This window comes from Coriobacteriia bacterium, assembly GCA_018368455.1.
Lineage (GTDB): Bacteria > Actinomycetota > Coriobacteriia > Coriobacteriales > UMGS124 > JAGZEG01.
This window is the reverse complement of the sequence record JAGZEG010000017.1, coordinates 1-53,361: the sequence shown is the minus strand read 5'-3', so window position 1 is coordinate 53,361 and position 53,361 is coordinate 1. Positions and strand designations below refer to the sequence as shown.

The following is a 53,361-nucleotide window of genomic DNA, read 5'->3' as shown; positions in this document are numbered from 1 at the left end:
GCTGAAGGGCCTGACCCCGGTCGAGTTCCGGGAGCAGGCCCTTCTGGAGGCCGCTTAGGGTATCCTCATTTTAGCATCCAAGTTTTGGGGCGCAGTTCATCGCGGGTCTCGCCCCCCATCACATCCGGGAAGCTCTACGCGTTGTCGCGCGCCTTACGCCTCGTTCGAGCCGCGATAGCTCTGCAGATCCTCGAACGGGTCGAGCGCGTCGACGACGGCCTGGCACTGCTCCTTGGCGGCGTGCGCCTCGTCGGGCGTGGCCGGCGTGAAGGAGCGCGGGAACTCGTAGCCGTTCGTCTGCTCGTCGTCGGGCGGCAGCAGGCCGAGGCCCTCGAGCTCGTCGGCGACGTCCTTGAGGTCGTAGCGCTCGAGGCAGCGACGCGTCGGGCAGCCGTACTTGAGGTCCCAGCCGAAGTGGCGGTATACCATCGTCAGGGCAAGCTGGAAGTCCGTCTTCTCCATCTTGTCCGTGCCCGGCGTGAACGGCTCGATGTCGGGGTCCTTCGTGAAGGGCCAGTCGGTGTACACGTCGTGGTTCCTGCGCAGGTCGTACGTCTTCTGCGCGCGCACGTCACTGGCGCGCTGCAGCGTCAGGATGCGAGCGCCGGCCTCGTACAGGCTCTCCGTCGTCTCGTTCTTGCCGGTGACGGCGTTGTAGAACTTGGCGTCGAGGTCGAGGTCGCCACGGTAGTTGCGCTGCTTCGTCGGCGACATGGTCATCGGCCACACCCAGCTGCACAGGATGAGCGCGTTGTACAGCACGTCCGTCACGAGGCACCACCACGTGAAGCGGGCCTTGTACTCGTTCATCGGCGTGTAGTTCTTGTCCTCGTCCAACGCCCACTCGCCATGCTCGTCATCGCCGCCCCACGTCTCCTTGGCGATGCCGCGCTTGATGTCGATGGGCAGGCCGCAGCCCTGCATGTTGACGGCCGAGTGCATCATGTCGTCGCGGTTGAACATCATGTTGTACACGGCGCCGACCTGGCCGTAGCACTCGTGGGCGTGGTGCACGGGCCAACCGCGGTAGTTGATGAGGCACGACGCCGTCGTATCGAACCACTCCATGTCGTCCCAGCGCTCGCACCAGACGAGCGGGCCGTAGCCGAGGTAAGCGATCTCCGAGTCGTTCTTGGCGATGTCCGTCAGGATGTCGACCATGCACGTGGGGTCGTACGTGTCGGGGTTGAGGCCGTCCCAGTTGTACTTCGCGTACTCATCGGCCGGCAGCACACGCTTGAAGATGCCCTCCTTGTGGCAGTGCGCGATGTCGCGGTAGAGCTGCGCGTAGTTGCACCACAGGCCGAGCTCGTCGACGAGGTTGCCGATCGTGAGGTTCCAGACGATGTAGTCGTCGCCCTCGAGCTTCTTACCGAGGATGCCCTGCATGTAGAGGAACGGGAAGTCGGGCACGCACGTGTTGCCGGCGATCTCATAGCCCGTCGAGTTCTTCAGCGTCGGGACGCGCAGGTCGGAGTAGCAGTGCACCGGGCAGCTGAAGCAGCCGTCCATCTTGATGGTGTACTTGGCCGCGGCCATACCGTTGTCCTTGACCGACTTGAAGCAACGATACCCCATCGTGTTGAGCTCGTAGGGCTTGGGCTCGTTGCCGTCGCCCTCCTTGCCGAAGGGGTTGCCCGTGTCGATGGCGCCGCCCTCGGCAAGGCCCCACTCGCCGCCCTTCTGCGACGTCCAGCGCGAGCCGGCGTCGTAGTACTCGGCCCACGCCTGCTGGGTGGAGGGCACGACGTGGTTGTTGTTCGAGCCGATGATCTCCGAGATCATGTAGTCGGAGAGCTCGCCGACCTTCTTGGGGTCGGCGACGTAGACGGAGCCGGAGCCCTCGGCGACGATGGCCTTGAGCTTCTTCGAGCCCATGATGGCGCCCAGGCCGGCGCCGGCCGAGTGGTTGCGCGAGTTCATCATGACGGCATAGGGCAGCAGGTTCTCGCCGGCGATGCCGATCGTGCCGACGCACGCCTCGTTCGAGGTGAGGCGCGTCAGGACGTCCGTCGCCTCGCGGGTGCCCAGGCCCCATGCGGGCGTCGCGTCCTCGATGGTGATCTGGTCGTCCTTAATATGAATGAACACGGGCGTGTCCGAGGCGCCCTCGACGATGATGGCGTCCCACCCGGCGAACTTGATGCGAGGGGCCAGCATGCCGCCGCAGTGCGCGTCGACGATCATGTGGTCCTTCGTGAACGTGGAGAGGAACGTGACGTTCATACGCCCGCCCAGCGGCACGCCCGACGCGGTCAGGGGGCCGACGGAGTAGACGAGCTTGCTCTCGGGGGAGTAGGGGTCCGTACCGGGCTCGACCTCGTCGTAGATGATCTTGTTGCCGAGGCCCATGCCGCCGACAAACTTCTCGTACGGCTCGGTGGACTCGGTTGTGATCTGTCCCGTAGTGAGGTTGACGCGGGCCATCTTGCCCGTCCAACCGTACGAAACCTTGGAATCTGCCATGTCCTTACTCTCCAAATCCTCCAGCTGCTGTGTCCTCGTGCGCGCGAAGCCATGGCCGGGCAAGGCCGTGCAACTGCAACGTCCCGGAGTATGTCGCGGGCGCGTTTGCGAGAAATGCCCTCTTTGAGGTCGGCGTCAAAACCATCACAGAAGGAGGCACGCCTGTTTTAGGTGATCGCCCGATATTTGCGCGTTTTTTGACGCTGACCTCAAACAGGTGACGGCATCTTTTCCGAGAAATCCACTATGCAGAGCGTGCGCGAGGGCGAGGGAATGGGCACGCGGGACGCGATACGTTCGCTGGCAGAGAGCCCCTCTGGGAGGAGGGCGCCGGCGAGCGCGCGGGTCTCGCGATTCTCTCGCCATACAGCCTGATCGACTGCATCCCCCTGTGATCAGACACGTACGGAGATAATGGAGAGAGGACGAATCGGATGGCTGAGAACGAAAAGGAGACCCCGCAGAAGGGAGCTCCTGCAGCCGCGGCTCCGAAGCAGGGCGCTCCCGTTGCGCCCGCAGCTGACGTCGCCAAGAAGGCCAAGGCCAACGAGAAGCGTTTTACGCGTCGTCAGGTCGTCGCGGGCGGCGTGGGCATCGCTGCCGTTGCCGGCATAGCGGGCCTCGTTGCCGGAGGCGTGCTTTCGAAGTGGGGCGTCGTCGAGGATTCCGTCGAGAACGGCCGCATCACGCTTCAGGTTACCCCGCAGAAGCTCATCGTCACGGATCGCGCTCGCTGCTCGGGCTGCCAGCGCTGTGAGCTTATGTGCACGCTGCGCAACGACGGCCGCGCCAGCCACAACAGTGCGCGCGTCCAGGTGTGGCGTAACTATAACTACGGTCATGGTAGCGACTCAGGCGACGGTATTTTCGGCAACTGCGAGTTCACGGTCGAGCACTGCAAGCAGTGCAAGGACGCCTGGTGCGTCGCCGTGTGCCCCGTGCATGCCATCGGCGCCGACCCCAAGTCCGGCGCGCGCGTCATCGACCCGAACGTCTGCATCGGCTGTGGCATGTGCCACGACGCGTGCCCCTGGAACATGCCGCGCCTCGACCACGAGACGGGCGTGTCGAGCAAGTGCATCGCCTGCGGCAGGTGCGCTCAGCAGTGCCCCAACGGTGCCATTCGCTTCGTTGACTGGAAGGACATCGCGCAGGAGGCCATCGACAAGGGCCTCGTGACGACGACGGGCCTGTTCACCGCCGAGGAGCTCCAGCAGGGCTCCGACGAGCTGGCGGCCAAGGTCGACTACTCGCAGGAGAAGGACAAGAAGTAGTCGCATCCCGTGCATGGTCGCCTGAGGACCATGGAACAGGTGGATTTCTGGAGAGGAACGAACAGTGTCAGAAAACGCTATCTCAAGGCGGGGATTTCTGGCAGGGAGTGCGGGAGTTGCCGCTGTCGTCGCGGCTGGAAGCGCGGGCCTTTCGGGATGCTCGAAGCCGTATGTGTACAGCGAGCACTTCGATGACGAGCCCACGTACGGGACGGCAAACGGACTGTGTACCGCATGCCCGCATCTCTGCGCCTATACGGCCTACGTCAAGGACAACAAGATATCGAAGCTCATCGCCAACACGACGCACCCCTCGACGAAGGGGAGCCTGTGCGCCCGTGGCTACTCGTTCAGCAAGATGGCCTATGACCCCCAGCGCCTGACGTCGCCGAAGCGCCGTGCGCAAAACGGAGAGTACGAGGACATCAGCTGGGAGGACGCCTTCGGGGAGATCGGCCAGAAGCTCGCCGACATCTCGAAGGGATACGGCGCCCAGACGTTTGCGGCGTTTCACACGAACGAGCCGACGGCCGCCTTCTTCGCGACGCGCCTCATGTACGCGCTTGGCTCGCCGAACAGCTTCGGCGACGCTGCGTGCTACGAGCCGTCGAAGCTCGCCGGCTACGCGCAGGTGCTCGGCGAGGGCATCACGGGCTGGGACGTCGACGCCAAGAGCTGCGCTGCCCTGCTCGTGCTGGGCACGAGCGAGAACGGCATGTCACCCGCCCAAGTCAAGCAGGTGCAGGACGCTCATGACGCCGGGGCGCACGTCGTTGTCGCCAGCGCCATTCGCGACAACATCGCCGTTCACGCCGACGAGTGGCTGGCCGTGCCGTCTGGCTGCGAGCTTGCCGTGCTGCTCGGCCTTGCCAACGTGCTCGTGAGTGAGGGGCTGTACGACGAGAAGTTCGTGAAGGCCAATGTTGAGGGCTTCGACGAGCTCAAGGAGGCCGTCGCGCAATACACGTCTGCCTGGGTAGAGCAGACATGCGGCGTGAACAGCTCCGACGTCTCACGCCTGGCTCACGTGTTCGCTGAGGCAAAGCCTGCGTGTGCCATCGTCGCAGACGGCGCGTTCGCTGCCGGCCTGCCTAATTCGGGCGAGACGGCGCGCATGGTTGCCATCGTCAACACGCTGCTCGGCGTCTGGAACCAGAAGGGCGGCGCGCTGCTCTATCGCGCCATCACGCCCGGCGAGCTTCCGGAGGATCTTGCCGTCGCTCGGCCCGAGGGCGAGCTGCTCGGCAGTCAGTCGTGTCCGCTTGCGCCTGAGGGCGTCGGCGCGGCGAGCTACGTGCTGGCGAACAAGCTGGCAAACGCAGGCTTCTTCTTTGGCGTTGACCCCGTGCTCGACGGGGGTAACTCGCGCGTCATGGCTGACGCCGTGTCGAGCATGGCGCTGTCTGTCGTCATCGACACGCGCATGAGCGAGACGGCCAAGAACGCCATGTACGTGCTTCCCGCTGCCGCCCAGCTCGAGTTCGCTGGCCTGCCGGCGTTCATCGACGCTCCCGTGCCTGTTGTGGCCTTCTCTGACCAGGTCGTCGACCCGGCCGAGGGGACTAAGCCGGTCGACGCCATCGTGCAGGGCATCGCCCAGGCCGCGGGCATCGGCGACAAGTTCACCGCGTCGGTCGACGACTACGCGATGGCCCTGCTCGACGGCACGGGCCTCGACATGGCAAGCCTGCGCCAGGCGGGCTCTGTGACGCGCGCGGGCGACACGTTCGCCTATGGCGAGCTGCCCGAACTCGCTACGAAGTCCGGCAAGTTCGAGCTGACGAGCGCGACGGTCGCGGGCGCGGGCCTGTCGGCGGTGCCTTCCTGGGCCGATCCTCGGCCGAACACGCAGGGGCAGAGCGTCGTGCTGTTCACGATGTCGTCGCCTGCCCAGACGGGCGCCGCGACGGCCGCCTGCCCCGGGCTCGCTGCCATCGCAAGCGCCTACAAGCTGTGGCGCGTTTGGGTCAACCCGAGCGACGCGGCCGCTGCCGGCATAGAGAGCTACGACAAAGTGCTCGTGAACACGGCCAGCGGAGCGCAGGAAGGCACGGCGCTCGTGACCGATCGCGTCATGGAGGGCGCCATCGCCTTGGTGCGTGGCTTTGACGGCACGGTTGACGACGACTCCGGCGAGACGAAGACGAGCGCGGCCGTTCTGGCTGACGAGGGATTCGAGGCCGGGTACGGCTCACCTCTGACGACGGCCGTCGCGGCGACGATCACGAAAGCTGGTAACTGATGGCCTCCTACGGAATGCTGATCAACACGAAGAAGTGCATCGGCTGCTACACCTGCCGTACGGCCTGCCAGAGCCAAAACGATCTGGAGCCGTACGAGGGCTTTGTCAAGTTCACCGATGTCGAGCACGGCAGCTATCCCAACGCCTCTGTTGAGTTCGTGCCGCACCAGTGCATGCACTGCGTCGACGCCCCGTGCGAGGCCGTGTGCCCGACACACGCGACGTTTACGAGCGAGGACGGCATCGTCGGCGTTGACCACGGCCGCTGCATCGGCTGCCTGTACTGCGTCGCCGCCTGCCCCTATGGCGCGCGTATCGTCAACGAGGAGACGGGTGTCCCCGACAAGTGCCGCTTCTGCACGGTGTCGGCCCTGCGCGGCGTCCCGATGTGCACGTGCGTCGAGGCGTGCCCGACGGGTGCCCGCGTGTTCGGCGACCTGGACGACCCTGACTCTGAGCTCGTGAAGGAGATCGCGGCTACGGGTGCCAAGCCCCTTGCCGGTGACCTCACCCAGTCCAAGATCTACTACGTGAGGTGACACTGACATGACGTACGAACCCGTATGGGGGTCCATCATCGCGTGGTACCTCTTCCTGGCCGGCCTGGGCGGTGGCGCCTTCATCGCCGCGGGCATCGCCAGCTGGCTTTACCCGCAGGCGGCGCGCGTTCGCAAGATCGGCCGCATCATCGGTATCGTGACGGTGTGCATCGGCCTGGCGTTGCTGATGCTCGACGCACGCGCAGGCTTCCACAATCCGTGGCGCTTCGCCCTGCTGCTCGACCACCTCAACACCTCGGTCATGAGCTGGGGCGTCGTGTTCCTGGCCGTCTTCATGATCATCGGCTTTATCGCGCTCATCGTCGAGATCGTCGACAGCTGCATGCGCGGTGCGAAGGCGGGCGGCGCGTTTGCCACGAAGCATCCCGAGCGCGTGCAAAAGGGCGTGAAGCTCCCGGAGTGGCTGAACATCGCCGGGATGTTCTTCGCGCTGTGTGTCGGTGGCTACACGGGCGCGCTGCTTGGCGCCGTCAAGACGTTCCCGCTCTGGAACCACCCGCTGCTGCCGGTGCTGTTCCTCGTGTCGGCGCTGTCGACCGGCTTCGCGTCTGTCGTGCTGTTCGGCATGATCTTCGCTCGCAAGGAGACCGAGGGGATCGTCAAGATCAAGTACATGCACTTCGGCATGGCGGTGACGGAGATCATCCTGCTGGGCATGATGTTCTTCATCCTGAACTTCCACTCCGTCGACGCGCACGCGACGGTCGTCTCCATTCTGGCTGGCCAGTGGGCGCCGCTGTTCTGGGTGTGCATGGGTGGCGGCGGTCTCGTGCTGCCGACGCTCGTCGAGGCGTGGGAGCTCTTCATCCACAAGGGCGGCGAGACGCCGGTCGTGTTCGGCGCCGGGCTCGTGAGCGAGGCCCTCGTGCTGATGGGCGGCTTCTTCCTGCGCTACCTCGTCATCGTGGCGGCGCTGCCTGCGGGATTCTCGGCAGGCTTCGTGTTCTAGAGCGTTCGGTGAGCGCCCCCGGGGTCCGCGCGGAGCCTGGGGGCGCTTTGTGGTCGGGGTCGGGACTATTACTCTGTGCTCAAACAGCTTCGCCGCGAAGAGCGCGGCTGCAGAACTGCGCCAGAGCAATAGTCCCGACCCCTTCGCATGCGCGTGCGGCTCCGCGCGGGGCCCGGAGGGCGCCGGCGCTCCTTGCTTGGGGGGAGGGGCGCCGGCGCTTTGCGGGCTGTCTGCTTTACTCGGCGAAGAGGTCGACGATCTCGAGGTTGGCGGTTGAGCTCTCGATGATGGAGCGCGAGCCGAAGACGCAGACGGCGCTGCGCTCAGCGACGCGGCCCAGCGCCGGCGCCAGCGACCGCACGTCTCCGGCCTCTGCCATGCGCTCCTGGGCGCGGATGAGGTCGCGCCAGCGCGGGTCGCGGTGCGTCAGGAAGTCCGTGTCCTGCCGGCGTGCGACGAAGCGCGGCTTCTGCGGTGCGTCGTGCGTCGCGACCGTTGACACGACGTAGCCGGTCATCTCCTTCTCGCTCGGCTCGAAGCCCGCCAGCCACGCGCCGGCGCGGTCGAGGCGCTCGAGCGTCGCGTCGAGGTTCGGGTCGCGATACGTCGAGAAGCCCATGCCTCCGTCGGGCTTGACACGGAAGTTGCACCCGTACGCGCCGCCCTGTACACGCACCTCGTCCCACAGGTAGCCGTAGTTGAGCGCCTGGGCCGCGACCTGCCACGCTCCCGAGAACGCCGCCTGCGTGTGCGCGCCGTCGTCGGTCTTTGCTACGAAGCAGATGTCCGCCGGGATGATGAACGCCTCGCGCAACAGCTGGGGCTCGGGTACCTCGAGCGCCAGTGCGCCGCGCTTGGCCGGCGTCGGGAGGCCGAGCAGGTTGCCGAGCTCCCAGAAGTGCCGACACGCACGCTCCGTGCCCGTGAAGCTCGTGAGCGGCGCGATGTGGCGGAACACGTTGCGCACGCCGTGGCGCACGCCACCGCGTCCCTCCGACAGCGGCCCCACGAATATCTTCTTGCAGATGCCACTCAGCGTGGCGGGAAGCTCGTCGGCGATGTCGTCGAAGCGGGCGAGCAGGTCGCGTGCGAAGCGGTAGTAGTCCACGCCGCCGAAGTGCTGGGCGAGCAGGCTCGGCGCGTCCGTGTAGGCGTACGCCCGGCCGAGCGCGTAGGAGTTGCCCGCGTTGACGAACGACTGCTCGAGGTTGAGCTTTTGCTGCTGGAGCACGGTGCGGATGCGCTCGACGTCGTCGAACAGCGTGCTGCCCCACACCTCCGTCGGGATGCGCACCATGTCGAGCAGGTTCTCCTCGATGGCGCTGACGCCCACGACCATACGCGGCGTTGCCTCGCCGGCTTCGACGTCGAGGTGCACGATGTTCTGGAACGTCAGACGACCCAGCTTCTCCTCGATGAGCGTGTCGAGCTCGGCTGCGCTGTGGCGGCGCGTCGCCATCTTGCCGAGCAGCGAGGCGATGAGCGTCGCGTAGGGCAGCTCGTCCCACGTGAGGTGCGACAGATCGAAGTAGTGGTAGGCGTAGTTGATGCGGTTCGTGGGTAGCGGGTGGTACAGGCAGGGCAGTGGTGTGTCCTCCATAAGGATGGCCTGCGGCTCGGGACGGGGCTCGCCCAGGTCGCGCCGGGTGAGCGCCGGCAGCGTTGCCAGCTGCTCGGGCGTGTCGGCCAGGCCCTGCAGGCGGTGCAGCTCGGCCGTCTCGTCGATGACGGCCTGCACCTGCTCGGGGGTCAAGCTTTCCTTGATGCGCACAAGCTCGGCGATCTCCTCGTCGGCCGGCGTAGCCTCACCCTCATTCAGAGGACGCAGCTCAACTTGAGCCTTATGGTTACTGTTAAGGATTGTCTCGCGCAGCAGGTCCTCGAAATAGCCGGTGTCCAGGCCTGTGCGCAGCTCGGCCAGGGCGTCTTCGAAGCGCAGGTAGGCCGTCGGCATGTCCTCGTCGTACAGCCAGCCCGTCATGGCCGAGACGGCCAGCGCCACGCCGTCGGCATAGCCGAACTCGCGCTCTCGCAGGCTGAACGAGACGGACTCGAGCGACGCCTCGACGTTTGCGCGCGGCAGGCCGTTCTCGACGAAGCCGCGCACGGTGTCCTCGAGCACGGTGCGGAAGCGCTCGGCGACGCCCTCGTCGGCCCCGCGCAGCTCGAACACGACGTAGGGCTGCAGCAGGCCGTCGTAGAGAAAGGCATCGACGTCGCTGCCGAGGTCGGCGTCGAGTAAGGCGCGCTTGAGCGGGGCCTCGTTGGAGCCCATGAGCGCGTCGACGAGCACGTCGGCCGCGAGCATGCGCGTGCGCTGCCGGAAGCTGCCCAGAACGTAGCCCACCATGACGGTGGCGTTTTCGGGCGTCGTGTCCATTGCCTGCACGACGTCGAGGTTCACGACGGGCGCCTGCTCGAGCAGGGGGTTCGGGGCGCTCTCGGCTGCGGGCGCCGCCTTGGAGAGATAACCCTCGTCGAGCAGCGCCAGCTCGCGTTCGACGTTCAGGTCGCCGTAGAGCACGACGTGGGCGTTGGCGAGGTTGTAGTGGCGCGCGTGCGTGTCGAGGTAGCTCTCGTAGCTGAGCTGCGGGATGGCGCGCGGGTTGCCGCCACTCTCGAAGCCATAGGCTGTGTCGGGGAACAGCGCGCGCGACAGCGCCTGCAGGCAGACGTCCTCGGGGTCGGCCAGGGCGCCCTTCATCTCGTTGAGCACGACGCCGTTGTAGCGCAGAGGCGCGTCGGGCGCATCGAGCTCGTAGTGCCAGCCCTCCTGCTCAAAGATGGCGCGCTTGCGGTAGAGCGCCGGGTGTAGCACGGCGTCCATGTACACGTCCATCAGGTTGAGCAGGTCTTGCTCGTTTGTGCTCGCGACGGGGTACACCGTCTTGTCAGCGAACGTCATGGCGTTCAGGAACGTCTGCATGGACGTCTTGAGCAGGTTGACGAACGGCTCTTTGACCGGGAACTTGTCCGAGCCGCACAGCACGGAGTGCTCCAGGATGTGGAACACGCCCGTGTCGTCTGCCGGCGGTGTCTTGAACGCGATGGCAAACGCCTTGTTCTCGTCGTCGTTGGCGAGCCATAGCAGAGGCGTGCCGCTCACCTGGTGGCGCAGCACGTAGGCGGTGCCGTCTATCTCCGGCAGGGGCTCGACGCTTTGCACGACGAAGTTGTGCAGCTCCTGGCCCATGGTGAGCGCCGGGGAGGGGGAGGGCTCGGCGATGGGGGCCGGCGTAGCGGTGGGGTCGAGCGCCGGGTCGACGCCCGCGATGGCGCCACGCTCGTGAGAGGCAAGCGCCTGCTCTGGGACACGAGTCTCGTTCGACGTCACGTGAGACGCTCCTTTCTGGGCGCGCCTGCGTGGCGGCCCGATGCAGCTTTGAGCTGGAGAGAATCACGCTAATCATCACGCACGCCGCGCCTGCTGGCCACGGTCGCCTCTCCTCACTACACAATCCCCGTGGTGGCAAAGCCCGGGGAGTGGATAGCCTAGGAGAACATGGACAAATGGGGCGAACGCCGCAACGCCGTGCATGGTGCGGCGCCCGCCCTGCTACACTATGGCTAGCGGAAGCCCGCACAACTCAAAGGCGGTTACCTCCAAGTCATGCTATCGGGCGACGCGGTTTTCTTATGGTGCCGAGGGGAGCAGCCCTCGGCACCATTTGGTTTCGGAGGTGGTAATCACCTCCTTCCGAATCATCCTGTGCGCGCCCTTACTTCGTTCGGTAGTACGCGTCTATGACGATTCTTTTTGTGCCTGCCGTGCGCCACGGCGGCGGTGGGCTGCCATTCGGCGGGCGGAGGTTTTGGCAGGGCGGCGCGGCGCTACAATGCGATGGCAGGAGCGTGTCAGGTAAAGGTAAGCGCATCGTAAATAGCTCAGGGCACATGACGCGTCGCTTGCGGCGCCTCTCAAAGGCCCGCGCTCTTTGGGAGACCCGCATGGAACTCGCCATCACCGTGCTTTTCGCGAACCCGCTCATGCTCGTCGTTATTCTGCTCGTGCTCGCCGTCATCCTCGTCAACGGGGCGACGGACGCGGCCAACGCCATTGCCACCGTCGTATCGACGCGCTGCATGAAGCCGGGTGCCGCCATCGCCATGGCAGCGGTCTGCAACTTCCTGGGCCTTGTCGTCATGACGGCCATCTCGACGGCGGTGGCGGACACCATTTCCCACATGGTGAACTTCGGGGGCGACAGCCAGCGTGCGCTCATGGCCCTGTGCGCCGCTATGGTCGCCATCATCGTGTGGGGCGTCGCCGCCTGGGCGCTCGGCATCCCCACGTCGCAGTCGCACTCGCTCATCGCGGGCCTCACCGGCGCGGCCATCGCCCTGCAGGGCGGTCTGGCCGGCGTGAACCTCGGCGAGTGGATGAAGGTCATCTACGGCCTGTTCGTGTCGACGCTGCTCGGCTTTGGTCTGGGCTGGCTGCTGGCCAAGATGCTCGCGGCCATGTTCCGCTCCGTCGATCGCTACAAGGCCGAGACGTTCTTCTCGGGCGCGCAGATCGGCGCGGCGGCCCTGCTTGCGTTCATGCACGGTGCGCAGGACGGTCAAAAGTTCCTCGGCATCGCGATGACGGCCATCCTGCTCGACGCTGGCATCTCGGGCGAGGGGGTTGCCTTCCCGATGTGGCTCATGCTCATGTGCTCGCTGACGATGGGCCTGGGCACGGCGATCGGCGGCAAGCGCATCATCAAGTCCGTGGCCATGGAGATGACAAAGCTCGAGAAGTACCAAGGCTTTGCCGCCAGCCTCGCCGCCTCGCTGTGCATCCTGCTCTCGACGCTCACAGGTCTGCCCGTCTCCACGACGCACACAAAGACGACGGCCATCATGGGCGTAGGCGCGGCAAAGCGGTTCTCGTCGGTCAAGTGGGGCGTCGCCAAAGACATGGTATGGACGTGGGTGCTCACGTTCCCCGGTTGCGGCCTCATGGGCTTTTTGCTGGCAAAACTGTTTGAGCTGTTCGTGTGAGTGCATCGCGCCGCTCCGATTCGACCGGGGCGGCGCGATCCTATTTGTTACACCCTATCTCGTGAGGAGATGTGCGCCATGGCAAAGAAGCACCGGTTCGACTACTTCGACGCGTTTGAGCGGCAGAGCGAGCTCGCCTGCCAGGAGGCAAAGGTGCTCGTGGGCCTGCTCGAGGACTTTCGCCCACGGGAAGAGGGCTGGGGGATGGCCCGCCTGGCCGAGATGCACGCCATCGAGAACGAGGCCGACAACGTCAATCACGACATCATGACGAACCTGGCCGAGGAGTTCATGCCCCCGCTTGATCGCGAGGACATCTCGGAGCTCGCGCAATACCTCGACGACGTCGTGGACGACATCGAGGAAGTCGTGCAACACCTCTACATGTACAACATCATGGAGCTGCACCCCAACGCGCTCAAAGTCGCCCATATCATCAGCGAGTCGACGGAAGCCCTGCTCGAGGCCATGAAGGTGTTCCGCGAGTTCAAGAAGCCCAAGAAGCTCAACCGCCTGCTCGCCGCCGTTCACGACAAAGAGTCCCTCGGTGACGATCTCTATATCGAGTCGAAGCGCGATCTGTTCGTGAATCACGCCGACGGTCCCGCGGCCTACCTCATCGCCTGGAACAGCATGTTCTCGCACATGGAGCAGTGCTGCGACGCCTGCGAGCATGTGGCGTCGCTTATGCGCACCATCGCCATCAAAAACCTGTAGCAGCCGCTACAGCACTCCATCTGCGGCGTTGCCCGGCGGCTTACGTAGCGTTTAGTACGCTACGCCGCCGGGCGCCTTGCATCTGGGGCACCACAGCGACCGCTACCCTTGGGTGGCGTTGGGCCGGCGGCTTTATATTGCGAGCGTGTATCGCGCGTGTGTCCTTATCGTCCATGCATGCGGGCGGGTCCTGTCGGGGGCTCGCCCGCGCGTCGTTGGGGGTATGATGGGCGCCTGCCTGTCGCGCTTGCCTGCTCCCACCTGGGGGTGTGGTGGCGCGCGGGGACGTCGGTTGGCAGCGGGCGCGCCGTCTACGCGAATCCGCCGCCGTCTGTTGGATTGCCGCCCGTATCGCACACGGGGCGGTGCAGACCACAAGGGAGCCTTGCATGACCAGCGTTTTGAACCAGCACTCCACGCACACCCACACCTGCGGCGAGCTGCGCAGCTCCGACATCGGGGCTACCGTTACGCTCGACGGCTGGGTGCAGCATCGCCGCGACCACGGCGGCCTCATCTTCGTTGACCTGCGCGACCGCGAGGGCCTGACGCAGTGCACGTTCGACCCCGAGCTCTCGGGCGCCGACACGTTCCACGCCGCCGAGGAGATCCGTCCCGAGTGGCCGATCGAGATCACGGGCGTCGTGCGCTCCCGTCCGTCCGACATGTTCAACCCCAAGCTCGCCACCGGTAAGGTCGAAGTGCTCGTCAAGGGCATCACGGTCATCAACAAGGCCAAGACGCCGCCGTTCCAGATCGAGGACGGCATCGAGACGGCGGAGGAGACGCGTCTGCGCTGGCGCTACCTCGACCTGCGCCGCCCCGAGATGTTCAACCGCCTCAAGGTGCGCGACCAGTTCACGTGGGCCATGCGCAGCGCCCTGCACGACCGCGGCTTCATGGAGGTCGAGACGCCCGACCTCACGAAGTCCACGCCCGAAGGCGCGCGCGATTTCATCGTGCCGTCGCGCCTGCAGCCCGGCTCGTTCTACGCGCTGCCGCAGAGCCCCCAGCTCCTGAAGCAGCTGCTCATGGTCGGCGGCGTCGAGCGCTACTACCAGGTTGCCCGCTGCTTCCGCGACGAGGATTTGCGCGCCGACCGCCAGCCTGAGTTCACGCAGGTCGACCTCGAGATGAGCTTCGTCACGATGGACGACGTGCTCGAGTGCATGGAGGAGGTGTTCACCGAGGCATTCGCCAAGGTGGGCGTCGACTTCCCGGCCCCCATCCGTCGCATGCCGTACTGGGAGGCCATGGACACGTACGGCTCGGACAAGCCGGACACGCGCTATGGCATGCATCTCGTCGACATGACGGACGTATTTAAGGACTCGAAGTTCAAGGTGTTCGCCACGGCAGCAAACACCGAGGGCATGGTCGTCAAGTGCATCAACGCCAAGGGCGCTGGTGCCTGGCCGCGCGCTCAGATCGACAAGCTGGCCGACGTCGCCTCCAAGTTTGGCGCCAAGGGCCTCGCGTGGATCGCGTTCCGCCCCGACGGCTCCACGAACAGCCCCATCGTTAAGTTCTTCTCCGACGAGGAGATGGCCACGCTGCGCGAGCGCGCGCAGGTCGAGCCGGGCGATCTCGTCATGTTCGCGGCCGAGGGTCGCAAGAAGGCCGACGAGATCCTGGGTGGCATGCGTTCCCACATGGCGGATGCGCTGGGCATCGAGCGCACGGGCCACGACTTCCTCTGGGTCGTCGACTTTCCGATGTTCAAGTACGACGAGGACGAGAAGCGCATCAGCGCCGAGCACCACGCGTTCACGCTGCCCAAGGGCGACCTCGACCTCATCGAGACCGATCCGCTGAGCGTGGGCAGCTACTCGTACGACTTCGTCATGGACGGCTACGAGTGCGGCGGCGGCACGCTGCGTATCCACGACGCGGCGCTGCAGATGCGTGTTCTCGAGGCCATGGGCTTCACGGAGGAGCGCGCCAAGGCGCAGTTCGGCTTCCTGCTCGAGGCGCTCGAGTACGGCGCGCCGACGCACGGCGGCTTCGCCATGGGCCTCGACCGCGTGTGCATGCTGCTGACGGGCAGCGCGTCCATCCGCGATGTCATCGCGTTCCCCAAGACGTCCTCCGGTGGCGACCCCATGACGGCCGCGCCGTCGCCGGTTACGACGAAGCAGCTCAAGGAAGTCTCCCTGCGCTTGCTGTAGCACCCCATCTGCGGCGTTGCCGGGCGGCTTACGTAGCGTTAGTACGCTACGCTGCCCGGCGCCTTGCATCTGGGGCACTACAGCAACCGCAGGCCGCGCTGTGCTAGAGGCGCCCCAAAGAGCTTTATCTGCGGCGTTGCCGGGCGGCTTACGTAGCGTCTAGTACGCTACGCCCCGGCCCGCCTTGCATCTGGGGCACTACAGCAACCGCAGGTTTTTCATGTTGGCGACGTCCCTCACTCGGACGTGGAAAAACGCCTTAGTGGATCGATGCGTTGGTGCTCGATCGAGAATACATTTACGACGCGTGCCGACTCGTCGAGACCGTAATAGAGGGTGAACGGCGTGCCTGGAACGGAAATGCTGCGGCATGGCGCGGAGGGAGAAGCGGACTCATAATACGGGTCGTATTCTTCGCCAGCATAGGGAAACGCCGCGAGGATCTTTCGGTAGGAGTCAACCCTCTCGTAGGCATGGCGCGTCTCTATCCTCGTCGCCATGAAGTCGACGACCGATCGGGCATAGACGACTTTCCATTCCATTAAAGCCATCCCCTTGCTGCCCGTATCTTTCGATCCGCTTCTTCGGCGTCCACGCACTCACCGGATGCGATCTCCCGCATTCCCCGCTCTATACCCTCTTTGATGCGCATCTCCCTTTCCCGGAGCTCGTCACGAAAGCGCATCGCCTCATCGAACGCCCCCGCGTCCATTACGACTACGCAGGCGCTCCCGTTGCGGGTAAGGTACATGGGCTCGCCGGTTTCGGAAAGCTCATCGATGACGGCCGTCTGGTTGCGGCTGAACTCCGACAAGGGCTTTATCGCGGGCATGCTTCCTCCATGGCTCTGGATTATCAACAGCGAATTCGCTGCAAGTATACAGCGACCTTGAGGAGATTGCGGGCCCGTGCCGTCAACTCGCCCATCTTTGATGTGCCCCACGTTCCAAGCACCGGGGCTTTCCGCCTTGTCGTTAATCTGTAACCCGTCTGGGGCATAATGAGGGTACGCCGTTTGCCTCGGCCTACACTGCGCCGCTCATCTGGGCGGGCGCGGTGCGCCGTCTCGTATGAAGGGGGATTCTCATGGCTGCTTCGATGTTGGGTGACGCGCTGCGCAAGACGTTCCTGGCCGGCGTGGGCATCGTGTCCATCGTCGGCGAGAAGGGTGGCGAGGTCATGAGCGGCCTCGTCGAGCGCGGCGAGCAGGCGGTCTCTGCCGGACGCGACCTCAACAAGGAGCTCGCGCACACGGTGGGCGACGCCGCCGCTGACGCGCGCGAGAGCCTGCTCAAGACGCGCATCGAGCTCATGACGCCGGAGGAGCGCGCCAAGTTCGTTGAGGCCGTCCAGCGCGTCGCCACGCAGGTCGACGAGGAGCAGGAGGCCCGCGCCGCCGCAAAGGCGCAGCAGGCCGGCGCCGGCATCACGCCCACGTGGACGGAGCCATCCACCTGCGAGACCCCGGATGTCCCCGCTGCCGACGCCTCCGGCGAGAACAGGTAGCCCGTACGCATGGCACCTTCTGCCTCGGACGCCTCGGATCGCTCGAACCTGCTCGATCGCGTGCTCGGCACGGAGGAGCGTGATGAGCGCGCCCGCTACAATCTCACGGGCTCGGGCCGGCGCCGGCGTATCCGGGAGATCCTGCAGATCTTGCGTGACGCGGGGGCGTTCAAGGGCGAGCTGACGCCCACCAAGGTTCGCCTCCTGCTCGAGGCGCTCGGCCCCAGCTTCGTCAAGATCGGCCAGATCCTCTCGATGCGCTCCGAGATCCTGCCGCAGCGCTACTGTGATGAGCTCTCGAAGTTGCGCACCGACGTCGAGCCCATGCCGTTCGACCTCGTGACGCAGACGCTCGAGCGAGAATACGGCCGGCCGCTTCCCGAGGTGTTCGCCGAGCTCGATCCCACGCCCCTCGGCAGCGCGAGCGTGGCCCAGGTCCATCGGGCCAAGCTACTCGATGGGTCCGACGTCGCCGTCAAGGTGCAGCGCCCCAACGTGCAGGAGACGATGGCGCGCGACATCGACGTCATGCGCATGTTGGCCCGACGCCTGTCTCGCCTCGTGAAGGGCGACTCCATCATCGACCTCAAGCAGGTCGTCGAGGAGCTGTGGGTCACGTTTCGCGAGGAGACGGACTTCCTCATGGAGGCGCGCAACCTGCGCGAGTTCCACGAGCTCAACCGCCCATGCGTCTTCGTGGACTGCCCGGCGCCGCGCATGGAGCTGTGCACGGAGCACGTCGTCGTCATGGACTACGTGAGCGGCATCTCCATCGAGCACCCCGACCGGCTCAAGGCGGCGGGCTACGACCTGTCCGAGATCGGCACGAAGCTCGTCGACAACTTTGCGACCCAGGTGCTCGACGACGGCTTCTTCCACGCCGACCCCCACCCCGGCAACATCATCGTGTCGGGCGGCAAGATCATCTACATCGACCTGGGCATGGTGGGGCGGCTCTCGTCGTATGACCGCAGCTGCATGCGCGACATCGTGACGGCCGTCGGCTCGTGCGACAGCCACGCGCTCAAGGACGCCTTGCTGCGCTTTTCCATTTCGCGTGACGTCGAGGGCATCGACCACGCGGCATTTCTGTGCGAGCTTGACGGCATCGTGCAGGAGTTCGGCACCGTCGACCTCGCCGACCTCGATCTGGGCAACATGCTGTTCTCGCTCATTGGCCTCGCGCGTAAGAACAAGGTCGTGCTCCCGCCGACCGTCACGATGATGGCGCGTGGCCTCATGACGCTCGAGGGCGTGCTGGGCGCCTACCTGCCGTCGGCCAACGTCATCCAGATCATTCGCGACCACATCAAGCGCGAGCATACGGCCGAGGACGTCATGCGTCACGAGCTCAAGAAGCTTGCACTCGAAGGGGCTGCCGCCCTGCACGGGCAGCTGCGCACGGCGGCGGAGGCCAGCGAGGCCATGCGCATGCTGACACGCGGCCAGCTCAAGGTGAACGCCGAGGTCGTGGGCTCGCAGGAGCCGCTCGGGCGCCTGTCGCGCATGGTCGACCGCATGGCGCTGTCCATCATCATCGCCGGTCTGTTCATCGGGTCGAGCGTCGTGTATTTCGCTGGCATCCAGCCGCTCGTCTTCGGCGTACCGGTCCTCGGATTTCTCGGCTACGTTGGTGCCGCCCTGCTCTCAATTTGGGTTATTGTTGGTATTGCGCGCGAGAAGAAGCCCCCGCGCGACTAGCGGCGCGTGAGGGGCTTCTTCGGCGCTACCGTTACCGGCCCGCTGATCCTGTTGGATCGGCGGGCTGTTTTCTTTGGAGAACTTATTGTTTCTCACGTCTCAAGTTACCTTTGGCTACTTTTTAGGCGAGCGGCACTTTACGTGCCAGTAAGCACGTACTAACTTAACGCAGTTAACAAAAGCTAACGTTAGCTCGCCGTGAGATGCGCTCGCGGGCACAGCCAGAGGAGAAGGACGATGTCGCAGGGATTTCCCCTTGCCCTCGCCAAGGAGGGTTCGACCGTTCACGTCACCAAGCTGCGGGGCAGCTCCGACATGCAGCGCCACCTACAGTCGCTCGGCTTTGTACCCGGCGCTGCGGTGAGCCTCGTCACCCAGGCCGCCGGCCAGGTCATCGTCCTGGTCAAAGGCGCTCGTCTCGGTCTCAATCAGGAGACGTCTCGCAACGTCTACGTGGAGGAATAGCAGGTAGAGGAAGGCGGCCCGGTTCGGGTCTGCGCTAGGCACGAGGGAGGAGGTAGAGCAGTGAAGACGCTTCGCGATGTCGAGGTGGGCGGCGATGCCACCGTTGTGCGCCTGACGGGCGAGGGCCCGCTTAAGCGCCGCATCATGGACATGGGTATCACGAAGGGCGTTCAGGTGCACGTGACGAAGGTCGCGCCCCTGGGCGATCCCATCCAGCTGTCCGTGCGCGGATACGATCTCTCCATCCGCAAGTCGGAGGCGGAGAACGTGATCGTCGAGGGCTAGGTCCCAGCGAACGCGCGCTGCGCTGCGGCGTGCGACAGAAAGTCGAGCATGGCTCGCAGGGGGGTTTGTGCCCCCCGGAACCATCGAAAGGAAGCACATGAGCATCCAACTTGCTCTTGCCGGCAACCCGAACTGTGGCAAGACAACGCTGTTCAACCGGATAACCGGTGAGAACGGCTACGTGGGCAACTGGCCCGGCGTCACCGTCGAGAAGAAGCAGGCCAAGCTGCTTGCGAACAAGGACGTCGTCGTCACGGACCTGCCGGGCATCTACTCGCTGTCGCCCTATTCGCCCGAGGAGGTCGTCAGCCGCGACTACCTCGTGCAGGATCGCCCCGACGTCATCGTCAACCTCATCGACGCGACGAACCTCGAGCGCAACCTCTACCTGACGACGCAGCTTGTCGAGCTGGGCCTGCCGATGGTCGTCGGCCTCAACATGGCCGATCTGGTGCGCAAGAACGGCGACAAGATTGACCCCGCCGGCCTGTCCAAGGACCTGGGCTGCCCCGTCGTCGAGGTCTCCGCGCTCAAAGGCCAGGGCGTCGACGAGCTGCTGAACAAGGCCGTCGAGATCGCCAAGGCCAAGAAGGTCGTTGCCCCTCAGATCACGCTTGGCGAGACGGTCGAGGCCGCCCTCAAGGAGATCGTCGAGATCGGTGGCACGGCCATTCCCGCGAACCTCTCGCGCTGGTACGCCGTCAAGCTGTTCGAGGGCGACGAGAAGGCCTGTGCGCCGCTGCGCCTCTCCGCTGACCAGAAGGCCCGCATCGCCGCCGTCAAGCGGGGCGTCGAGAAGGCCGAGGACGACGACGCCGAGTCCATCGTGACCATGGCGCGCTACGACCTCATCGCCGACGTCATCCCGCACTTCGTCAAGAAGGCCCCCAAGAAGGTCAGCATGACGGAGAAGATCGACCGTGTCGTGACGAACCGCTGGCTTGGCCTGCCCATCTTCGCGGTCGTCATGGTGTTCGTCTACTGGATCTCCGTCTCGACCGTCGGCACGATCGGCACGGACTGGGCCAACGACGGCCTGTTCGGCGACGGCTGGCACCTGTTCGGCATCGGCACGTCCGACTACGAGGACGCCGTCGAGGAGTCCGGCTGGGGCGAGGACTTCCAGGACTGGGACAGCCAGATCTCCGCGTACGTGGCTGCTGGCGTTGACGCCGGCGTCGACGGCGCCGAGGCCGTCCAGGAGCAGCTCGACTCCGACGAGGGCATCGACCCGGAGTCCGAGGACTTCCAGACGTTCCTGGCTGCCGCGCAGGCCGATGGCCTCACGGCTACGGCCGACCTGCACGACGCTGACGGCAACACGCTCGACACGGAGGGCAACGCCATCCCCGAGGAGCAGGGTGCCGACGGCACGGCTCAGCTGCAGCTGGCCGAGGGCGAGCAGGTCGCCACGGTTGACGTTGACGCCGCGCAGTTCGAGACGGCCGTCAACAGCCCTGAGCCCGATCCCGCCGACTATGGCGTGTGGGTGCCCGGCGTCCCCGTGCTCGTGAGCGGCGGCCTCGACGCCATCAGCGTGCCCGAGGACTCGTGGGTGCGCAGCCTGATCCTCGACGGCATCGTCGCGGGCGTCGGCGCCATCCTCGGCTTCGTCCCGCAGATGATCGTCCTGTTCATCCTGCTGTGCTTCCTTGAGGACTGCGGCTATCTGTCGCGTGTCGCGTTCGTCATGGACCGCGTGTTCCGCCGCTTCGGCCTGTCCGGCAAGTCGTTCATCCCGATGCTCATCAGCTCGGGCTGCGGCGTGCCCGGCGTCATGTCGACGAAGGCCATCGAGAACGAGGGCGAGCGGCGCATGACGATCATGACGACGACGATGATTCCCTGCGGCGCCAAGCTGCCGATCATCGCCCTGCTCATGGGCGCGCTCATCGGCGACAACACCACGTGGTGGATCAGCCCGCTGTTCTACTTCCTCGGCGTCATCGCCATCATCGTGTCCGGCATCATGCTGAAGAAGACGAAGCCGTTTGCCGGCGAGGCGTCTCCGTTCGTCATGGAGCTGCCGTCCTATCACATGCCCTCGATCCGTTCGTGGCTGCTGCACGTGTGGGAGCGCGTCAAGTCGTTCATCGTCAAGGCCGGTACGATCATCTTCGCGGCCACGGTGCTCGTCTGGTTCCTGTCGAACTTCGGCTGGGCTGATGGCGGCTTTGGCCTGCTCGACTCCAGTGTCGACGGCTACATGGACAACTCGGTGCTCGCCGCCATCTGCGGCCCGCTGAGCTGGATCTTCTACCCGCTGGGCTTCGGCGGCTCCGATCTTGCCTACCAGTGGCAGGCCACGGCCATGTCGCTGACGGGCCTCATCGCCAAGGAGAACGTCGTCTCCACGTTCGCCGTCCTGTTCAGCCTCGGCGACCTGGGCGAGAACGCCACGCTCATGTGGAGCGCGTTCGGCCAGCAGATGTTGAACGGCCAGGTCGGCGCCCTCATGGCGTTCGGCGCGTTCAACCTGCTGTGCGCCCCCTGCTTCGCGGCCATGGGCACCATCCGTCGCCAGATGGCCAACAGCAAGTGGTTCTGGGCTGCCATCGGGTACATGTGCGGCTTCGCGTGGGTGGTCGCTCTGATCATCAACCAGCTCTACCTGCTGTTCACGGGCGCTGGCTTCACGGTGTGGACCGCCGTTGCCATCGTGCTCCTGGCGCTCATGCTGTTCCAGCTGTTCCGCCCGATGCCGAAGTACGCGTTCGGCGAGAAGGCCGGCGCTGGCGCGGGCATGGCTCCCGAGGCCGCGTAAGGCTTGAGGGCAACGCCTCAGAGGGGCGCGCGACTGCCGCAAGGTGGTCGCGCGCCCCTTTTTTGTGCGCAGGGCAGGCCTGCGGGGACGAATGGACGTACGATGCTGCGGGCTACCGGTGAATGGCATATATGTTCGAGTTGGTATACTTATAGAAGCCGTGACGTCTACTCTCGCCTTGGGGGCGGTGTGCCGTGGATATGGGATCGATCATTGCGCTTGCTATCGTGCTCGGGCTGTTCGCGGCCGTCGTCGTGCGGCTCGTGCTGCGAAGCCGCAGGGGCGGCGGCTGCATCGAATGCAAGGACGAGGCGTGTGCGTTTCACGGGACGGCCCACGAGCCCGTGCCCGGCGAGGTGCTGGCCGATGGAACGAAGGCGAGCTGCCCTGCCGTGGGCCGGGCCCTCGACGTGGTGGACGCAAAGCTCGGGGCGCTCAATTCCGAGCGGGGGAGCGCCTCGGCAGAATCTGCGAATACGATGCGCTAACCTGCGGGTTTCGTACGGGCCCACCGCGCGCTTTCCATTTTCTCGAATGTCCGTGTCGGACACGGCTCTGCAACAATGCTGTGCGAACCTAACCTCGTCTGTTCTTGCGATTCGTTGCGTCGTCGGGCGATTGCAGGCCCACTCTGCGGGCCAGTCGCGCAAGCAGCCTGGCGCACGCGTCTCTTTCGGCCTTCGTGCCGACGGGAAGGGAGCTCTTCATGTCCCCCATGCAGAGTGACGTCGAGTTCGTCCTGCGCAGTGTCGAGGAGCGCGACGTCCACTTCATCCAGTTCTGGTTTACCGACGTGCTGGGCAACCTCAAGTCGTTTGCTGCCACGCCGGGCGAGCTCGAGGACTCCATGACCGAGGGCATGGGCTTTGACGGCTCGTCGGTCGAGGGCTTTGCGACGCTCGAGGAGTCGGACTGCGTGGCGCGTCCCGACGCCTCCACGTTCCAGATCCTGCCGTGGCGCCCGCAGCAGCAGGGCGCGGCCCGCATGTTCTGCGACGTCGTGACGCCTGATGGCAAGCCGTTTGACGGCGACCCGCGCAGCATGCTTGCTCGTCTGTGCGACAAGGCGGCGGACATGGGCTACGTGCTCAACGTTGCGCCGGCCATCGAGCACTTCTACTTCAAGGACGCCACGTCGAACGAGCCGCTCGACTGCGGTGGCTACTTCGACCTCATGCCGCTCGACTCCGGCAACGACCTGCGCCGCGAGACGGTGCTCATGCTCGAGCGCATGGGCATCCCCGTCGAGTACTCGCACCACGAGACCGCGCCGAGCCAGCACGAGATCGACCTGCGCTACTCCGACGCCTTCTCCATGGCCGACGCCATCATGACGTACCGCCTCGTCGTGAAGCAGGTGGCGCAGGCCAACGGGTGCTACGCGTCGTTCATGCCCAAGCCTATCGAGGACGTGGACGGCTCGGGCATGCACCTGCACCTCTCGCTGTTCGACCTCGAGGGCAACAACCTGTTCCACGACCCTGACGACGAGACGGGCTGCCAGCTCTCGACGCTGGCCAAGCAGTTCCTCGCGGGCCTGCTCAAGTACGCTCCCGAGTACACGCTCGTCACGAACCAGTACGTAAACTCGTACAAGCGCTTCGTGCGCGGCTTCGACGCCCCGCTGTTCGTGACGTGGGCGCAGGCCAACCGCTCGGCGCTCGTGCGCGTCCCCCACTTCAAGCCGGGCAAGTCGCTGTCGAGCCGCCTCGACCTGCGCAGCCCCGATCCCTCGTGCAACCCCTACCTGGCGTTCGCGGCCGTGTTCGCGGCGGGCCTGGCGGGCATCGAGGAGGGGCTCGAGCTGCCGGCTGAGCAGCAGGGCAATGTCTACGCGCTGTCCGATGCCGAGCTGGCGCAGCGGGGCATCACGCGCCTGCCCACCGACCTGGGCTGTGCCATCCGGGCGTTCGAAGGCTCCGAGCTTATGCGCCGCACGCTGGGCGACCACATCTTCGACTACATCGTGCGCGCCAAGAAGGCGGAGTGGCTCGACTACTCCAGCCACGTCGGCGCCTGGGAGCTGAAGACGTACCTGCCGATCCTCTAGGCGTTTTTCGGCAGATTTCGCTGGTGACGGGGCGTCTGGCTCTCCCTGCGGGGAGGTCCGGACGCCCTTCTTTTACGGGAGGGCGGGTACGCCATGCGGTTTGTGATCGCGTCGGACATACACGGGTCGGCCACGTGGTGCCGGGCGCTCATGGCGCAGATCGAGCGCGAGAGCCCCGACCGCGTGCTGCTGCTCGGTGATCTGCTCTACCACGGGCCGCGCAACGACCTGCCCGACGGCTACGCTCCCAAGGAGGTCGCCGCGATGCTGAACGACATCGCCGAGCGTATCATCGCCGTGCGCGGCAACTGCGAGGCGGAAGTCGACCAGATGGTGCTCGACTTCCCGTGCCTGGCTGACTACACCGAGGTGTTTGACGCGGGCGTGCCGGCTGGGACGCCGTGGGTGAGCGGGGGAGCCACGGGACCGGATGTGGCGGGCCGCCTACTGTTCCTGACGCACGGGCACGTGTACGGCCCTGGCCTGCAGAACAGCGTGGACAACCTTCCCAAGATCCCGAGCGGCTCCGGCGCTGCCCTGCTGTACGGCCATACGCACGTGAAGGTATGCAGCCCCTGCCCAGGACGCCCCGACCTCTGGCTGCTCAACCCCGGCAGCGTCTCGCTGCCCAAGGATGGCACGCACTCGTACGCGACCTACGAGGACGGCGCCTTCGAGCTGCGTGAGCTGCGCGCGGAGTAGGACGTCTCGCCTTCGCGCGCAGCTAGAGGGTCTCTACGCCGGGTAGTGCGTGTGGGCCTCGTCGATGCCTCGCAGCGTGTTGTCGAGGTAGCGGCGGGCCCACCAGTGCGCCATGTTGAGGTTCATGTCCGTGTAGTTGCCGCAGTCGCGCGGCGAGGCGCCGGGGATGTCTCCCTCGAAGTTCGCAATGAACTCGTAGCAACGCGTCACGAGGTCGAGGACGTCGGCGCTCTCGAGGTCGCCTTCGAGGATGAGATAGAAGCCGGTGCGACAGCCCATCGGCCCGAAGTAGATGACGCGGTCCTTCCAGGCGTCGTCGTTGCGCAAAAACGTCGCGCCGAGGTGTTCGATGGCGTGCACCTCGGCCGTGCTCATGACCGGCTCGTCGTTGGGCGAGGTCATGCGCAGGTCGAACGTCGTGAGCGTGACGGCGCCGCCTTCGCCCACGTGGTCCTTGCGCGATACGTAGACGCCGGGCTCGAGCAGGATGTGGTTGACGGTGAAGCTTGCGATTTTTTGCATGAGCGTTCCCCTTTGAGTAACGAGCGCACCTGGTTGTGGCAGAGAGCTGCAGGTCGATTATACTGAGGGTGAATCGCACCACGGTCCGCGCCCAATATCCTTACGGAAGGGAGCACGACATGAGCGACAACGAGAACCTGCACATCCCCGATAGTACGGCGATCTGTGACGAACAGCTCGAAGGCGTGGCGGGCGGTATGGAGGGGCGCCGTCTTCCCAAGCTGCCCAGCCAGCACTACCCCGTGAGCATCCTGTGCCCCAGTTGCCTCAAGGAAACGACCTATATGTCGGATATGAAGGAGCAGGTCGTTACGTGCGGCCGCTGCGGCCATCAGTGGACGATGTACAACACGTAAGCACGAGGGGCTTTGGCATGCGGAAGCGAGGTTGATGCCTGTGGGCGAGCGGGACACGCACGGCGCTGGGCGCGAGGGGGCTGCGAAGCCCTGCGATTGCGGGCTGCCAACGCCCGAAGCGTGCGCGGCCGTGCGTCGCGACTCGTTTTGGCTGACCTCGTCAGACGATGCCACGGCGCTGGGCTGCGACGTGTGGCTGCCGGCTGGCGGTTCGTCGGGCGTGGTGGCGACTGTGCAGCTTGTCCACGGCATGACGGAGCACATTGGGCGCTACGACACCTTTGCCCGCGTGCTGGCAGCGCGGGGCTGCGCCGTCGTCGGCCACGACCACCTCGCCCACGGGCGCAGCGTCATCTCGCCCGAAAACTGGGGCGTCCTGCCCGCAGGACGCGGCGCCGACTACCTCGTTGCCGACGTCCAGCTTGTGCGTCTGCGGGTTGAGGGGCGCTTTCCCGACGTGCCCCACGTCATATTCGGCCACTCGATGGGCTCGTTCGTTACGCGGGCCTTTCTCGGCAAGCACGGCTCTGGACTGGCGGGCGCGCTCATATTCGGCACGGGCTGGCAACCGTCTGCGGCCCTGGCGTTCGGACGCGCCGCGACGAGCGCGCTGGCGGCACTGCGCGGGTGGGACTTCCGCTCGAAGCTCATCGACGGGCTCGCTGTGGGTGCCTACGCCCGCCGCTTCGCGCGAGAGGAGGGCGGCAAACTGGCGTGGCTCTCGCGCGACGCCGCTGCCCGCGACGCCTACGCGGCCGACCCCGCCTGCGGGTTCACGTTCTCGCTCGGCGCCTACCACGAGCTGTTTCGGCTCATCGGGATGGCACAGGATCGTGCGCTCGTGCAGGGTATGCCCCATGACCTGCCCGTCCTGCTCGCGTCGGGCACGCAGGATCCTGTGGGCGGCATGGGGAAGGCGGTGCCGCGCGTCGCGAGCCTGCTGAGTTCGTGCGGTGTCACCGACGTCGAGCAGCGGCTCTACCCGGGCGCCCGCCACGAGCTGCTCAACGAGACGAACCGTGCCGAGGTCATGACGGACGTCGTGGACTGGCTCGAGCGAAAGGGAATCGTGCGATGACGATGACAGGCGAGCGCCCGGAGAACCTACGGGTCGGAAGTCCTGCCGCACCGGATGCGGGCGTGCGGGCCGTCTCCGACTCGGGTGCCTCCTATGTGCTGGCGCTCGACTCGGGCACGACGTCGGTGCGCGCCATCCTGTTCGACGCCCACGGCACGCCGGTTGCCCAGGCGTCGCAGCCCATCACGCAGCACTATCCCCAGCCGGGTTGGGTTGAGCACGACCCGCGTGAGATCCTGGCCCGCCAGATCGCGACGATCTCGGAGGTGCAGTTCGCGAGCGGCATCCACTCTGAGCGCATCGCCGCCGTGGGCATCACGAACCAGCGCGAGACTGTCGTCGTGTGGGATCGCCGCACGGGCGAGCCGGTGTGCAACGCGCTGTGCTGGCAGTGCCGGCGCACGGAGCCACGCATCGCCGAGCTGCGTGAGCGCGGCCTCGCCCCGACGATCGCCGCCAAGACGGGCCTCGTGCTCGACCCGTACTTCTCAGCGAGCAAGCTGGCGTGGGTGCTCGACAACGTGCCCGGGGCTCGGGAGCGGGCGGAACGCGGCGAGCTGCTGTTCGGCACCGTTGACAGCTGGCTCATCTGGAACCTGACGGGCGGGGCGCAGGCCTGCGGCACCCCCGTCCACGCGACGGATCGCACGAACGCGAGCCGCACGATGTTGTACAACATCCACGAGCTCGACTGGGACGACGAGTTGCTCGAGCTCTTCGGCGTCCCTCGCTCCATGCTTCCGCGCGTCCTGGCGTCGACGGACGACTACGGCCGCGTGAGCGCCGACATCATGCCGGCCTGCCCGCCTATCACTGGCGTCGCGGGCGACCAGCAGGCTTCTCTGTTCGGCCATGGCTGCTTCGAGGCGGGCGATGTCAAGGCGACGTACGGCACGGGATGCTTCGTGCTCATGAACACGGGCGAGGTGCCGGCGCGCTCGGAGAATGGCCTCGTCACGACTGTCGCGGCGACGCCGGCGGGAGCTCCGGTGCGTTATGCGCTCGAGGGGTCGGTGTTCAACGCGGGATCCGTCGTGCAGTGGCTGCGCGACGAGATGGATCTCGTGCGTACGGCCGAGGAGACGGAGGCGCTGGCGGCGTCGGTGAGCGATACGGCGGGCGTCTACGTCGTGCCGGCATTCACGGGCCTGGGTGCGCCGTGGTGGGACGCCGATGCGCGTGGCGTCGTGTGCGGTTTGACGCGCGGCTGCTCGAAGGCCCACTTCGTGCGCGCGGCGCTCGAGAGCATCGCCTACCAGACGCACGACGTCATCGAGGCCATGCGCCGCGACTTCCCCGACGCCGGGGCGCTGGCGCACCTGGCCGTCGACGGCGGCGGCTCCATGAATGGCTTCACGATGCAGTGGCAGGCCGACCTGCTCGGTTGTCCCGTCGTGCGGCCCCGGACGTGTGAGGCAACCGCGCTGGGCGCCGCCTATCTGGCGGGTCTGGGCGTCGGCTTCTGGCGCGACCTCGACGAGCTGCGCGCCAACGCCGGCGAGCCTGCGGCGCGCTTCGAGCCGGCCATGGGGGAAGCCCTGCGCGCCGAGCGGCTTGCAGGTTGGTACGCGGCTCTGCGTCGCGCGCGCAGCTAGGGACGGGGCGCCCGCGCGAGCGGAGGTATCGCCCTCGTCGTGCGAGGCCGAGAGTCGGACAAGCTGGGCAGGCGCGCGGAGGCGGGCGAAGTGACGCCCTCGCCGCGCGGGGCTGGGCGCAAATGGGAGCCGTGCATGCCGGGCCGGCGCGTGAGGCGCGTGAGCCGATGCGCCGGCAGCGAGCGGGGACGGCCCCACATCGCGAGACCGAGCGAAAACGTGAGCTGCGCATGCGAGGCTGCCGGGCGGGGGGCGGGGCGCGCGCGGGGGGCGGCCTCGCGTTGTGCGAAGCCGGGCAAGAACGTGGGCCGTGCGCGCCTGGTCGGCTGGCAGGGACGGCCCGCACCGCGAGCGCAGACGAAAACGGGCAAAAACGCGAGTCATGCATGCCGGCCCCTCGGGCAGTGGATTGCATCCTGTTGTGGGCGGTGCGCTGACCTGCGGGTTTAGTGCGCATGCGTGGGTATGGCTGTCGAAGCGGGCACGAACTGTCGCCTGTTGCGGGGAGGCGGCCATACACAGCTCGACTTCTTGTCCAGCCAGGGCCCGTTCGCGTGCAGCGCTGCCCTCGCGATGAGGGGGAGGGCTGCCGACGCCAAATCCTTACCTGCGCATACGGAGCTTTGTCGAAGTTGCACCCGCGGACCTTCGCGCCGCTCTCTCTGGCCGATGATGAGGCACTGCTCCGTCGCATGGCGCGTGCCATGGCGGGCAGCGACACGGGAGAGACGGACGAGCGCGAGGGCGGCGACGATGGCTAGCGAATACGGCGTGGATGGCATCTCGATCGGTAGGAGCCCGACGCAGTCGGAGCGTCCGACCGTGATGTCTCCCGATTCCTCGGCGTCTGCGGCCTGCGGTGCGTGTTCTACACCCGCGAGACCCTCCACTTCCGCGGCGCCTCCAGCCGGCGCGGCCTCCTCAGCCCCCGCAGCGGTTTCCGCCCGCGTGGAACCTTCGTCTCCCGCGGCGCCTCCCGCTCGGAAGGGCTTCCTCAGACGCTGGGGGCGGCCATCATTCGCAATTCTGTGCGTGCTCTTCGGCCTGGAGTCCATCGCGGCCAACGTCGTGCATCCCGTCGAGCCGGCGTTCTACATCGCGCTCGGCTTGCCCGACTGGATATTCGGCGCGGCGTTTGCGGCCATGGCGTTCGGACTGTTCGCCTTCTCTCCGTTTTGGGGCGTCATCTCCGACCGCCTGGGCCGCGTGCCGACGCTCGCGGTGACGATGCTGCTCTACGGCCTGGCCCAGCTCGCGTTCCTCGTGAGCACGACCGTTCCGACCATCCTGCTCGCGCGCCTGGCTGCCGGTGCGTTCTGCTCGGGGTGCGGCGTTGCCGCCATGGCGTTCGTCGCCGACATCTCCGACGCGGGCGCGTGCGGCCGGCGCATGTCGATATTCGCCGCCGTCCAGAGCTTCTGCACGGCCCTGGGCTATCTCGTGGGTGGCATCGTGGGCCAGGACGACCCGGGCCGCTCATTCGTGCTGCAGTTCTTCATCCTGGCCGCCGTCGCGCTCGGAGCCGTTGTCCTGCTCGTCGACGGGCAGGGCTTCCATCGCTCCGATCGACGTCTGACGCTGGCGAGCGCCAACCCGCTGGCGGCGTTTGCCGACACGCGCGCCATTCTCTCGCCGTGGATGGTCGCCTTCCTGTCCGCAACGACGCTTGCCTGCCTCGCCTCGGCAGCGTTCGACAACTCGTTCAACTACTACCTGCGCGATCAGTTCGGCTTCCCCACGACGTACAACGGCTACATCTACGCCGCCGTCGGCGTGCTCGGCCTCGTTGCTAACGTGACGATCGGCCTGCGCTTGCAGCGCTCGCGCGACACGGAGGGGCCGCTGTCTGTCGTGCTCGTCTGTGCGGCTGCCGTGCTTGGTTCGACGCTGCTTGCGGCAAACATGCCACTCTACCTCGGGCTGAACATGCTGTTCTACGTCTTCAACTCCCTGTACCTGCCGCTGATGCAGGCGCTTGCCATCGAGGGCGACCCCGACGGCCACGGACGCGTGTCCGGCCTGTTCCAGTCGGTGAAGTCGCTCGGCATGGTCGTGGGCGCGCTCGTGGCCGGCTTTGTGTACGAGGCCGATCCCCGCGTGCCGTTCGTCATGGCGGCGGCGTCTTTCCTGCTCGCTGCCTGCTGTGCCGTTGCAGCGCGCCGCATCGCGCGTACCCGTGGTAGGAGGCGCCGGGCGTAGGTTCCCGGCCCCCGCACGGAACTTCGGTGCGTACGGGGGAGAGCCGGACACGTGGGGGAGCGCAATCCCCTATGATGGACGGACGCACGCTGCGGGCCAGATTCCCGCAGGTGCGCAAGAGAACCCCGATACGATTGGATCACCATGATCAAGGAGCTCGTCAAGGACACCGACTTCCTCGCCAAGCCGCTCGCCCCGGCCACGGCCGATGACGCGAGCATCGCCGAGGACCTGCGCGACACGATGGCGTCCCTGGATAACTGTGCTTGCCTCGCTGCGAACCAGATCGGCTACGACAAGGCCGTCATCGCGTACGACGCCGGGTCGCGAGGCGTTGCCATCATGTTCAACCCGCAGATCAAGCAGGCCATGATTCCCTACCTGGCCACGGAGAGCTGCCTGTCTCTGTCCTACGACAGCGAGGTCAAGCGCTTCAAGCGCATCATCGTTGCTTACGAGGAGCTCGTTGACGGCAAGCTCGTCGCGCGCCAGAAGAAGTTCGGGGACTGGACGGCCGAGATCATTCAGCACGCCGTCGATCACTGCGCCGGTCTGCTCGTCTAAAGGCTGCCGCCCAGCACGTCCCGCTCGACCCGCCCGCCATTGGAGGCTGCGTGCCCCGACGGCGGGCGGGTCTTTTTTGTGGGCTGTCAGCGACGCAGCGGGTCGTCGCGCTATGATGGCGCGCCGATCGAGCAGGCGACAGCGGAGGTTCCGGGCAGTGAGCGTGCGTGAGAAGGTAGGACAGACCCTGGGTCGCTTCCGGCGACCGTCGTTTGCCGTCGTATGCGTCGTCATGTGGCTCGAGGCCATCGGCGCAAACATGGTCCACCCCGTCGAGCCGGCGTTCTACATCGCGCTCGGCCTGCCCGACTGGATATTCGGCGCCGCCTACGCCGCCATGGCGTTCGGCCTGTTCTCGTTCTCTCCGCTGTGGGGCGTCGTGTCCGACCGCGTGGGCCGCGTCCCGACGCTTGCGGCCACAACGGCTCTCTACGGCTGCTCGCAGCTCGCGTTCTGCGTGAGCACGACCGTCCCGACGATCCTGTTTGCGCGCTTTGCCGCCGGGGCGTTCTGCTCGGGTGCGCTCGTGTGCGCCATGGCGTACGTCGCCGACGTCACCGAGCCGTCCAAGATGGGCCGCTCCATGTCCATCTACGGCGCGACGCAGGTCACGGCCACGGCGCTCGGCTACACGGTCGGCGGGCTCGTCGGCGTCGACGACCCGGCGCGCTCGTTCGTGCTGCAGTTCTTCCTGCTCGTGCTCACGGGTGCGGCGGCGTTTGTTCTCATGGGGGAGGGCCCTCACTTCACGCGCTCCGACGTGCGCCTCACTGTGCGCAACGCCAACCCGCTGGCGGCCTTTGCTGGCACGCGCGATCTGCTGTCGCCCTGGATGGTGCTGTTTCTGCTGGCGGAACTTCTGGCCTGTACGTCCACGTCGTCATTCGACAACTCGTTCAACTACTACCTGCGCGACCAGTACGGGTTCCCCACGACGTACAACGGGGCCATCTACGCCGTCATGGGCGTGCTGGGCTTCTGCGCCAACCTGGGCATTGGCCTGCGGCTGCAGCGCGGGCGCGACCCGGAACGCTCTGTGGCGATCGTGCTGGGGCTGTGCGCCGTCGTGCTCGCCGTGGCCGTGGGGGCGGGCTCTATGCCGGTGTTCCTCGTGCTCAACATGGTGTACTACACGTTCAACTCCATGTACCTGCCATTGCTGCAGGCGCTGGCCATGCGGGATGCGGGCGCCGAACACGGCCGCGTGTCGGGCCTGTTCCAGTCGGTAAAGTCGTTCGGCATGGTGAGCGGCTCGCTGATCGCCGGCTTCATCTACGAGGCCAACGTCCATGCGCCGTTCGTGCTATCCGTGTGCGTGCTGGTGGGCGGCGCGATCGCGATGCTCGGCGCACGTCGGGTCGCCCGGACGCGGGGACGCCGCTCGTAGAGGTGCGGATCGCCCAATCGTAAAAACTTAGCATGGCCTCCTACCTGCGAATATGTCGTATTTCCGCAGGTAGGAGGCCGTGTGGTCGCGCGCTAAGAAATGCCGGTTTGGCGATGCCTCCTTCTGCATTCCAAAGGTTTTCCCTATAGCAGGATAACTGAGAGAGGTATATCCATTCTAGAGAGGCCCGGCGTATCATGGGGAGCTGTGCATAGTCGCCGTCAAAGGAGCCCCCATGTCTTTGTGCGTTTCTCGCCGCTCGTTCATTGTCGCATCGGCCCTGCTTGCGAGTGCTTCGTTGTTGGGCGGGCGCGTGGTTCTTGCAGCGGAGGAGGGCTCGTCCGGCGAGCCTGAGCGCACGACGGCCGCCGACCTGCCGCGCATCGGCGGGCCCACGATGTACCCCTACACGTACACGACGTACACCTACGACCGCGAGCCGGTCGAGTACACGGTCGAGAAGGCGCCGGAGCGCGTTGTGGCCATCGACCAGAACAACATCGAGACGCTGCTCGCCCTGGGCCTCAAGGACGCCATCGTGTGCGCGTTCGGCCTCGACGACCCGTCGGCGCTCGGTGACCTCCAGGCCGACTTCGAGCAGATTCCCTACCAGGACGCCATGCCGCCCAAGGAGGACGTCATCGCCCTGTCGCCTGACTTCATCTCAGGCTGGTACAGCACGTTCTCCGACGACCGCCTCGGCAACGTCGACTTCTGGCAGGGGCGCGGCTGCGGCACGTACATGTCGCTCAACAGCGCGTGCCGCGGCAAGACGGGCACGTACTATCAGACGATCTACGACGAGATGCGCGACATCCAGCAGCTGGGCATCATCTTTGACAAGCAGGACGCGGCTCAGGCCCTCGTTGACGAGATGCTCGACGAGGTGCTACGCATCCAGGACTACACGTCGCAGCAGTCGACGCACCCCCGCGTTGCCGTGCTCGAGAACGAGGACGACAGCTTCCGCGTGTACAGCGAGATGACGCTGGGTGGCAACGTCGCCATGGAGGCCGGCGCCGAGCTGGCGGCGGGCAAGGGCTCGGACACAGCCAACATCTCGGCGGAGGACCTCATCGGCATCAATCCCGACGCCATCTTCATGGTGTGGTACGACGGCTTTAAGACCGGCGAGGAGGCTGTCGCGGACATTACGGACAACCCGAAGTTCGCGAGCCTGACGGCCGTGAAGGAGGGCCGCGTTTTCCCGCTGGCGCTTACGGGCATCTACTGCAGTGGCCTGCATACGATCGACGGCATCCTCGACATCTCCGAGGCGCTCTATCCCGAGCTGTATGAGGAGGGCGCCGCCGGCTCTGCCGTTCGCGACGCCGCTGCCGCCTCGCACGCTGGCGACGCTGCGGGCAAGTAGGTCGGAGCCTGCGGGAAAGGGTGCCTGTGGATCTCAAGAACGGGGCCGTCCGGGGCCGGGCCGTGTGGGTCGTCGCCCTGGTAGTGCTGCTGGCGGTGCTCGTGGGCTCGCTGCTCGTGGCCGTCACGATCGGCTCGGTCAACCTCTCGGTGGGTGACGTGTACGGCGTCATCCTCTACCACCTCACCGGCTTGGGCGACGCGTCCCTCTACGGCGACGGCACGGCGACGGGCGACATCGTGTGGCAGGTACGTCTGCCCCGCCTCGTGCTGGCCATCGCCGTGGGGGCAGCCCTGGCGGTCGTGGGCGCCATCATGCAGGCCGTCGTCAAGAACCCGCTGGCTGACCCCTACATCCTGGGCGTTTCGTCCGGTGCCCAGCTCGGCGCGACGCTGGCCATCCTGCTTGGTGTCGGCGCGGCGCTGGGCAGCGGCTACGAGGGCGTCGTCGCGTTCGTCGGCGCCTTCCTCGCGTCGATGGCCGTCGTGGCCATGGCCAACGTCGGCGGGCGCGCCACGAGTGTGAAGCTCGTGCTGTCGGGTACGGCGCTGGCCGCCATCTGCGGGGCGGTCTCGAACTTCCTGCTGTTCGTCGTCAACACGAACGACGGGGCCGTCTCTGCGGTCGTGCGCTGGACGATGGGCAGCCTTGCGGGTGCGGATTGGCCGACGAACGGGCTCGTGCTGGTGCTTGCTCTGCTGGGCACGCTGTTCTTCTGGTCGCAGCACCGCGCGCTCAACCTCATGCTGCTCGGCGACGAGACCGCCGTGACGCTCGGTGCTGACCTGACGCGGCGGCGCATCGTTTACCTGGCCGTCGCGTCTCTGCTCGTGGGCTTTGCCGTGTACGCCGCGGGCATCATCGGCTTCGTGGGCCTCGTCATCCCGCACATCGTACGTATGCTGTTTGGGACGGACCACAAGAAGCTCGTCCCGCTGGCGGCTGTCGTGGGCGCCATCTTCCTGCTCTGGGCCGACGTGCTGTGCCGCGTCGTCATCCCGCACCACGAGATCCCGATCGGCATCCTGACGGCCCTCGTGGGCGCGCCGGTGTTCGTGTGGCTCATGGTGCGCCGCAAGTACGGCTTTGGGGGAGGCGACCAGTGATGACAGGCGTTCCGACACCCCGGGAGGCGGCGATCGGCGCCGAGGGCATCCGTGTGTCGATCGGGACAGCCGAGATCCTGCGAGGCGTCGACCTCGCGGCGGCGAAAGGCGAGCTCGTCGGCCTCATCGGGCCGAACGGCAGCGGCAAATCGACGCTGCTCAAGTGCATCTACCGCGTGCTGGCGCCCTCGGGCGGCGCCGTCTACCTCGATGGGCGGTCGCTGAGCGAGTACTCCGTGCGCCAGAGCGCCCGGCAGGTGGCCGTCCTTGCCCAGCACAACTACTACAACTTCGAGTTCTCTGTGCGCGACGTCGTGCTACTCGGGCGCGCTCCGCACAAGCGGGCGCTGGATCGCGACACGGCGCAGGATTACGCCATCGTTGACGAGGCGCTGTGCACGGTGGGGCTCTCCGATCTGGCGACGCGGACGTTCTCGACGCTTTCGGGCGGCGAGCAGCAGCGAGTCATCTTGGCGCGCGCTCTGGCGCAGCAGACGCCGTGCCTCATCCTCGACGAGCCGACGAACCACCTCGACGTGCGTTACCAGCTCGAGCTCATGGATATCGTGCGCGGCCTGGGCAAGACGGTCATCTGCGCCGTGCACGATCTCAACGTCGCAGCCATGTACTGCGACCGGCTCTACGCCTTGCGCGACGGGCGCATCGTCGCGAGCGGCACGCCCGAGCAGGTCATCACGCCCGACGTCATCCGCGCGGTCTACGACGTTGAGGCGCGCGTCGTCGAGGACGAGGACGGCACGCGCCACGTACTCTACCGACCCGGCGGGTACGCGCGACGCGGGTAGCACGCAGGCAGCTCGCGTGGCCGTAGTTCTGCGCGCGAGACGCCGCTTCGTGGCCAGAAATCGAGCGCGTGAACGGGCGGCCTCCCACCGCTCCGGCGTTTTCGCTGGGAGCTGCGGGGGCCGAGGCCCCGATCGCGCGCTTGGCGTCCGAAGCCCCATACACGAGCCCGGTTCTCGTCCACGAAACGACATCCCGCGCGCAAAGGCAGGGCCGGGCGCCTCCAGCGGAGACGTCCGGCCCGTAACACGCGGTCTATCCAGAGCGAGGGCGCGCTGTACCTTACGCGTTGGCGATGCTCTCGGCGGCGAGCTTGCCGCTCGTCAGCGCCCAGCCGTTGTTGGCGCCGGAGGGCGAGTTGGAGCCCATGACGCCGCCCACGATCTCACCGGCGGCGTACAGGCCGGTGATGACGTTGCCGTCTGCGTCCTCGACCTGCAGCTGGTCGTTGATGACGAGGCCGCCCATCGTCGTGGCGTAGCGCGGCTTCTGCTCGACGAGGTAGTACTCGCCGTCGCCGATCTTCATCGTGAGGTAGTCGCCCGGGCGGCCGAACTCGTCCACGCCCGCGTCGACGCCGGCGTTGTAGTTGTCAACGGTCTCGACGAGCACCTCGGGGTCCATGTTGACGCGGCCGGCGAGGCCCTCGATCGTCTCGTCGTGCGCGAAGACGGGCGTCGTCGTGCCGTTGGCGTCGAGCCACTTCTGGACATCGTCCATGTTGAAGCCCGTGCCCGGGAGCTTCTCGCTCCACGCGGCGTAGTTCTCGGCGTCCATGAGCAGGTAGAGCGTCGCGTTCTCCTGCTGCAGCTCGACCTCGAGAATGTCGTGGTTCGACGCCTTCTCGTTGACGACGCGCTTGCCCTCCGGGCTCACGAGGATGGCGCTCATCGGCCACACGACGAGGTTACCGTCGATCGTCGACTTGGCGCGGCCCTCGGAGACCTCGACGCCGTTCGGGTACTGCTTGGCGTACTCGAGCATGAGCGTGCCGGCGTTGACCTCGGGAGCCGTGGCAACGGTGAGGCCGTCGCCCGTCGAGGTCGTCAGGCCGTAGTACAGCGACGTGGCGAGCGACTCGGGCTTCCACTTCTGGCTCGCGCCGTAGCCGCCGGCGGCCAGCACGACGGCCGGGGCGCTGATCTTGTACGTCGTGCCGTCCTTGGCCACGGCCTCGATGCCGGCCACGGCGCCGTCGGCCATCGTGATGGCCTGGATGGACGTGTCGAGCAGGACGTCAGCGCCGCTCTCCGCGATGGCGGCCTTCATGCTCTCAGAGGCGCCGTTGCCGCCGCCGGCGTAGGCGAGCTCGCGGTCGTGGCTGTACTCGGCCAGGTCGTGCAGGCCGGCCTCCATGTTGTACTCGACGCCGCAGCTCTGGTTCAGCCAGTCCGTCGTCTCGCCCACGTGATCGGCGTAGAGCTGGATGAGCTCAGGCACGCACATGTCCTCGCCGTTGGCCTGGAAGTCCTCGACCATCGACTCGGGAGTGTCGTCGGAGACGCCAGCCTCCTCCTGCAGCGCGGAGCCCATGACGACCTGGTTGCCGCCGGACACGGAGATGCAGCCGCCGAGACGGTACGTCTTCTCGACGAGGATGACCTTCTTGCCGAGCTCGGCCAGGCGCAGGGTGGCCGCCATGCCGGCCGCGCCGCCGCCCACGACGACCGCGTCAGCCGAGAGCTCCTTGACCTCGGTGGACTTGGGCTCGTCGAGCGTGGCGTACAGGGCCTTCGTGTCGGCACCGGCCTGCTCGGCGGCATCGGCCACGGCGTTGAAGATGCCGGCGCTCGTGACGGTGGCGCCCGTCATGCCGTCGATGCCGAGGCTCTGCTTCTCGATGATGAGCTGCGGGAGCTGCTCGAGGGCGCCGGTCGCGACGGCCGGGGTCTCGGACTGCGAGACGACCTCGATGGACTCGATGGCGTTCTCGGAGAACGTGACGTCGAGGACGATGTTGCCGCCGTTGCCCACCGCCGTGCCGGTGTACGTGCCGGGCGTGAAGCTCAGGGCCGCGGCCTTGTCGGCGGCCTCGCTGGCGAGCACGCTGCGGGAGGCGATGCCCGAGCCGAGCAGACCGGTGGCGGCGAGGCCACAGGCGGCGGCACGGGTGAACGCGCGGCGCGACATCGTGAGGTTGGCGGCGAGCTGAGGCTGATCGTTCATGGGTGATGCGTCCTTTCCGTATGGTGGACTGCTGTGGTGCGCGGGGGCGCAGGCTGGTCACGGGGCCCGTAGATCCGCGTCGCGGGCGGCTTCGAGGGCCGTGCGTTGCGGAAGAGCCGGGCGAGCCGGGGAACCTGTGCTCCGTGCGGAACGATTCCCACAATAGGAGCGCAGGGGGCCGACCGGCCAGACCCCCAAACGGGTTGGCTCGTTTTATGACATGACCCGGTGCAGGTCTTTCCGCGCGATATCGGGGCGCCCCGAAATGGGGTATTTCGCGCGTTCTCGCAGCTTAGGGCTGGGGCATTTGCTAGGATGGGCACAGGAGTGCCTCAAGTTTGATTTCGCTGTCTTTCCTGCTGAAAGTCCGCTCCTGACGACGGGCGGCCTTCTGCTGTCGGCGACGAGAGGGGAGTGCGGGCTATGGGATTCCTCAAGTCAGTGCGGCCGTGGCATCTCGGCCTGTGCTTCATCCACCTGTGGATCTACTGCTCGACGCATCGATTCGTGCTCAACGGCGACGTCTCGACGATGGTCGTCATGTACGCCGTGCTGTCCGTCGCGCTCGTCGCGCTGTTCGCGTGGGTGCGCCATGCGACGCGCGGCGCCGGCGCTACCGACGCCTTCCCCGCGCCGTGGTTGGCGAACGTGCTCGACGCTGTGTCGGCCGTTCTCATGGCTGTGTCGGCCGTGCTGCTGTGCCTGCCGCTGCCCCTGCCCGACGCGGCCGTTGCCGTCGTCGCCTCTACCGCGGGCGGCTTGGGCGTCGGCTGGGCCTACGCGCGCTGGTGCGTCCTGTACGCTCGCCTCGACGTGCGCTGCGCAGCGCCGCTCATCTTTCTGACGATGGCCGTCGGCTCGGCCATCAAGGCCGTCGTTGACGTGCTGCCGCCCGTGCCTGCCGCCGTCGTGCTGGCCCTGGCCCCGTTTGCGACGTTCGTCTGCCTGCGCCGCGCGCAGCTCGCCATGCCCGAGGCCCCCGAGCCCATCCGCTACTACAACAACCGCACGATCGGCTCGCTGGCGCGCCTCGCCGGCGGCATCGCGGTGTTCAGCCTCACGACGGGCGTCGTCCAGTCGCTGTTTCTCGACACGACGCCGCCCTCGCTTGCGCCGATCCTCGTCCACCACGGCAGCGAGGTCGTGCTTGCGCTCATCATGCTCGTGTGGGTGGGCGTGGCGGGGCGCGGCCTGGACTTCAGCCGCACGTGGCGCCTCATCCTCGTGCTCATGGGCACGGCGCTCATATTCGAGTCGCACCTGAGCGGCGAGGCCGTCATGTACCTGCTGTCGCTCGTTCGCACGGCACAGACGTTCCTCATCGTCTTCCTGTTCCTGGCGCTGGCTGACGTTGCGCGGCACAGCCCGTACCACCCGATGATGGTGTTCGCGCTGGGATGGACGGCCTACTCGCTGCCGTTCATGATCGGCAAGGCCGCGGGCGACGCGCTTGTGGGCTTTGGACCCGACGCCGCGCTCGTGACGTCGCTCATCGTGTGGGCGCTCGTCATCGTCATGATGTTCGTGCTCGACGACGCGTCCATGGGCAACCGACTCATCTTTGCCGAGCTCAACGAGGCGGGCGAGGGCGAGGCCGACCAGGACTCGCCGGCGCGTCGCATCGGCGAGCTGCAGCGCGAGCTGGGGGAGCACGATGCGGCGAGCCAGCAGGGCGCCGCCGACCCGCTGAGCGACCGGTGCGCGCGGCTGTCCGAGGAGTACGGCCTCACGCCGCGCGAGCGCGAGATCCTCGAGATGCTCGTGCGCGGCCGCAGCAAGGTGCACATCGCCGAGACGTTCCTGATCTCGGAGAACACGGTGCGCGGCCACGTGAAGCACATCTACGCGAAGCTCGATGTCCACGGCAAGCAGGAGCTGCTCGACCGCGTCGAGGCCGTGCAGATGTAGGGGGACGCTCGACCTCGGCTTTGCTGCCGAGAGCGCCAACCCTTACCCTCACCGTAAAGTATCACGTATACGTTTATACTCAGCCTAGGTTCTGCTGTACTGAGCTGCAGGGTCTGGGCTTTTGCGCTGCTTTCGGTATCAACCTCCGTTTGAATAACGAGACAGTCGAGAAATTATGCCCATCTGTCAACCAGTTGGTTGAATGCTGACATTTTTGCAGGTCAGTTGTGATGTCGAGCGCTCTCGTCATGGCATGACACGGCGTATGCCGTTGGGGCGAAGCCCCTGCTTTCGAAGGAGGCCATCCGCTTTCTATATGGCCATCTACCTGCAGTTTCTCTATTGAACTGCAGAAAATCCTCCTGTTTTCATGACGATGTGCGCCAAACCTGGCACACACGTGGCGTAACCAGTCGGCTTTTCTTTGGTGTAGTAAACTGCGCACACTGCACCGTTAACTCACGTTGACATACGCCGCCTAACCACACCACCGTCAACGTCTTGCGCACTGCGCCCACGCAAACGGCCCGTCGAAGACGGCTCGGACATCGTGAGGCTGACAGTGCCCGGACATGCATTGCGTACAAGCAGCGCACAAGCGCCGTGGTGAGAGGAAGGAAGGCCGTCATGGGGGAGACGAAAATAGTGCGGGGGGGGGCGTTTCCAGGAGCCCTCGGGTAGGTCAGCAGATCCTTTCGTTCTTCTTGAGCGCCGTCCTGGTGTTCCAGAACCTGACGTGCTGGGCTACGCCGGCGTGGGCCAGCGAGCTTGCTCAGGGAGAGCCCGCGCCGATCGAGGAGGTTGTGCCCGCCGAGCCTGAAAGCGTGGAGGACGCTGCCGTTCCGGCGGACGACGGCCTGCAGGGGACGTCCCCCGATCCCGAGTCCGAGGTGCCTGCGACGGAAGGCCCCGCTTCCGAGCCCGAGTCTCCGGTGGTCGGCGATCCGGCGACCGAGGGCGACGACGCGGCGGCCGATGGGTCGGCGCCTGACGCTGGCGACGAAACGCCGATCCCCGACGGAGATGGCGCGGGCGACGCGGGTACGGGCGACCCCTCCAATGGCGGCGATGACCCGGCCGATGGGACGGGCGACGATCCCTCAACCTCTCCTGAAGATTCATCCTCTAACGATGCTGGCTCGACGGACGAGCCCCCGGCGGACGACGCGGGTGCGGGCGACATGCCGGGCGACTCCGAGCCGGCGCAGGGCGACGCTCCCTCTGCCGATGCCTCCGGTGCGACGCCCGACGCTGACGGCGTGCAAAACCCTTCCGCTGACTCGATCGCGAATGACGCCAATGCCGACGCTGACGCCGCCGAAAGCGAGTACAACCCCAACGCCGAGCCGCGCGTCCTGGGCGACGGTGCCACGAGCTCCATCGACGTGGGCCTCTGGCAGGACGAGGGCCACACGACCCCGGTGACTCAGGGCACCCCTATCGACATCAACAAGTCCTACTACGGCAACCTCAATATCGAGTTCTCCGATGCCGAGAAGCCCACGCTCGAGAGCCCGAACATCCAGTACAACATTCCCAACGAAACCGTTGCCAAAGCTCAGAACGGCGTGCTCTATGACGATGGCCACAACAAGGCGGGTACCTGGGAGGTGTCCAACGACCGCATTATCTTGAAATATGACGAGGCATGGCTTAGGAGCAACCCCTCCGATATCAAGGCGTTCGTGAACTTCGAGTTCGATTTCAACAAGGACACCATCGACAAGCCCGGCGATCACGAGATCGTGTTCCCGGACACGGGCGAGACCACCACTATCACTATCAAGGACGGTGACGTCACTGGCGGCAAGTGGGGCAACTTCGATGCAGAAACCGGTGTCATCACCTATAACATCAATCTGACCGTGCCCGAACCCGGCTCGCGTGACGTAGTGGTGAAGGACCACCTGGGCGACAACGTGAGCTTTGTAGATGGCACCTTCAAGCTCAACAACGCCGCACTCGGCGACGGCCAGTCCGTGACCGTCGACGGGCAGGACGCGACCATCAAGCTAGGAGATCTTGAGCCCGGTCAGTACACCCTCACGTACCAGGGCAAGATCTCCGAGGACGCGCTCGCAAAGCTTCAGAACGGGCAGAAGCTCGAGGGCGTGAACAACAGCGCCGAATGGACGTGGAGCGGTTCCACAGAGCCCGGCAAGGGCACGTATACGCCCGACATCAGCTACAACATGGTCACGAAGGGCAACGGCCAGACGCAGGAGGACGGCACCGTCAAGTGGACGGTGCAGATCAACACGGGCTCGCTCAAGGCGGACATGGGCGGCTACGTGTTCAAGGACACGCTGCCCGAGGGCATGAGCTACACCGGTAGCTACGAGATCAAGGACGCCAACTGGCAGCAGATCGGCTCGGGCAACATCGACGCAAACGCGGACAGCTTCACCTACACCTTCCCGGCAGACGCCGGCAAGAAGATGTACGTCATCGAGTACACGACCAAACTTGATGACCCGAGCGCAACCGGTCCCTTCACCAACACGGCCAAGGTCACGCCTCCCGACCCCAGCAAGGGCCCCGAGGGCTCCGGCTCGGGCAGCTACGTGGGCCCTGGTGACCAGACAATCTACGTTGCCAAGGAGCTCAAGGAGAACAACGCCGTCAAGGACGGCACCGTGACGTGGGTCTCCACAATCAAGACGTCGCTCATGGATCCCGCTACCGACCCCACTACGGTGAAGTTCGTAGACAGGATGTACCCCGCTACGAACATCTGGTTCAAGGAGGGCTCTGAGCCCGTCGTGACAATCGACGGAAACACCCTCACAAAGGGCGTGGACTACGATCTCTCGTGGATGCAGTACAACGGTCACAAGGGCACCATGACCATCACGCTCAAGGCGTCCGATGCCGTGAAGGCTGCCATGGGCTCCAAGGATATCCAGGTCACCTATGACACGCAGTCAACGGGTTGGGGCACGTTCGATAACACGTCGACGGTGACCTATCGCAACCGCGAGACCAATGCAAAGGCAAGCTACACCGTTGACAAGAATGCCGGCCTGGAGAAGAACGCCCAGTCGATGGTATGGGACCCCACCTTTGACTGGAGCAAGGTAGACGGCTCCTCCGACCGAGGTGCCTGGGTCGCCACGTGGCAGGTCAAGGCGAACTGGCCCAACGAGGGCACGAACGAGTGGTACAACAACATGGGAAGGGTTGACCTGGACGGGAAGCCTATCGTTGTTGTCGACCAGATTCCCGCCGGGATGAGCTTTGTCCCTGACTCTGCCTGGTACGATGCGACTTCGGGCAATAATTACATCTGGGGCCAAACCTCGATGGTTTCCCACGGCACCCCCCAGATGGAGCAGGGCGACGGAACCGTGACGTTTACCATGCCCACCGAGCCCGTAAGGCAGGCGGATGGTTCCTGCAAGGTGCGGGCCACCCTCACGTATCAGACGGCCGCCAAGGCGTCCGCCGTGCCCTCCGGCTCCGAGCAGACGTTCACGAACAACGCACACGGCGGTTCGGGCAGCCTCGACTTCGGCGACGCTTCGGCGACGGTCTCCGGCAAGAGCGAGATCATCACCAAGGACAGCACGCGCGAGGGCCTGTCCGATCGCTCGCATGTGGGCTACACCATCAAGGTGAACCAGAGCGGCTCCGATCTCATCCCCGGCTCTGACACTGTCGAGCTCTCCGACGTGCTCGACTACCGTTCTTCGCTCATTCCTTCGTCTTTGAAGATCACCGACTCCAACACGGGCAACACGGTCATCGCGCCTGTTAAGGTAGAGAACGTTACAGACGACCAGGGCAACAGCACGGTCAGGCTGACCATCACCGTGCCGGACTCCCGTGCCATCACGGTCTTCTATGAGGTCAAGCCTGTGGGCAACAAGGGCGAGACCATTACGCTTTCCAACACGGCCGAGCTGAGCGGCGTGGAGGGTGGCTCTTCCACCGATCAGGGCAGCTGGGAGGTCGTCGACTCGAGCGCCGGCACCGAGGGTGCGCCAGGCACGTTCACCGTTACGAAGAACGACTCGGCCGACCTGAACCGCACGCTTGCGGGCGCGACGTTCGAGCTCTGGAAAGTTAACGTCGACCAGCTTGCCGAGGGGGCCAACACCGAGGAGCAGATCCGCGCCGTCTCCGAGAAGGTAACCGAGGCGGCGACGGACACCTCAGGTTACGTGACGTTTGGCGGCTCGGACCATGCGCTCGAGACGGACGTCGTCTACTTCTTCCAGGAGACAAAGGCGCCTGACGGTTACGAGCTCAACCCGACAGTCCACTACGTGATGCTGCGCGGCACGGACGACGCCGTCTATGAGGCGGCACTTGCCAAGGCGAAAGCCCGCGGCATCGCGCCGAGCGCCGCGACGTCCTACAACGTCTACGACGAGAAGATCCCGGAGAAGGCAACGGCGAGTGCGACGCTGGGCAAGCAGCTCGTGGGCCGTGACTGGCAGGACGGCGAGTTGTTCTCGTTCGCGCTGGCTGCGAAGGCCGACGGCAGCACGGTGAGCGCCGACGAGCTGAGCGCCGCCATGCCCAAGGACGCGGACGGCAATGCCAAGACGTCCTGGACGGTCGGCAAGCCCGCCTCGGGTGCCATCGCGAGCCTCAACGTGGGAGACTTCACGTTCACCAAGCCGGGCACGTATGTGTACGAGCTAAGGGAGGACAAGGCCGGCCAGACTGAGGACCACCTCACTTACAGTGACAAGACGGCGACCCTCACGTTCACGGTGACGCGTGGCGCCGACCAGACGCTGACGGCCAAGGCCTCCGTGACGGGTCTCGACAACGTTGATGGCGTGCAGACGTTCAAGAACGAGTACAAGCCCGAGCCCACCTCCGTCGCGCTCAGCGTGAGCAAGGCGCTGGAGGGCATTGAGTGGGGCGAGCTGCCCGAGGGCGCCGCATTCAGCTCGGACCTCGTGGCCGTGTCTCCCACCCAGGACGCCCCGATGCCGGAGGGCACGCAAACCAGCACGAGCGGCAGCCGGATCAAGACCGTCGAACTGACAGACGATGCCCACGAGACCGTTCCTTTCGGGGACATCTCGTACACCGAGGCTGGCACGTACCACTACCAGATCGTCGAGCAGGATGACGTCGGTACTGACGCCGCCATCCCGGGCATGGACTATTCGCAAGGCCGCTACGACGTGACGGTTGAGGTTGTGGACAAGGGCGGTAAGCTCGAGGCTACGCCCACCATCACGCGCGTGTTCGACAGGGATCATGGCCAGGTGAGTGACAGCGAGGGCGTCAACGGCACTACGGTGACGTTTACCAACGAGTACTCCGAGAAGACCACCAGCCTTGCGCTGGAGGCGCTGAAGAAGTACACGGACACCACCGGTACCAAGCCGCTGCAGCAGCAAGGCTTCACCTTCACGCTGACCGCGCGGGACGATGCGCCCATGCCCGCCTCGGCGAAAGACGGCAGCGTTACTGCGGGCACGCAGTCTACGGGCGCCATCCAGTTCCCGGCTATCGAGTACAACGACGTGGACCACGCAGGCAAGACCTACACGTACACTCTCAGGGAGAACGTGCCGACTGGCGCCGCGGACAACGGCAACGGCACGGCGACGCTCAACGGCATGACGTATGACCTGGTCGAATATGTGATCAAGGTCGCGGTCACCCAGAATGCGGACGGCACCATCAAGGCCACGCCGAGCTATTTCCTGAGCGACGGCACGACGCCTGTGCCTGCTGACGAGCTCACCTCTGGCGTGCTCACGTTCTCGAACGAATACAAGCCGACGCCGGCCTCCCTCGACGTAACTGGCAGCAAGACGCTCGTTGGCCGCGACCTCAACGACCGCGAGTCCGTCACGTTCACGCTGCGCGCCGCGCAGGATGGCTCGGCTGGGGCCAGGGCGGCTGCGGCTGGGCTTGCTGACGACTCCATCGTGTTCGGTAGTGACACAGCTGCCGACAGCATGACGCAGACGCTCCATAGCCTCAAGAATGGCGAGGCTGCGACCTTCTTCTTCGAGGGCCTCACCTTCACCAAGCCTGGCGACTTCAAGTTCACCGTGCTTGAGTCCGACGTGAACGCCAACGGCGTCACGCAGGACACGCACCACGCCTACGTGAACGTGCACGTTGAGGACAAGGGCGATGGCTCGCTCGAGGCCACCGCCACGTACGACAACAGCAGGGCAGCAAACGCAGCCGACAAGGGTGTGAAGGACAAGGCCTCGTTCACCAACACGTATGCGGCGACCGGCTACGTGTACTTTGCGGCTAGCAAGACGCTGGTGGCGGACTCTGGTGTGACGGCGCCTGCTCTGAAGCCCGGTCAGTTCACGTTCAACGTGTACCGCGGTACCGACACGACGGCTGAGCCCGTCGAGACAGGCCTGACCAACGGCGCCAACGGCGTGATCACCACGAAGCGCATCGGCTACTCTGTGCTGCCGGCGACGGATCAGGATACCGGCCTGGTGGGCACGGGCGCCAACGCTCCGCGTTCCCTGCCGTGGCTCGTAGACAAGGGCTACGCCACACCGACCGTGCAGGATGGCCACCGCGCCTGGCAGCTCACCTACACGATGGCCGAGGTCGGACCTGACGGCAAGACGCTGGTGGGCGAGGGCAACAACGAGAAAGACGGCATCACCTACGACGCGCATCACGTCACGTTCACGGTGACCGTGGTGGACGACGGCTTCGGTAACCTCTACACGATGTATGGTACGAACCGCGCGGATGGCGACGGCACGGTGAGCACCGGCACGTTCACGAACACGTATAAGGTGGTTCCTGCCACGGCGAGTGTCAGTGCGCAGAAGGTTTTGGCGGGCGAGGGTTTCGACTGGGACAGCGTCGCCGCCTCTGGCAAGTCGTTCACCTTCCGTCTGGAGGCTGTCGGTGGAACGCTGACTGCCGGTGGCTCTACCGTTGCCAAGGCTAACGTGCCGATGCCGGAGGGCACTGCGAACGGCGTGCTCGACAAGGCCGTCTCGACCGGCGATACGTTCAACTTCGGCGGGATGACCTACGACAAGGCGGGTGTCTACAACTACACGGTCTCCGAGATCACGCCGACGAACGACGCCGACACGATTCCGGGCCTTGTCTATTCCAATGCGCTGTATGACGTGCGTGTGACTGTCACGGACAACGGCGCGGGCACGCTCTCTGCTACGACGGAGGTCGCCCTCAAGGAGACCGATGAAGGCACGACCGTGGGCGACGACCAGCTTGACTGGAAGCAGGACGGCACCGCCACCATCACCAACACGTACAACGAGAGCGAGGGCTTGTCCGGCCTGGTCGTGAACAAGAGCTATGACGACCAGTCGGACAGCAACCCGCTGACGGAGGGCAAGTTCTCCTTCACGCTGGAAGCCGCGGGCGGCCAGAAGGCTGACGGCAGCGCGATTGACGCTGCGGACGTCCCGATGCCCAACGGGCAGAAGGGCGGCTCGCTCACCCAGAAGGTCCAGAGCGATGCCAAGGCCACGTTCCCGAACATCACCTACGCGCTGAGCGAGGACGCCGGCAACACCTATATCTACAAGGTGAGCGAGGTCAAGGGCACCGAGGTCGGCATGACCTACGACGAGGCTATCTACACCGTCGAGGTCAAGGTGACGTCTAAGGTGTCGGGCGACAAGACCGTCCTCAACGTCAGCCACGTCATCAAGGACGCGTCCGGCAAGATCCTCAAGAACGCTGACGGCACGAACCTCCAGCAGCCGACGTTCGCGAACACGTACAAGGCGGATGGCGCCGAGGCCACGCTCAAGGCGCACAAGACGCTGAGCGGCCGTGACCTCAAGGCTGGCGAGTTCACGTTCGACCTGTATGAGGGCATGCAGTTCGGTAGCCCCGACGCCTCGAAGTTCCTGCAGTCCAAGACCAACGACGCCGACGGCAACGTGACGTTCGATTCGCTGGCGTACGAGAAGACGGGGGAGTACTGGTACACGCTTGCGGAGCGCGTTCCCGAGGACGCCGTAAACAACACGTACCAGGGCATTACCTATCAGAACGAGCTCGAGTTCGTCTGCGTGACGGTCGCGCTTGACAAGGCTACGGGCAAGCTCGTCGCCTCGGTCAAGGGCGTAAACTCCAACTCTGATACCGTGCAGTTTGCCAACAGCTATAACGCTGCCGGAAACGTGCTCCTGACGGCCAAGAAGGCGTACAACGGCGGCGCGATGCCTGCCGGCGATGACGCGTTCCAGTTCCAGCTGTTTGCTGGCGACAAGGCTGAGGGTACGCCGCTGCAGACCAAGACGGTGGGGGCCGACGGTGTCGTGAGCTTCGACCGGATCGCCTACACGTTAAGCCAGCTCACCGGCAAGGACGATAAGGGCAATGCCACCAAGACCTTCACCTACTCGGTGAAGGAAGTCGTACCCGAGGATGCAGCCCAAAACGAGGACGGCACCTATACCAAGAACGGCGTTACGTACTCAAACGAGGTCGCTGTCTACACGGTGAAGGTCACCGACAACGGCAAGGGTGGTCTCACCCGCGTGGTGACCGCCAAGGTTGGGGTCAAGGACATGACGTCAACTGACAGCAACGGCTATGCCCAGCCCGTTCTCACCAACAAGTATGAGGCGAAACCCGTCACAGATACGCTGACGGCCACCAAGTCCGTCACGAGCGACGGCGACGCCTACGAGCTCGAGGCGGGCCAGTTCTCCTTCACGCTTAAGAACACGACGGCTCCTACTGGCCAGAGCTTTGCGGACCAGACCAAGTCCAACGACGCGCAGGGCGCCATTGCCTTTGACGAGCTGACGTTCGGCGCCGAGGGCACCTATGTGTTCGAGCTCTCCGAGAACGATGTCGACCCGGAGAAGGCCCCGGGCGTCTCCAAGGACGGCGTGATCTACACCATCACCTACGAGGTCAAAGACGACGGCAAGGGCAACCTCTCTGTGGAATCCAAGACCGTCACGCCCTCCCAGGCCGACGGCGCACACCAAGAGCAAACGGGCACCGACGCCACGCCCACTTTCGTGAACGCCTACAAGCCTGGCGAGGCGACGTATGCGCTCGGCGGCACCAAGGTCATCGATAATGCTGCCGGTGACACGAGCCTACAGGCGGGTGAGCGCAGCTTCTCGTTTACGCTGACGGCGGGCGAAAACACTGCCGGCGTGGAGACGCCGATGCCCGAGGGCGCCGAGAACGGCAGCAAGACCGTGTCCAACAACGGCGCGACCTTTACCTTCGGCGAGATGACCTACACCAAGGAGGGCACGTACCACTACACCGTCACCGAGGTGGCTGGCGCCGACCCGGACATCACCTACAGCACCGTGACCTACGACGTCGCGGTCACCGTGACCGACGTCAAGGGCCAGTTGACCCCCTCTGCCACTTACACGATTGGCGACGAGGCTGCGGACGCCATCTCGTTCACCAACGTCTACAAGCCGACGTCCGTGACGGCAACGCTCAACGTCTATAAGACGCTTGACGGGCGTGACCTGTCCGCTGACGAGTTCACGTTCGACCTGTACGAGGGCGAACTGAGCGCGGATGACATTGCGGCGAGTGGCACGCATAAACCGCTTGCGACCGCTAAGAACGACGGGGACGGTAACGCCGCCTTCACGACGCCCGAGCTCAGCAAGGTCGGCAGCTACGACTACACGATTGTCGAGGAGCGCGCGGGCAGCACGGAGGCCGGTGTCACGTACGACCCCTCCGTGCATCACGTGCGTGTGACCGTGGGGGAGACCGAAGATCACAAGCTCGAAGTGACGTCCGTTAGCTACAACGGCGGCACGGAACTGCCTGTTACGTTTACCAACACCTACAAGGCCTCCGGCTCGCTGACGCTGGCGGGCACCAAGGCCATCGCCGGCCGTCCGTGGCAGGAGGGCGACAAGTTCACTTTCCAGGTGACCAATGCCAAGGGCGATGCCAGCACCGTTGTCGCTACGGGCACTGCGAGTGCGGCTGCCGGCACGGATGCCGTGTCCATCTCGTTCTCGGAGATCAACTACACGCTTGCCGGCGTGAAGGCTGATGCCGAAAACGGCCTGGCGATTGCCAACGAGGACGGTTCGTACACGTACACCTACACGGTTTCCGAGAGTGCGGAGGGCCTGCCTCGGGGCGTGACCCCCGCCGCGCCCAAGACCGTCACGGTGACCATTTCGGACAACGGTGACGGCACGCTTACGGTGACGCCGAACTACGGCGACAACGCGACGAGCGTGGGCTTCACCAACACGTACACCAATGAGGGCACGGCTTCCGTGAGCCTGAACGGCGCGAAGAGCCTCACGTCCAACGTGGGCTCCACCACCATCGCTGACCTCGCCGGGAAGTTCTCGTTCACGCTGAGCGGCTCCGACGGCGCGCCCATGCCAGAGGGCTCTGAGAACGGCGCAAAGACCGTCGCCAATGACGAGCAAGGCGCGGTGGACTTTGGCTCCATCACCTACAAGAAAGCCGACCTCGGCGACGCGATGTCCAAGACGTTCACGTACACGGTGACTGAGAATGGCTCGACCGACGGCAAGGACGGCATCACTAACGACCCCAAGGCCAGCAGGACTATCAAGGTCACGGTGAGCGACGACGGCAAGGGCGGCTTGACCGCCCAGACCGACCCCGAGGTTACGGGCGACATGCAGCTGTTCTCGTTTGCCAACACGTACAAGGCCACGCCTGCGAGTGCGGTGCTCGGGGCTACGAAGACGCTTTCGGGCCGCGACCTTGCTCAGGGCGAGTTCACGTTCGACCTCTACGAGGGCGAGCTTACGGCCGAGCAGATAGCGTCTGGCGAGCACGAGCCCATCGCCTCCGCTTCGAACGACGCAAGCGGTGCGGTGAGCTTCCCGGCTCAGGCTTACGAGGCCGAGGGCGAGCACGACTACACGATTGTCGAGCGTAAGGGCAACCTGGGCGGCGTTACGTATGACGACGCTGTTCACCATGCGCACGTGAGCGTTGCGGACAACCATGCGGGCGCTCTTGAGGCGACCGTGTCCTACGATGATGGCTCGACGCAGGCGCCGGCGTTCGCCAACACCTACGCTGCTTCTGGCTCGCTGACGCTGGCGGGCACCAAGGCCATCGCCGGCCGCCCGTGGCAGGAGGGCGACGAGTTCACGTTCGTCGTAACGAACGCCAACGACAAGAGCGACCCCAAGGCGGTCGTTTCTACGGGCACCGTGAAGGCGGATTCGGGCACGGATGCCCAGGCGTTCTCGTTTGGCGAGATCACCTACGATCTGGCCGGCTTGCAGGCTGCGGTCGAAGCCGGCCTTGCGACCAGGGTCGCCACGGCGGACAAGCCCACGTGGACGCTGCAGTACGATGTCACGGAGCAGGCTGACGGCCTGCCCTCCAACGTGACCGCCGCGCTCGCGCAGTGCATCACCGTGACGGTCATCGACAACGGTGACGGCACGCTCGGCGTCAGCGCGACCCAGGGCGACAAGGCCATCGGCACGGCTACGGCGCCGCTGGCGTTCACGAACACGTACACGAACAACGGGACGGCCCTGGTGAGCCTCTCGGGCACGAAGGTGCTGGAGGCGGACGATGGCACGAGCACGTCGCTCGCCGACCTGGCCGGGAAGTTCTCGTTCACGCTGAGCGGACTTGACGGCGCCCCGATGCCCGATGGCTCCGAGAACGGCACGAAGACGGTTGTGAGCAGCAGGGACGGCTCCATCGACTTCGGCACGATCACGTATGACAAGGCAGACCTGGGCGACGAGATGTCCCGGACGTTTGCGTACGCCGTGCACGAGGTTGTGCCTGACGACGCGGTGAACGCCGGCGGCGTGACATACGCCGAGGCTGATAACACCGTCCGGGCGAACGGCGGCTTTGCGAAGGACGGCGTGACCTATGACGGTGCCGAGAAGACTGTCAAGGTCACGGTGAGCGACGACGGCCAGGGTGGCCTGACGGTCGCGACCGATCCGAAGGCCACCGCCGGCATGCCGCTCTTCAGCTTCACGAACGGATATAAGGCGACGCCGACGGATGCCGAGCTCGGCGCGACGAAGACGCTGAGCGGTCGCGACCTCAGGGACGGCGAGTTTACGTTTGCGCTCTACAAGGGCAATCTTACGGCCGACCAGATAGCGACGGGTGAGGTCGAGCCCATCGCCATGGCCACGAACGGCGCGACGGGTTCCGTGAGCTTCGGTGCCCTGTCGTTCGACAAGGTGGGCGAGTACGAGTACACGATTGTTGAGCAGGCGGGTGAGCTGGGCGGTGTCTCGTACGATAGCTCCGTCCACCATGCCCAGGTTGTTGTGACGGACAACCACGATGGCACGCTGAGCGCTGCCGTGTCCTACGATGGCGCGGCCTCGACACCCGACCAGTCGAACCTGCCGGTGTTTGCCAATGGCTATGCGGCTCGTGGCTCGCTTGAGCTCGGCGGCACGAAGGAGATCGACAACGGCGACCACGGCACGACGCTCTCGCCCGTGACCGGCGCGTTCTCGTTCGAGCTGGCGGCGCTCTCCGGCACGCTGGCCGACGGCACGGAGCTGGTCCCGGCCGACGTCCCGATGCCCGAGGGCTCTACGACTGTTGACGGCACGCCCGCCAAAGTCGTGAGCAACAACGGCGCTGCATTCTCGTTTGGGGAGATCACATACAAGGCTGCCGGCACGTACGCGTATCGCGTGACCGAGCAGGTTCCGGTGACCGGCGCGGACGAGACCATCGCGTACAGTACGCTGACGTACACCGTGAGCGTGGGCGTCGTCGACAACGGCGACGGCACGCTGACTGCGACGCCGACGTACGCGGTTCAGGCGGCGCCCGACTTTGAGGTCGAGACTGCAGACGGTATCTCGTTCACGAATGCTTACACGCCGAAGGCCGTCGAGGCGCAGCTGAGTGCCCGCAAGGCGCTCGAGGGCCGCGACCTCGTGGCCGGGGAGTTCGCGTTCGACCTGTACGAGGGGACGCTCTCCGCGGGCCAGATCGCCTCGGGTGAGGCTGCGCCCCTGGCGAGCGCGTCGAACGGCGCGACGGGCTCGGTGAGCTTCGACGCCCTGTCGTTCGACAAGGTGGGCACGTACGAGTACACGATCGCCGAGCGCCCGGGCGAGCTGGGCGGCGTCTCGTACGACGGCTCCGTGCACCACGCGACGGTCACCGTGAGCGAGAGCGACGCCCACGAGCTCGTCGCGAGCGTCTCGTACGACGGCGCGGGCGACGTGCCTCCCACGTTCGCCAACGCCTACGACGCGTCCGGCTCGCTCGAGCTGCTCGGCTCCAAGGCTGTCGAGGGGCAGGGCTGGACGGCCGGCGCGACCTATGACTTCGTGATCGTCAACGCGGCCGACAAGGCGGCAAAGCCCGTGTCGACCGGCTCGGTGACGCCTTCGGGCGAGGCGGGCGGCAACCCCGCGGGCTTTGCGTTCGCTCCCATCGAGTACACGCTCGACGGCCTCGAGGCCGCGGCCGAGGCTGGCCTTGCGGAGGCCGGCACGAACGACGCCGGCCAGCGGACGTGGACGCTGCAC

Annotated in this window: 33 protein-coding genes; 27 read left to right on the top strand and 6 right to left on the bottom strand. The window is 65.7% G+C overall.

Annotated elements, in window-relative coordinates; translation table 11 throughout:
• Positions 1–153: 153 nt before the first annotated feature.
• Positions 154–2,466 (bottom strand): aldehyde ferredoxin oxidoreductase, encoded by a 2,313-nt coding sequence (locus KHZ24_10260; protein MBS5451569.1) that lies wholly within the window; start codon positions 2,464–2,466, stop codon positions 154–156.
• Positions 2,467–2,900: 434 nt separating this feature from the next.
• Between KHZ24_10260 and KHZ24_10255 the strand changes: the two genes are divergently transcribed.
• From KHZ24_10255 to nrfD, 4 genes are all read left to right on the top strand, one after another.
• Positions 2,901–3,740 (top strand): 4Fe-4S binding protein, encoded by an 840-nt coding sequence (locus KHZ24_10255; protein ID MBS5451568.1) that lies wholly within the window; start codon positions 2,901–2,903, stop codon positions 3,738–3,740.
• 172 nt (positions 3,741–3,912) lie between these two features.
• Positions 3,913–5,982 (top strand): molybdopterin-dependent oxidoreductase, encoded by a 2,070-nt coding sequence (locus KHZ24_10250; protein ID MBS5451567.1) that lies wholly within the window; start codon positions 3,913–3,915, stop codon positions 5,980–5,982.
• On the top strand, positions 5,982–6,521 hold the full coding sequence (locus KHZ24_10245; GenBank protein ID MBS5451566.1) for a 4Fe-4S dicluster domain-containing protein: 540 nt from the start codon (positions 5,982–5,984) through the stop codon (positions 6,519–6,521). The genes KHZ24_10250 and KHZ24_10245 overlap by 1 nt, the downstream gene beginning before the upstream one ends.
• A 7-nt stretch (positions 6,522–6,528) precedes the next feature.
• Entirely contained in the window at positions 6,529–7,491 is a 963-nt protein-coding gene (gene nrfD, locus KHZ24_10240; protein ID MBS5451565.1) for a polysulfide reductase NrfD, read from the top strand.
• A gap of 235 nt (positions 7,492–7,726) precedes the next feature.
• Here nrfD and KHZ24_10235 read toward each other — a convergent pair whose 3' ends face one another.
• A complete protein-coding gene (locus tag KHZ24_10235; protein MBS5451564.1) occupies positions 7,727–10,684 on the bottom strand; it encodes an insulinase family protein in 2,958 nt (985 codons plus the stop codon).
• A 755-nt stretch (positions 10,685–11,439) separates the two neighbouring features.
• On the opposite strand from KHZ24_10235, the gene KHZ24_10230 reads away from it, so the two are divergent.
• The 3 genes from KHZ24_10230 (at position 11,440) to aspS (ending at position 15,362) form a co-directional block, all read left to right on the top strand.
• Positions 11,440–12,477, top strand: coding sequence for an inorganic phosphate transporter (locus KHZ24_10230; protein ID MBS5451563.1), 1,038 nt, complete (start codon positions 11,440–11,442; stop codon positions 12,475–12,477).
• A gap of 78 nt (positions 12,478–12,555) precedes the next feature.
• Positions 12,556–13,194 carry a DUF47 family protein gene (locus KHZ24_10225; GenBank protein ID MBS5451562.1) on the top strand — a complete coding sequence of 213 codons (639 nt, stop codon included), beginning with the start codon at positions 12,556–12,558 and terminating at the stop codon, positions 13,192–13,194.
• Positions 13,195–13,583: 389 nt separating this feature from the next.
• Positions 13,584–15,362, top strand: a complete 1,779-nt coding sequence (aspS, locus tag KHZ24_10220) for an aspartate--tRNA ligase (protein ID MBS5451561.1) — start codon at positions 13,584–13,586, stop codon at positions 15,360–15,362.
• A gap of 236 nt (positions 15,363–15,598) precedes the next feature.
• Here aspS and KHZ24_10215 read toward each other — a convergent pair whose 3' ends face one another.
• A complete protein-coding gene (locus KHZ24_10215) occupies positions 15,599–15,904 on the bottom strand; it encodes a hypothetical protein (GenBank protein ID MBS5451560.1) in 306 nt (101 codons plus the stop codon).
• A complete protein-coding gene (locus KHZ24_10210; GenBank protein MBS5451559.1) occupies positions 15,904–16,194 on the bottom strand; it encodes a type II toxin-antitoxin system Phd/YefM family antitoxin in 291 nt (96 codons plus the stop codon). Before KHZ24_10210 ends, KHZ24_10215 begins: the two co-directional genes overlap by 1 nt.
• 254 nt (positions 16,195–16,448) lie before the next feature.
• Here KHZ24_10210 and KHZ24_10205 point away from each other — a divergent pair, with 254 nt between their 5' ends.
• The 8 genes from KHZ24_10205 (at position 16,449) to yfcE (ending at position 24,835) form a co-directional block, all read left to right on the top strand.
• Positions 16,449–16,868: a hypothetical protein gene (locus KHZ24_10205; protein MBS5451558.1), complete on the top strand. Its 420-nt coding sequence runs from the start codon at positions 16,449–16,451 to the stop codon at positions 16,866–16,868.
• Between the two features lie 9 nt (positions 16,869–16,877).
• On the top strand, positions 16,878–18,569 hold the full coding sequence (locus KHZ24_10200; GenBank protein ID MBS5451557.1) for an AarF/ABC1/UbiB kinase family protein: 1,692 nt from the start codon (positions 16,878–16,880) through the stop codon (positions 18,567–18,569).
• A gap of 237 nt (positions 18,570–18,806) precedes the next feature.
• The gene (locus KHZ24_10195; protein ID MBS5451556.1) at positions 18,807–19,034 is read left to right on the top strand and encodes a ferrous iron transport protein A; all 228 of its coding nucleotides are present in this window, start codon (positions 18,807–18,809) and stop codon (positions 19,032–19,034) included.
• Between the two features lie 60 nt (positions 19,035–19,094).
• On the top strand, positions 19,095–19,319 hold the full coding sequence (locus tag KHZ24_10190) for a ferrous iron transport protein A (GenBank protein ID MBS5451555.1): 225 nt from the start codon (positions 19,095–19,097) through the stop codon (positions 19,317–19,319).
• A gap of 97 nt (positions 19,320–19,416) precedes the next feature.
• The gene (locus KHZ24_10185; GenBank protein ID MBS5451554.1) at positions 19,417–22,083 is read left to right on the top strand and encodes a ferrous iron transporter B; all 2,667 of its coding nucleotides are present in this window, start codon (positions 19,417–19,419) and stop codon (positions 22,081–22,083) included.
• A gap of 200 nt (positions 22,084–22,283) precedes the next feature.
• Positions 22,284–22,571, top strand: a complete 288-nt coding sequence (locus tag KHZ24_10180; GenBank protein MBS5451553.1) for a hypothetical protein — start codon at positions 22,284–22,286, stop codon at positions 22,569–22,571.
• 218 nt (positions 22,572–22,789) lie between these two features.
• On the top strand, positions 22,790–24,133 hold the full coding sequence (locus KHZ24_10175; GenBank protein MBS5451552.1) for a glutamine synthetase: 1,344 nt from the start codon (positions 22,790–22,792) through the stop codon (positions 24,131–24,133).
• Positions 24,134–24,226: 93 nt separating this feature from the next.
• Positions 24,227–24,835 (top strand): phosphodiesterase, encoded by a 609-nt coding sequence (yfcE, locus tag KHZ24_10170; GenBank protein MBS5451551.1) that lies wholly within the window; start codon positions 24,227–24,229, stop codon positions 24,833–24,835.
• A gap of 33 nt (positions 24,836–24,868) precedes the next feature.
• Here yfcE and KHZ24_10165 read toward each other — a convergent pair whose 3' ends face one another.
• Positions 24,869–25,357, bottom strand: a complete 489-nt coding sequence (locus KHZ24_10165) for an S-ribosylhomocysteine lyase (GenBank protein MBS5451550.1) — start codon at positions 25,355–25,357, stop codon at positions 24,869–24,871.
• Positions 25,358–25,476: 119 nt separating this feature from the next.
• On the opposite strand from KHZ24_10165, the gene KHZ24_10160 reads away from it, so the two are divergent.
• The 10 genes from KHZ24_10160 to KHZ24_10115 all read left to right on the top strand — a co-directional run bounded on the left by KHZ24_10160 (position 25,477) and on the right by KHZ24_10115 (position 35,820).
• Complete coding sequence (locus KHZ24_10160; protein MBS5451549.1) at positions 25,477–25,713, top strand: hypothetical protein; 237 nt, start codon at positions 25,477–25,479, stop codon at positions 25,711–25,713.
• A gap of 40 nt (positions 25,714–25,753) precedes the next feature.
• Positions 25,754–26,791, top strand: a complete 1,038-nt coding sequence (locus tag KHZ24_10155; GenBank protein ID MBS5451548.1) for an alpha/beta hydrolase — start codon at positions 25,754–25,756, stop codon at positions 26,789–26,791.
• Between the two features lie 2 nt (positions 26,792–26,793).
• Entirely contained in the window at positions 26,794–28,386 is a 1,593-nt protein-coding gene (glpK, locus tag KHZ24_10150) for a glycerol kinase GlpK (GenBank protein MBS5451547.1), read from the top strand.
• A gap of 623 nt (positions 28,387–29,009) precedes the next feature.
• A complete protein-coding gene (locus KHZ24_10145) occupies positions 29,010–29,147 on the top strand; it encodes a hypothetical protein (GenBank protein ID MBS5451546.1) in 138 nt (45 codons plus the stop codon).
• Between the two features lie 271 nt (positions 29,148–29,418).
• A complete protein-coding gene (locus KHZ24_10140) occupies positions 29,419–30,585 on the top strand; it encodes an MFS transporter (GenBank protein ID MBS5451545.1) in 1,167 nt (388 codons plus the stop codon).
• A gap of 144 nt (positions 30,586–30,729) precedes the next feature.
• Positions 30,730–31,149, top strand: a complete 420-nt coding sequence (locus KHZ24_10135) for a peptide deformylase (protein ID MBS5451544.1) — start codon at positions 30,730–30,732, stop codon at positions 31,147–31,149.
• A gap of 163 nt (positions 31,150–31,312) precedes the next feature.
• Positions 31,313–32,536: an MFS transporter gene (locus KHZ24_10130; GenBank protein MBS5451543.1), complete on the top strand. Its 1,224-nt coding sequence runs from the start codon at positions 31,313–31,315 to the stop codon at positions 32,534–32,536.
• A 235-nt stretch (positions 32,537–32,771) separates the two neighbouring features.
• The gene (locus tag KHZ24_10125) at positions 32,772–33,908 is read left to right on the top strand and encodes an ABC transporter substrate-binding protein (protein ID MBS5451542.1); all 1,137 of its coding nucleotides are present in this window, start codon (positions 32,772–32,774) and stop codon (positions 33,906–33,908) included.
• Positions 33,909–33,934: 26 nt separating this feature from the next.
• The gene (locus KHZ24_10120) at positions 33,935–35,014 is read left to right on the top strand and encodes an iron ABC transporter permease (GenBank protein ID MBS5451541.1); all 1,080 of its coding nucleotides are present in this window, start codon (positions 33,935–33,937) and stop codon (positions 35,012–35,014) included.
• On the top strand, positions 35,014–35,820 hold the full coding sequence (locus tag KHZ24_10115; protein ID MBS5451540.1) for an ABC transporter ATP-binding protein: 807 nt from the start codon (positions 35,014–35,016) through the stop codon (positions 35,818–35,820). Before KHZ24_10120 ends, KHZ24_10115 begins: the two co-directional genes overlap by 1 nt.
• 280 nt (positions 35,821–36,100) lie before the next feature.
• Here KHZ24_10115 and KHZ24_10110 read toward each other — a convergent pair whose 3' ends face one another.
• A complete protein-coding gene (locus tag KHZ24_10110; GenBank protein MBS5451539.1) occupies positions 36,101–37,984 on the bottom strand; it encodes an FAD-dependent oxidoreductase in 1,884 nt (627 codons plus the stop codon).
• Positions 37,985–38,407: 423 nt separating this feature from the next.
• Between KHZ24_10110 and KHZ24_10105 the strand changes: the two genes are divergently transcribed.
• Together KHZ24_10105 and KHZ24_10100 are read left to right on the top strand one after the other, a co-directional pair.
• Positions 38,408–39,892, top strand: a complete 1,485-nt coding sequence (locus KHZ24_10105) for a helix-turn-helix transcriptional regulator (GenBank protein ID MBS5451538.1) — start codon at positions 38,408–38,410, stop codon at positions 39,890–39,892.
• 704 nt (positions 39,893–40,596) lie between these two features.
• Positions 40,597–53,361 (top strand): hypothetical protein (locus KHZ24_10100; GenBank protein MBS5451537.1); only part of this gene is annotated, 12,765 nt, incomplete at its 3' end.

Excerpts from the sequence above, each read along its gene's own strand:
- KHZ24_10215 (MBS5451560.1), bottom strand. The coding sequence starts at position 15,904 with ATGGAATGGAAAGTCGTCTATGCCCGATCGGTCGTCGACTTCATGGCG.
- KHZ24_10165 (MBS5451550.1), bottom strand. The coding sequence starts at position 25,357 with ATGCAAAAAATCGCAAGCTTCACCGTCAACCACATCCTGCTCGAGCCC.
- KHZ24_10135 (MBS5451544.1), top strand. The coding sequence starts at position 30,730 with ATGATCAAGGAGCTCGTCAAGGACACCGACTTCCTCGCCAAGCCGCTC.
- KHZ24_10205 (MBS5451558.1), top strand. The coding sequence starts at position 16,449 with ATGGCTGCTTCGATGTTGGGTGACGCGCTGCGCAAGACGTTCCTGGCC.
- KHZ24_10235 (MBS5451564.1), bottom strand. The coding sequence starts at position 10,684 with ATGGGCCAGGAGCTGCACAACTTCGTCGTGCAAAGCGTCGAGCCCCTG.
- glpK (MBS5451547.1), top strand. The coding sequence starts at position 26,794 with ATGACAGGCGAGCGCCCGGAGAACCTACGGGTCGGAAGTCCTGCCGCA.
- KHZ24_10115 (MBS5451540.1), top strand. The coding sequence starts at position 35,014 with ATGACAGGCGTTCCGACACCCCGGGAGGCGGCGATCGGCGCCGAGGGC.
- KHZ24_10200 (MBS5451557.1), top strand. The coding sequence starts at position 16,878 with ATGGCACCTTCTGCCTCGGACGCCTCGGATCGCTCGAACCTGCTCGAT.
- KHZ24_10230 (MBS5451563.1), top strand. The coding sequence starts at position 11,440 with ATGGAACTCGCCATCACCGTGCTTTTCGCGAACCCGCTCATGCTCGTC.
- KHZ24_10185 (MBS5451554.1), top strand. The coding sequence starts at position 19,417 with ATGAGCATCCAACTTGCTCTTGCCGGCAACCCGAACTGTGGCAAGACA.
- KHZ24_10175 (MBS5451552.1), top strand. The coding sequence starts at position 22,790 with ATGTCCCCCATGCAGAGTGACGTCGAGTTCGTCCTGCGCAGTGTCGAG.
- KHZ24_10195 (MBS5451556.1), top strand. The coding sequence starts at position 18,807 with ATGTCGCAGGGATTTCCCCTTGCCCTCGCCAAGGAGGGTTCGACCGTT.
- KHZ24_10260 (MBS5451569.1), bottom strand. The coding sequence starts at position 2,466 with ATGGCAGATTCCAAGGTTTCGTACGGTTGGACGGGCAAGATGGCCCGC.
- aspS (MBS5451561.1), top strand. The coding sequence starts at position 13,584 with ATGACCAGCGTTTTGAACCAGCACTCCACGCACACCCACACCTGCGGC.
- KHZ24_10210 (MBS5451559.1), bottom strand. The coding sequence starts at position 16,194 with ATGCCCGCGATAAAGCCCTTGTCGGAGTTCAGCCGCAACCAGACGGCC.
- KHZ24_10125 (MBS5451542.1), top strand. The coding sequence starts at position 32,772 with ATGTCTTTGTGCGTTTCTCGCCGCTCGTTCATTGTCGCATCGGCCCTG.
- nrfD (MBS5451565.1), top strand. The coding sequence starts at position 6,529 with ATGACGTACGAACCCGTATGGGGGTCCATCATCGCGTGGTACCTCTTC.
- KHZ24_10225 (MBS5451562.1), top strand. The coding sequence starts at position 12,556 with ATGGCAAAGAAGCACCGGTTCGACTACTTCGACGCGTTTGAGCGGCAG.
- KHZ24_10255 (MBS5451568.1), top strand. The coding sequence starts at position 2,901 with ATGGCTGAGAACGAAAAGGAGACCCCGCAGAAGGGAGCTCCTGCAGCC.
- KHZ24_10160 (MBS5451549.1), top strand. The coding sequence starts at position 25,477 with ATGAGCGACAACGAGAACCTGCACATCCCCGATAGTACGGCGATCTGT.
- KHZ24_10245 (MBS5451566.1), top strand. The coding sequence starts at position 5,982 with ATGGCCTCCTACGGAATGCTGATCAACACGAAGAAGTGCATCGGCTGC.
- KHZ24_10110 (MBS5451539.1), bottom strand. The coding sequence starts at position 37,984 with ATGAACGATCAGCCTCAGCTCGCCGCCAACCTCACGATGTCGCGCCGC.
- KHZ24_10105 (MBS5451538.1), top strand. The coding sequence starts at position 38,408 with ATGGGATTCCTCAAGTCAGTGCGGCCGTGGCATCTCGGCCTGTGCTTC.
- yfcE (MBS5451551.1), top strand. The coding sequence starts at position 24,227 with ATGCGGTTTGTGATCGCGTCGGACATACACGGGTCGGCCACGTGGTGC.
- KHZ24_10180 (MBS5451553.1), top strand. The coding sequence starts at position 22,284 with ATGGGATCGATCATTGCGCTTGCTATCGTGCTCGGGCTGTTCGCGGCC.